The organism is Pseudomonas entomophila, assembly GCF_013523125.1.
GTDB classification, from domain to species: Bacteria; Pseudomonadota; Gammaproteobacteria; order Pseudomonadales; family Pseudomonadaceae; genus Aquipseudomonas; species Aquipseudomonas entomophila_B.
On the sequence record NZ_JAAMQJ010000002.1, the window covers coordinates 113,340 to 169,422 of the forward strand.

At 59.2% G+C, this 56,083-nt stretch carries 56 protein-coding genes (2 of these 56 only partly in view); 33 read left to right on the forward strand and 23 right to left on the reverse strand.

The genetic code is table 11. The features are described 5' to 3' along the window. The 10 genes from atpG to G7007_RS01880 form a co-directional block, all read left to right on the forward strand. Window positions 1-369, forward strand: partial view of a F0F1 ATP synthase subunit gamma gene (gene atpG / locus G7007_RS01835; RefSeq protein WP_181098777.1) — the 3' portion only. The gene continues 492 nt to the left of window position 1, outside the view; the window shows 369 of its 861 coding nt (coding positions 493-861); its start codon lies off the left edge, out of view; it ends in the stop codon at window positions 367-369. Between the two features lie 27 nt (window positions 370-396). Beyond that, complete coding sequence (atpD, locus tag G7007_RS01840; RefSeq protein WP_181098778.1) at window positions 397-1,773, forward strand: F0F1 ATP synthase subunit beta; 1,377 nt, start codon at window positions 397-399, stop codon at window positions 1,771-1,773. A 44-nt stretch (window positions 1,774-1,817) separates the two neighbouring features. After that, window positions 1,818-2,243 carry a F0F1 ATP synthase subunit epsilon gene (locus G7007_RS01845; protein WP_060395536.1) on the forward strand — a complete coding sequence of 142 codons (426 nt, stop codon included), beginning with the start codon at window positions 1,818-1,820 and terminating at the stop codon, window positions 2,241-2,243. Between the two features lie 112 nt (window positions 2,244-2,355). Further along, window positions 2,356-3,723: a bifunctional UDP-N-acetylglucosamine diphosphorylase/glucosamine-1-phosphate N-acetyltransferase GlmU gene (glmU, locus tag G7007_RS01850; RefSeq protein ID WP_181098779.1), complete on the forward strand. Its 1,368-nt coding sequence runs from the start codon at window positions 2,356-2,358 to the stop codon at window positions 3,721-3,723. A 211-nt stretch (window positions 3,724-3,934) separates the two neighbouring features. Then, window positions 3,935-4,705, forward strand: a complete 771-nt coding sequence (locus G7007_RS01855; RefSeq protein ID WP_181098876.1) for a DeoR/GlpR family DNA-binding transcription regulator — start codon at window positions 3,935-3,937, stop codon at window positions 4,703-4,705. Between the two features lie 12 nt (window positions 4,706-4,717). Continuing rightward, window positions 4,718-6,553: a glutamine--fructose-6-phosphate transaminase (isomerizing) gene (gene glmS, locus G7007_RS01860; protein ID WP_181098780.1), complete on the forward strand. Its 1,836-nt coding sequence runs from the start codon at window positions 4,718-4,720 to the stop codon at window positions 6,551-6,553. 268 nt (window positions 6,554-6,821) lie between these two features. After that, complete coding sequence (locus G7007_RS01865) at window positions 6,822-7,721, forward strand: TnsA endonuclease N-terminal domain-containing protein (RefSeq protein WP_049695266.1); 900 nt, start codon at window positions 6,822-6,824, stop codon at window positions 7,719-7,721. Beyond that, the gene (locus G7007_RS01870; protein ID WP_031312167.1) at window positions 7,714-9,882 is read left to right on the forward strand and encodes a Mu transposase C-terminal domain-containing protein; all 2,169 of its coding nucleotides are present in this window, start codon (window positions 7,714-7,716) and stop codon (window positions 9,880-9,882) included. The genes G7007_RS01865 and G7007_RS01870 overlap by 8 nt, the downstream gene beginning before the upstream one ends. Continuing rightward, window positions 9,879-11,327 (forward strand): ATP-binding protein, encoded by a 1,449-nt coding sequence (locus G7007_RS01875; RefSeq protein ID WP_023048574.1) that lies wholly within the window; start codon window positions 9,879-9,881, stop codon window positions 11,325-11,327. Before G7007_RS01870 ends, G7007_RS01875 begins: the two co-directional genes overlap by 4 nt. A 24-nt stretch (window positions 11,328-11,351) precedes the next feature. Then, window positions 11,352-12,830, forward strand: coding sequence for a TnsD family Tn7-like transposition protein (locus G7007_RS01880; protein WP_031312166.1), 1,479 nt, complete (start codon window positions 11,352-11,354; stop codon window positions 12,828-12,830). On the opposite strand, the gene G7007_RS01885 is transcribed toward G7007_RS01880, so the two are convergent. Then, window positions 12,802-13,725, reverse strand: coding sequence for a TniQ family protein (locus G7007_RS01885; protein WP_125924300.1), 924 nt, complete (start codon window positions 13,723-13,725; stop codon window positions 12,802-12,804). The genes G7007_RS01880 and G7007_RS01885 overlap by 29 nt on opposite strands. A 137-nt stretch (window positions 13,726-13,862) precedes the next feature. Between G7007_RS01885 and G7007_RS01890 the strand changes: the two genes are divergently transcribed. From G7007_RS01890 to G7007_RS01900, 3 genes are all read left to right on the forward strand, one after another. Beyond that, window positions 13,863-14,375 (forward strand): antitoxin Xre/MbcA/ParS toxin-binding domain-containing protein, encoded by a 513-nt coding sequence (locus G7007_RS01890; RefSeq protein WP_023048572.1) that lies wholly within the window; start codon window positions 13,863-13,865, stop codon window positions 14,373-14,375. Window positions 14,376-14,520: 145 nt separating this feature from the next. Continuing rightward, window positions 14,521-14,853: a DUF2790 domain-containing protein gene (locus G7007_RS01895; protein ID WP_012316932.1), complete on the forward strand. Its 333-nt coding sequence runs from the start codon at window positions 14,521-14,523 to the stop codon at window positions 14,851-14,853. 137 nt (window positions 14,854-14,990) lie between these two features. Then, window positions 14,991-15,179: an AbrB/MazE/SpoVT family DNA-binding domain-containing protein gene (locus G7007_RS01900; RefSeq protein ID WP_016489899.1), complete on the forward strand. Its 189-nt coding sequence runs from the start codon at window positions 14,991-14,993 to the stop codon at window positions 15,177-15,179. Between the two features lie 105 nt (window positions 15,180-15,284). On the opposite strand, the gene G7007_RS01905 is transcribed toward G7007_RS01900, so the two are convergent. The 6 genes from G7007_RS01905 to G7007_RS01930 all read right to left on the reverse strand — a co-directional run bounded on the left by G7007_RS01905 (window position 15,285) and on the right by G7007_RS01930 (window position 20,171). Next, window positions 15,285-15,740, reverse strand: coding sequence for a DUF411 domain-containing protein (locus G7007_RS01905; RefSeq protein WP_023048571.1), 456 nt, complete (start codon window positions 15,738-15,740; stop codon window positions 15,285-15,287). After that, the gene (locus G7007_RS01910) at window positions 15,730-16,512 is read right to left on the reverse strand and encodes a c-type cytochrome (RefSeq protein WP_181098781.1); all 783 of its coding nucleotides are present in this window, start codon (window positions 16,510-16,512) and stop codon (window positions 15,730-15,732) included. The genes G7007_RS01905 and G7007_RS01910 overlap by 11 nt, the downstream gene beginning before the upstream one ends. A gap of 10 nt (window positions 16,513-16,522) precedes the next feature. Continuing rightward, on the reverse strand, window positions 16,523-17,638 hold the full coding sequence (locus G7007_RS01915; RefSeq protein ID WP_012316929.1) for a copper resistance protein B: 1,116 nt from the start codon (window positions 17,636-17,638) through the stop codon (window positions 16,523-16,525). Then, on the reverse strand, window positions 17,628-17,951 hold the full coding sequence (locus G7007_RS01920; RefSeq protein WP_012316928.1) for a hypothetical protein: 324 nt from the start codon (window positions 17,949-17,951) through the stop codon (window positions 17,628-17,630). The genes G7007_RS01915 and G7007_RS01920 overlap by 11 nt, the downstream gene beginning before the upstream one ends. A 14-nt stretch (window positions 17,952-17,965) precedes the next feature. Continuing rightward, window positions 17,966-19,783 (reverse strand): copper resistance system multicopper oxidase, encoded by a 1,818-nt coding sequence (locus tag G7007_RS01925; RefSeq protein WP_012316927.1) that lies wholly within the window; start codon window positions 19,781-19,783, stop codon window positions 17,966-17,968. Window positions 19,784-19,964: 181 nt separating this feature from the next. Next, window positions 19,965-20,171 (reverse strand): co-regulatory protein PtrA N-terminal domain-containing protein, encoded by a 207-nt coding sequence (locus tag G7007_RS01930; RefSeq protein WP_012316926.1) that lies wholly within the window; start codon window positions 20,169-20,171, stop codon window positions 19,965-19,967. Window positions 20,172-20,336: 165 nt separating this feature from the next. Between G7007_RS01930 and G7007_RS01935 the strand changes: the two genes are divergently transcribed. From G7007_RS01935 to G7007_RS01975, 9 genes are all read left to right on the forward strand, one after another. Continuing rightward, window positions 20,337-21,014, forward strand: coding sequence for a heavy metal response regulator transcription factor (locus G7007_RS01935; RefSeq protein WP_012316925.1), 678 nt, complete (start codon window positions 20,337-20,339; stop codon window positions 21,012-21,014). Then, window positions 21,014-22,414: a heavy metal sensor histidine kinase gene (locus G7007_RS01940; protein WP_181098877.1), complete on the forward strand. Its 1,401-nt coding sequence runs from the start codon at window positions 21,014-21,016 to the stop codon at window positions 22,412-22,414. The genes G7007_RS01935 and G7007_RS01940 overlap by 1 nt, the downstream gene beginning before the upstream one ends. A 36-nt stretch (window positions 22,415-22,450) precedes the next feature. Next, window positions 22,451-22,798: a hypothetical protein gene (locus G7007_RS01945; protein ID WP_023048569.1), complete on the forward strand. Its 348-nt coding sequence runs from the start codon at window positions 22,451-22,453 to the stop codon at window positions 22,796-22,798. Window positions 22,799-22,884: 86 nt separating this feature from the next. Beyond that, a complete protein-coding gene (locus tag G7007_RS01950) occupies window positions 22,885-24,135 on the forward strand; it encodes a TolC family protein (protein ID WP_023048568.1) in 1,251 nt (416 codons plus the stop codon). Further along, window positions 24,132-25,592, forward strand: coding sequence for an efflux RND transporter periplasmic adaptor subunit (locus tag G7007_RS01955; protein ID WP_023048567.1), 1,461 nt, complete (start codon window positions 24,132-24,134; stop codon window positions 25,590-25,592). The genes G7007_RS01950 and G7007_RS01955 overlap by 4 nt, the downstream gene beginning before the upstream one ends. Further along, window positions 25,589-28,747: an efflux RND transporter permease subunit gene (locus G7007_RS01960; RefSeq protein ID WP_023048566.1), complete on the forward strand. Its 3,159-nt coding sequence runs from the start codon at window positions 25,589-25,591 to the stop codon at window positions 28,745-28,747. The genes G7007_RS01955 and G7007_RS01960 overlap by 4 nt, the downstream gene beginning before the upstream one ends. Continuing rightward, a complete protein-coding gene (locus G7007_RS01965; RefSeq protein WP_023048565.1) occupies window positions 28,744-29,097 on the forward strand; it encodes a copper-binding protein in 354 nt (117 codons plus the stop codon). The genes G7007_RS01960 and G7007_RS01965 overlap by 4 nt, the downstream gene beginning before the upstream one ends. Window positions 29,098-29,257: 160 nt before the next feature. Beyond that, window positions 29,258-29,584: a four-helix bundle copper-binding protein gene (locus G7007_RS01970; protein WP_371263243.1), complete on the forward strand. Its 327-nt coding sequence runs from the start codon at window positions 29,258-29,260 to the stop codon at window positions 29,582-29,584. A 657-nt stretch (window positions 29,585-30,241) separates the two neighbouring features. Next, window positions 30,242-30,925, forward strand: a complete 684-nt coding sequence (locus G7007_RS01975; protein WP_172439589.1) for a hypothetical protein — start codon at window positions 30,242-30,244, stop codon at window positions 30,923-30,925. 166 nt (window positions 30,926-31,091) lie between these two features. Here the strand turns inward: G7007_RS01975 and G7007_RS01980 are convergent, their stop codons facing one another. From G7007_RS01980 to G7007_RS02010, 7 genes are read right to left on the reverse strand one after another with little or no spacing between them, the layout of a single operon-like run. Continuing rightward, entirely contained in the window at window positions 31,092-31,634 is a 543-nt protein-coding gene (locus G7007_RS01980; protein ID WP_023048562.1) for an arsinothricin resistance N-acetyltransferase ArsN1 family B, read from the reverse strand. Beyond that, window positions 31,627-32,709 carry an ArsO family NAD(P)H-dependent flavin-containing monooxygenase gene (locus G7007_RS01985; RefSeq protein WP_023048561.1) on the reverse strand — a complete coding sequence of 361 codons (1,083 nt, stop codon included), beginning with the start codon at window positions 32,707-32,709 and terminating at the stop codon, window positions 31,627-31,629. The genes G7007_RS01980 and G7007_RS01985 overlap by 8 nt, the downstream gene beginning before the upstream one ends. A gap of 25 nt (window positions 32,710-32,734) precedes the next feature. Further along, on the reverse strand, window positions 32,735-33,238 hold the full coding sequence (locus G7007_RS01990) for a cyclin-dependent kinase inhibitor 3 family protein (RefSeq protein ID WP_080992800.1): 504 nt from the start codon (window positions 33,236-33,238) through the stop codon (window positions 32,735-32,737). A 4-nt stretch (window positions 33,239-33,242) separates the two neighbouring features. Further along, entirely contained in the window at window positions 33,243-33,956 is a 714-nt protein-coding gene (gene arsH / locus G7007_RS01995; protein ID WP_023048559.1) for an arsenical resistance protein ArsH, read from the reverse strand. 23 nt (window positions 33,957-33,979) lie between these two features. Then, entirely contained in the window at window positions 33,980-34,450 is a 471-nt protein-coding gene (locus G7007_RS02000) for an arsenate reductase ArsC (protein WP_023048558.1), read from the reverse strand. 14 nt (window positions 34,451-34,464) lie between these two features. After that, window positions 34,465-35,748: an arsenic transporter gene (locus G7007_RS02005; protein ID WP_049695270.1), complete on the reverse strand. Its 1,284-nt coding sequence runs from the start codon at window positions 35,746-35,748 to the stop codon at window positions 34,465-34,467. Between the two features lie 29 nt (window positions 35,749-35,777). Next, on the reverse strand, window positions 35,778-36,134 hold the full coding sequence (locus G7007_RS02010) for a metalloregulator ArsR/SmtB family transcription factor (protein ID WP_049695271.1): 357 nt from the start codon (window positions 36,132-36,134) through the stop codon (window positions 35,778-35,780). A gap of 177 nt (window positions 36,135-36,311) precedes the next feature. Between G7007_RS02010 and arsN2 the strand changes: the two genes are divergently transcribed. The 3 genes from arsN2 to cfaB all read left to right on the forward strand — a co-directional run bounded on the left by arsN2 (window position 36,312) and on the right by cfaB (window position 38,814). Then, window positions 36,312-36,761: an arsenic resistance N-acetyltransferase ArsN2 gene (arsN2, locus tag G7007_RS02015; protein WP_023048556.1), complete on the forward strand. Its 450-nt coding sequence runs from the start codon at window positions 36,312-36,314 to the stop codon at window positions 36,759-36,761. 638 nt (window positions 36,762-37,399) lie between these two features. Further along, the gene (locus G7007_RS02020) at window positions 37,400-37,540 is read left to right on the forward strand and encodes a DUF2256 domain-containing protein (protein WP_181098782.1); all 141 of its coding nucleotides are present in this window, start codon (window positions 37,400-37,402) and stop codon (window positions 37,538-37,540) included. A gap of 92 nt (window positions 37,541-37,632) precedes the next feature. Continuing rightward, on the forward strand, window positions 37,633-38,814 hold the full coding sequence (gene cfaB, locus G7007_RS02025) for a C17 cyclopropane fatty acid synthase CfaB (protein ID WP_181098783.1): 1,182 nt from the start codon (window positions 37,633-37,635) through the stop codon (window positions 38,812-38,814). A 3-nt stretch (window positions 38,815-38,817) separates the two neighbouring features. Here cfaB and cls read toward each other — a convergent pair whose 3' ends face one another. After that, complete coding sequence (gene cls, locus G7007_RS02030) at window positions 38,818-40,257, reverse strand: cardiolipin synthase (protein WP_181098784.1); 1,440 nt, start codon at window positions 40,255-40,257, stop codon at window positions 38,818-38,820. 126 nt (window positions 40,258-40,383) lie between these two features. Between cls and G7007_RS02035 the strand changes: the two genes are divergently transcribed. Continuing rightward, a complete protein-coding gene (locus G7007_RS02035; protein ID WP_181098785.1) occupies window positions 40,384-40,908 on the forward strand; it encodes a DUF3617 domain-containing protein in 525 nt (174 codons plus the stop codon). 3 nt (window positions 40,909-40,911) lie between these two features. On the opposite strand, the gene folE2 is transcribed toward G7007_RS02035, so the two are convergent. Further along, window positions 40,912-41,796 carry a GTP cyclohydrolase FolE2 gene (gene folE2, locus G7007_RS02040; protein WP_181098878.1) on the reverse strand — a complete coding sequence of 295 codons (885 nt, stop codon included), beginning with the start codon at window positions 41,794-41,796 and terminating at the stop codon, window positions 40,912-40,914. Window positions 41,797-41,992: 196 nt separating this feature from the next. On the opposite strand from folE2, the gene G7007_RS02045 reads away from it, so the two are divergent. Then, window positions 41,993-42,562, forward strand: coding sequence for a DUF1826 domain-containing protein (locus tag G7007_RS02045; protein WP_181098879.1), 570 nt, complete (start codon window positions 41,993-41,995; stop codon window positions 42,560-42,562). A gap of 47 nt (window positions 42,563-42,609) precedes the next feature. Next, entirely contained in the window at window positions 42,610-43,584 is a 975-nt protein-coding gene (locus G7007_RS02050) for a CobW family GTP-binding protein (protein WP_181098786.1), read from the forward strand. Here G7007_RS02050 and G7007_RS02055 read toward each other — a convergent pair whose 3' ends face one another. Both G7007_RS02055 and G7007_RS02060 read right to left on the reverse strand, forming a co-directional pair. Next, complete coding sequence (locus G7007_RS02055) at window positions 43,585-43,977, reverse strand: DUF3301 domain-containing protein (protein ID WP_181098787.1); 393 nt, start codon at window positions 43,975-43,977, stop codon at window positions 43,585-43,587. Window positions 43,978-44,096: 119 nt separating this feature from the next. After that, window positions 44,097-44,588, reverse strand: a complete 492-nt coding sequence (locus tag G7007_RS02060; protein ID WP_181098788.1) for an acyl-CoA thioesterase — start codon at window positions 44,586-44,588, stop codon at window positions 44,097-44,099. A gap of 302 nt (window positions 44,589-44,890) precedes the next feature. Between G7007_RS02060 and G7007_RS02065 the strand changes: the two genes are divergently transcribed. After that, the gene (locus tag G7007_RS02065; protein WP_181098789.1) at window positions 44,891-46,645 is read left to right on the forward strand and encodes a cation:proton antiporter; all 1,755 of its coding nucleotides are present in this window, start codon (window positions 44,891-44,893) and stop codon (window positions 46,643-46,645) included. 81 nt (window positions 46,646-46,726) lie between these two features. Here the strand turns inward: G7007_RS02065 and G7007_RS02070 are convergent, their stop codons facing one another. The 4 genes from G7007_RS02070 to G7007_RS02085 form a co-directional block, all read right to left on the reverse strand. Then, entirely contained in the window at window positions 46,727-47,134 is a 408-nt protein-coding gene (locus G7007_RS02070) for an SMI1/KNR4 family protein (RefSeq protein WP_181098790.1), read from the reverse strand. A gap of 114 nt (window positions 47,135-47,248) precedes the next feature. After that, the gene (locus tag G7007_RS02075; RefSeq protein WP_181098791.1) at window positions 47,249-48,106 is read right to left on the reverse strand and encodes a Tim44 domain-containing protein; all 858 of its coding nucleotides are present in this window, start codon (window positions 48,104-48,106) and stop codon (window positions 47,249-47,251) included. Between the two features lie 174 nt (window positions 48,107-48,280). Then, entirely contained in the window at window positions 48,281-50,464 is a 2,184-nt protein-coding gene (gene uvrD / locus G7007_RS02080) for a DNA helicase II (protein WP_181098792.1), read from the reverse strand. Between the two features lie 93 nt (window positions 50,465-50,557). Further along, on the reverse strand, window positions 50,558-50,869 hold the full coding sequence (locus G7007_RS02085; protein ID WP_181098793.1) for a hypothetical protein: 312 nt from the start codon (window positions 50,867-50,869) through the stop codon (window positions 50,558-50,560). Between the two features lie 271 nt (window positions 50,870-51,140). On the opposite strand from G7007_RS02085, the gene hexR reads away from it, so the two are divergent. Continuing rightward, window positions 51,141-52,007, forward strand: a complete 867-nt coding sequence (hexR, locus tag G7007_RS02090; RefSeq protein WP_181098794.1) for a transcriptional regulator HexR — start codon at window positions 51,141-51,143, stop codon at window positions 52,005-52,007. Between the two features lie 105 nt (window positions 52,008-52,112). Continuing rightward, a complete protein-coding gene (locus tag G7007_RS02095) occupies window positions 52,113-52,331 on the forward strand; it encodes a PA3496 family putative envelope integrity protein (RefSeq protein ID WP_181098795.1) in 219 nt (72 codons plus the stop codon). On the opposite strand, the gene G7007_RS02100 is transcribed toward G7007_RS02095, so the two are convergent. Next, window positions 52,288-53,235: a LysR family transcriptional regulator gene (locus G7007_RS02100; RefSeq protein ID WP_181098796.1), complete on the reverse strand. Its 948-nt coding sequence runs from the start codon at window positions 53,233-53,235 to the stop codon at window positions 52,288-52,290. The genes G7007_RS02095 and G7007_RS02100 overlap by 44 nt on opposite strands. A gap of 188 nt (window positions 53,236-53,423) precedes the next feature. Between G7007_RS02100 and G7007_RS02105 the strand changes: the two genes are divergently transcribed. Beyond that, the gene (locus G7007_RS02105) at window positions 53,424-54,839 is read left to right on the forward strand and encodes an acetyl-CoA carboxylase biotin carboxylase subunit (RefSeq protein WP_181098797.1); all 1,416 of its coding nucleotides are present in this window, start codon (window positions 53,424-53,426) and stop codon (window positions 54,837-54,839) included. A 100-nt stretch (window positions 54,840-54,939) separates the two neighbouring features. Next, on the forward strand, window positions 54,940-56,083 hold the 5' portion of the coding sequence (oadA, locus tag G7007_RS02110) for a sodium-extruding oxaloacetate decarboxylase subunit alpha (RefSeq protein ID WP_181098798.1). It continues 665 nt past the right edge of the window; only the first 1,144 of its 1,809 coding nucleotides appear in the window; the start codon lies at window positions 54,940-54,942; its stop codon lies beyond the right edge, outside the window.

The window sequence follows — 56,083 nt, forward strand, 5'->3', positions numbered from 1 at the left end:
ATCGATCGCCTCTCCGTGGTGTCGAACAAGTTCATCAACACCATGACTCAACAACCGACGGTCGAGCAACTGGTACCGTTGGAGGCAACCCCGGATCAAGAACTCAAGCACCACTGGGATTACCTGTACGAACCCGACGCCAAGGAGCTGCTGGACGGCTTGATGGTGCGTTACGTGGAGTCGCAGGTGTACCAGGCGGTGGTCGAGAACAATGCGGCCGAACAGGCTGCCCGGATGATCGCCATGAAGAACGCCACAGACAACGCCGGTGACCTGATCAGCGACCTCCAGCTGATCTACAACAAGGCGCGTCAGGCTGCGATCACCCAGGAGATCTCGGAAATCGTCGGCGGCGCTGCCGCGGTTTAACGGTTCACATATTCAGAGGATCCAGCTATGAGTAGCGGACGCATCGTTCAAATCATCGGCGCCGTCATCGACGTGGAATTCCCACGCGACGTGGTGCCGAGTGTTCACAACGCGCTGAAGGTAGAAGGCGCGCAGACCACCCTGGAAGTTCAGCAGCAGCTGGGCGACGGCGTGGTTCGTACCATCGCCATGGGTTCGACCGAAGGCCTCAAGCGTGGCCTGAGCGTTGCCGACACCGGCGCTGCCATCGCAGTACCGGTCGGCAAGGCGACCCTGGGTCGTATCATGGACGTCCTGGGCAACCCCATCGACGAAGCCGGTCCGATCGGTGAAGAAGAGCGCTGGGGCATCCACCGCGCCGCGCCTTCCTTCGCAGAACAGGCAGGCGGCAACGACCTGCTGGAAACCGGCATCAAGGTCATCGACCTGGTCTGCCCGTTCGCCAAGGGCGGCAAGGTCGGCCTGTTCGGCGGCGCCGGCGTGGGCAAGACCGTCAACATGATGGAACTGATCCGTAACATCGCCATCGAGCACAGCGGTTATTCCGTGTTCGCCGGTGTGGGTGAGCGTACTCGTGAGGGTAACGACTTCTACCACGAGATGAAGGATTCGAACGTTCTGGACAAGGTTGCACTGGTCTACGGCCAGATGAACGAGCCACCAGGAAACCGTCTGCGCGTCGCACTGACCGGCCTGACCATGGCCGAGAAGTTCCGTGACGAAGGCAACGACGTTCTGCTGTTCGTCGACAACATCTACCGTTACACCCTCGCCGGTACCGAAGTATCCGCACTGCTGGGCCGTATGCCTTCGGCAGTAGGTTACCAACCGACCCTGGCCGAGGAGATGGGTGTTCTGCAGGAGCGTATCACCTCCACTAAGCAGGGCTCGATCACCTCGATCCAGGCGGTCTACGTACCAGCGGACGACTTGACCGACCCGTCGCCAGCGACCACCTTCGCCCACTTGGACGCCACCGTCGTTCTGTCCCGTGACATCGCCTCCCTGGGTATCTACCCAGCGGTCGACCCACTGGACTCGACTTCGCGCCAGCTGGACCCGAACGTGATCGGCAACGAGCACTACGAGACCGCCCGTGGCGTCCAGTACGTGCTGCAGCGCTACAAAGAGCTGAAGGACATCATCGCGATCCTGGGTATGGACGAACTGTCCGAATCCGACAAGCAGCTGGTATCCCGTGCGCGTAAGATCCAGCGCTTCCTGTCCCAGCCGTTCTTCGTGGCCGAAGTCTTCACCGGTGCTCCAGGCAAATACGTTTCCCTGAAAGACACCATCGCAGGCTTCAGCGGCATCCTCAAAGGTGACTACGACCACCTGCCAGAACAAGCGTTCTACATGGTCGGCAGCATCGACGAAGCGGTTGAGAAAGCCAAGAAACTGTAATCCCGGCGCCCCGAAAGGGGCGCTAATCAGGTTGAGGCAAGCAGATGGCTATGACAGTCCATTGCGATATCGTCAGCGCGGAAGGGGAAATTTTCTCCGGTCTGGTCGAGATGGTGATTGCGCACGGCAACCTGGGTGATCTCGGTATCGCTCCAGGCCACGCCCCGCTGATCACGAATCTCAAGCCGGGTCCGATCACGTTGACCAAGCAGGGTGGCGAGCGCGAGGTGTTCTACATCTCCGGTGGCTTCCTCGAAGTGCAGCCGAACATGGTCAAGGTGCTTGCCGATACCGTGCAACGTGCTGCAGACCTGGACGAGGCATCGGCTCAGGAAGCGGTCAAAGCTGCCGAGCAGGCTTTGAACGAAAAAGGCGCGGACTTCGATTACGGCGCCGCCGCCGCACGTCTGGCCGAGGCCGCAGCCCAGCTGCGTACCGTCCAGCAGATCCGCAAGAAGTTCGGTGGTTGAGACCGCCTGCTGCTTATGGATTGAGAACAAGGGTAGCCATCGGCTACCCTTTTTCTTTTCCCGTCATTTCATACCCGGTCACTGCTGACCGCCCAGGATTGGTAGCCAGTCAATGTCACTCGATATCGTAATTCTCGCCGCAGGCCAGGGCACCCGCATGCGCTCGGCCCTGCCGAAGGTGCTCCACCCAGTGGCCGGCAACTCCATGCTCGGGCATGTTATCCACAGCGCGCGTCAGCTCAAGCCACAAGGTATCCATGTGGTGATCGGCCATGGCGCCGAGCAGGTGCGTGAGCGACTGGCCGCCGATGACCTGAACTTCGTGTTGCAGGACCAGCAGCTGGGTACCGGGCATGCCGTCGCTCAGGCCGTGCCTGCCGTGACCGCCGATTCCGTCCTGATCCTTTATGGCGATGTTCCGCTCATCGAGGTGCAGACCATCGAGCGGCTGCTTGCCACGGTCAATGAACGTCAGTTGGGCCTGTTGACCGTCACCTTGCAAGACCCGACCGGCTACGGCCGTATCGTGCGCGACGCTGCCGGCCAGGTCACCGCGATCGTCGAACAGAAAGATGCCAGCGAGGCTCAGCGGGCGATCAAGGAAGGCAACACCGGCATTCTCGCAGTGCCGGCCAATCGCCTGGCCGAGTGGCTGGGGCGTCTGTCCAACGACAACGCACAAGGCGAGTACTACCTCACCGACGTGATCGCCATGGCCGTCGCCGATGGTCTGGTGGTCGCTACCGAGCAGCCTCTGGATGCCATGGAAGTCCAAGGCGCCAATGATCGCCGGCAGTTGGCCGAGCTGGAGCGTCACTACCAGCTGCGCGAGGCGCGTCGTCTGATGGCCCAGGGTGTGACGTTGCGCGATCCGGCAAGGCTCGACGTGCGCGGTGAGGTCACCGTCGGCCGTGATGTGCTGATCGACGTGAACGTGATCCTCGAAGGCAAGGTGGTGCTGGAGGAGGGCGCGCAGATCGGGCCGAACTGCGTCATCAAGGACAGCACCGTAGGCCGAAATGCCGTGGTCAAGGCGAACAGCCACCTCGACGGTGCCATCCTTGGCGAAGCCAGCGATGTCGGTCCGTTCGCGCGGTTGCGTCCAGGCAGTGTTCTGAGTGCCCGAGCCCATGTGGGTAACTTCGTCGAACTGAAGAACGCGCACCTGGGCGAAGGCGCCAAGGCCGGTCACCTGACCTACCTGGGTGATGCCCAGGTCGGCGCGCGTAGCAACATCGGCGCTGGCACCATCACCTGCAACTACGACGGTGCCAACAAGCACCAGACGGTTCTGGGTGAAGACGTGTTCATTGGTTCGAACAATGCCTTGGTCGCGCCTGTGGATATCCAGGCCGGTGCGACCACGGCGGCAGGATCCACCATCACCCAGGGCGTGGCCCCAGGTGAATTGGCCGTGGCGCGTGCCCGTCAGCGCAACATCGAAGGCTGGGCGCGCCCCAAGAAACAGCCCAAGACCTGATTTATCCACAGCGCATGGGTGCCGGAGTCATTTTCCGGCACCTTGCGTATCCGCCCGTATTCATCCTCTGCCTATCCGTCCTCCTTTTTATCCCCCTTGTGGAAAAGTCTGCTACAGACTCGTGCCGCCCTTCTTTTGTCATTCTCCCTTGACGCCTTCGCCGATTTCCGCTTTGATTGCACCACTTATCTTTCGAATCGAAACTTAAAGCATCATGTCGAAACGTAATACCCCCCAGCGTCGCCACAACATTCTTGCCATGCTCAACGAGCTGGGCGAGGTGAGTGTGGATACCCTGGCCAAGCGCTTCGAAACCTCGGAGGTCACCATCCGCAAGGACCTGGCCGCCCTCGAAGCCAACGGCCTGCTGCTGCGCCGTTACGGGGGTGCGATCACCATGCCTCAGGAATTGCTGGCCGATGTCGTGCAGCCGGTCTCGCTCTACAAACAAGCCATCGCCCGCGCTGCGGTCAAACGTATCCGTGAACACGCACGGATCATCATCGACAGCGGCAGCACCACCGCCTCGATGATCCCCGAACTGGGCCGCCAGCCCGGCCTGGTGGTCATGACCAATTCCCTGACCGTCGCCCAGGCCATCAGCGACCTCGAGCATGAGCCTGTGCTGTTGATGACCGGCGGTACCTGGGACCCGCACTCCGAATCCTTCCAAGGCCAGGTCGCCGAGCAGGTGCTGCGCTCCTACGATTTCGACCAGTTGTTCATCGGCGCCGACGGGATCGACCTGACCCGTGGCACCACCACCTTCAACGAATTGCTTGGTCTGAGTCGCGTCATGGCCGATGTGGCCCGCGAGGTGATCGTGATGGTCGAGTCCGACAAGGTCGGACGCAAGATTCCCAACCTCGAGCTGCCCTGGGACCGTGTCACCACCCTGATCACCGATGACCGCCTGCCGCTCGAGGCACGCGAACAAATTCAAGCCCACGGCGTAAACCTGATCTGCGCCGCTCTCAGCTAGGAGCCCCCTGCCATGTGTGGAATCGTCGGAGCCATCGCCGAACGTAACATCACCTCCATCCTGATCGAAGGCCTCAAGCGCCTGGAATACCGCGGCTACGACAGCGCCGGTCTGGCGATCCTGACCAAGCAGGAACAACTGGAGCGCCGCCGCCGGATCGGCAAGGTCAGCGAACTGGAGTCCGCCCTGGCGGCTGACCCGCTGGCCGGTCAGCTGGGCATCGCCCACACGCGCTGGGCGACGCACGGTGCGCCGAGCGAAGACAATGCCCACCCGCACTTCTCCGGCCAGGAGCTGGCGGTGGTGCACAACGGCATCATCGAGAACCACGAAGCCCTGCGCGAAGAGCTCAAGGGCCTGGGCTATTTCTTCAGCTCGCAGACCGACACCGAAGTGATCGTTCACCTCATCCACCACCTGCTCAAGCGCCTGCCGGACCTGGGCGATGCGCTGAAGGCCGCCGTCCAGCGCCTGCACGGTGCCTATGGCCTGGCCGTGATCAGCGTCAGCCAGCCGGACCGTCTGCTGGCAGCCCGCAGCGGCAGCCCGCTGGTGATCGGCCTGGGCCATGGTGAAAACTTCCTGGCCTCCGACCAGCTGGCCTTGCGCCAGGTCACCGACCGCTTCATGTACCTGGAGGAGGGTGACATCGCCGAGATCCGCCGCGACCGCGTGACCGTCTGGGACCAGGCGGGCGTCCCGGTGCAGCGTGAAACCGTGCAGTACCACGAAGGCGCCGAAGCCGCCGACAAGGGCAGCTTCCGTCATTTCATGCTCAAGGAGATCCACGAGCAGCCGACCGTCGTGCAGCGCACCCTCGAAGGGCGTCTGGGCAAGGATCACGTACTGGTTCAGGCCTTCGGCCCGCAGGCGGCCGACCTGTTCGCCCAGGTGCGCAACGTGCAGATCGTCGCCTGCGGCACCAGCTACCACGCCGGCATGGTCGCCCGTTACTGGCTCGAAAGCCTGGCCGGCATTCCCTGCCAGGTAGAAGTGGCCAGCGAGTTCCGCTACCGCAAGGTCGTGGTCCAGCCCGACACCCTGTTCGTGTCGATTTCCCAGTCCGGTGAGACCGCCGACACCCTGGCGGCACTGCGCAATGCCAAGGCCCTGGGCTTCCTTGGTAGCCTGGCGATCTGCAACGTCGGCATCAGCTCACTGGTGCGCGAATCCGACCTGACCCTGCTGACCCTGGCGGGCCCTGAGATCGGCGTGGCCTCAACCAAGGCCTTCACCACCCAGCTGGTGTCGCTGATGCTGCTGACCCTGGCCCTGGGCCAGGTGCGCGACACCCTCGCGCCTGGCGTGGAGGCCGAACTGGTCGACGAGCTGCGTCGCCTGCCGGCCCGCCTGGGCGAAGCCCTGGCCATGGACGGTGTGGTGGAAAAGACCGCCGAGCTGTTCGCCGACAAGCACCACACCCTCTTCCTGGGCCGTGGCGCCCAGTTCCCGGTGGCCATGGAAGGCGCGCTCAAGCTCAAGGAGATCTCCTACATCCACGCCGAAGCCTACCCGGCCGGCGAGCTCAAACACGGCCCGCTGGCGCTGGTCGACGCCGACATGCCCGTGGTCACCGTGGCGCCGAACAACGAACTGCTCGAGAAGCTCAAGTCGAACCTGCAGGAAGTGCGCGCGCGCGGTGGCGAGTTGGTGGTGTTCGCCGACAAGCAGGCCGGCCTGAGCAACGAGGAGGGGACGCATGTGATCGAGCTGCCGCACATCGTCGATGCGCTGGCGCCGATTCTGTACACGATCCCGTTGCAGTTGCTGTCGTACTACGTGGCGGTGCTGAAGGGCACGGACGTGGACCAGCCGCGGAATCTGGCGAAGTCGGTGACGGTGGAGTAACGGAACGTCGCTGGTACCCAAAGGTGTTTTTGATTAATAAAGGTTGTCACAAAACAATAAAGGTTGTCACAACGTAATAAAGGTTGTCACAAGGCTGGCCCCGACCGCACATCAGGCCGGAGCCAGGCCTTGGAGATTTGGGTGACAATCCTCTACGCACCGCTGTGACTGTTGTCCTGGCTGAGCCCGCTCGCTGGCATGTCCTCTTTACACGACACACCAGCCTCGTTCCGTTCGAGTGGGTCGCCCAATCATGAGCGACTTGAACATGGCATCTGCGCCCGTAGCTCCGGTCAAGGCTGCCCACCGCCAGCTGATGACCCAATCAAAAATAGATAAAAAAATTAAATCAGGCCGTGGAAGTGGAGTGAGAGATTCCTATAAACCATGGATCAAGGTGTGGGAAATCAAATCAAAGGGTGTCTCCCATATGATTGCGGGAGTTAAGATTTTCCGCACTCATCACCTGCTGTCCAATGCGGAGCGAGATTACCTCACTGTACTTGAGCACGACGCCTCGATCATTGATATCCGAGAGCAGTACCCCCTGCTTACACAGGCTGAGACTCAAGCAATTGCCTCAAGCATAAATTGTCGTCACCCTGTATATCCTGGGACGCAGATACCTGTCGTTATGACGACGGACTTTCTCATCACCTTCTTGGATCCCTCTGGTGAAACGAGGTTAGCTGCTCGCTCAGTAAAATATAGAAAGGAATTTGAGCAGGCTGATCTTCATGTGCGGAATCGAATAGCTGAAAAGCTCGCTATTGAGGAAAAATACTGGTCAATGAGGGGCGTGGACTGGAAGCTGGTCCTGCACGAAAACCTCTCGAAGATTAGATTAGCGAACCTCAGAGTTCTCAGGACTTATGCCAATATCCATCCCTCGTTGCCGACTGAGAAAAATATAGGGAACTTACTTGAATACATCGCGGGGTCAAAGACGGATCAAATACCCTTAAAAGCTCTTTTGGAAAAGGCGTCACGTGATATCTATATTGACTATATGAGCGTGAAGCGGCTCTTCCATCACCTGCTATGGATCGGCCGTTTAGAGTCTGATATTACCTCGAAAATAATAAGCTTGTCGCAGCCGTTGCACGTATGGCCGAGCCATCGGTCAGCGGCTTTGTCTCCGCCAACCGAGGTTTCTCATCATGCTTGATTTTCAAATTAACAGCATTGTTTCTCCCGGCGAAGAACCGAGCTTACTAAAAAAGGCAGTTAGGGTCTTAGGCATAAATAATGATACTGTTATCGTGATTGAGCTGAATATGAATCCAGGCAAGCCGTGGCAGATTGATAAGTCAGTTTTAATTGACGAAATTGATTCAGGGCGCGCGGTCTTAAGTCCAGAAATGGTTCCTTTACATCTGCTCAGAAGCGACGATGAAATTAGTGAAAATGAAAAGGCGAGCCGAAATCGAAATTGGAGTCTTATAAGAAGTTTAGTAGAAGATCGCTCTGCCTTGGATATTCTTGGTCCTGGTTTTGGGAAGCTTGTTGCGACGCATGCCATAGAGACAGGGGTAGAGCGTAAGCAGATATACCGGCTTCTATACCGCTATTGGAGTATGGGTCAGACACCTAACGCGTTTCTTTGGAACACAAGCGCTTGCGGCGGACGTGGGAAGAAAAAGGATCGGTCCTCAGGTATTATCCCCGGTCGGCCGCGTAAGTATCTTGGTGTCGTTGTCAATGATGGTGGTGCCATCCCGCTCGAACAGCGCCATCTCTCTCATATCCGTTTGGCTTACGGGCGAGTCGCTAGCGGCAAGTGTGGCACCCTGAAAGATGCACATAAGTGGATGTTAAACAAATTTTATAGAGCGACTCTCCCTGACGGATCGAAAGGAAATATTGTACGCGGCAGTTACCCGACTACTGCACAGCTTAGATATCACGGTAAATTATTTTTCGATGACCTGTATAAGCTCAAGGTGCGTGGCGGTTCTATCAGGTACAACAAAGACCATCGGGCTATCGTTGGCTCAGCATCCCAAGGCCTGATAGGCGCGACGCAGCGATATGAGATAGATTCCACCATCGCTGATGTCTATTTAGTGCATCGCGTTAATAGGCTGTGGCTCATTGGGCGTCCGATACTTTATGTAGTCGTCGATACCTACACCAGAATGATTGTAGGAATTCACGTGGGCCTTGAGGGGCCCAGCTGGAATGGGGCTAGACACGCGATATACAACGCTTGCACCTCAAAGGTTGAGTTTTGCAAACGATACAACGTAGACATTGAGGAAGCTGACTGGCCATGCTCGCATTTGCCAGTCGAAATTGTGGCTGACCGGGCTGAACTTCTAAGCGAGGCGGGGGCAACGCTCTCCCAAAGCTTGGGGCTTGGGGTGCAAATTTTGCCTCCTTTCAGGCCTGATTGGAAAGGGATCATCGAAAGCCGTTTCCGTCTGATCAATGAACACCTCGACTTGAAGTTCGTTCCAGGCGGAGTGGATGCTCGTAAAATGGAGCGCGGCGATAGGGACTACCAACTCGATGCCATTTTGGATATCGACGAGTTCACCGAAATGGTTATTGTAGGAGTCTTGGCTCACAATAAGAGCCTGCGGATACCACACCTTTTAAATCGCGAGATGATTGCCGGCGGAGTGGAAGCAACGCCTATAGCGATTTGGAATTGGTCGAAGGATAATAGCCCTATAAATTCAAAAGTAGTATCGCCGGCTGAGTTGAAAATCGCTCTATTGCCCTCTCAGCAGTGTCGTATAAGTCGAGGCGGTATTGTTTTCCAAGGCGTACAGTATACATGTCAAACAGCGTTACGCGAGGAGTGGTTGGAGCGCTCGCACAACCTGCGGACGAAATATGTTCGAGTATTCTATGATCCTAACTCTATTGAAAATTGTTGGATCAAGTCAGAAGCAGGTTTTGAGGCTTTAACTATTGTACCGCAGCAACGGCAGAAATATGGTGGACTCCGTATGGAGGAGGTTCTTGATATGATCCATGTCCTGAACCAAGTTTCGCCGGATGCCCGTTATGACAGTGATAATACTGCGGCGCTGGTAAGGGGGCGGCAAGAGGAAATCTTTGACCGGGCCAAATCCAAACGTGTCGCTCAGGGTGACCCGAAATCGAATGCAGATTTCAAGCGGGACAAACGTGCCAAGCGTGCTACCGAAGCTCAGACCGAGCGCGATTCCCATACCGCTGATCTGAATCAGCTACGCGTTGTGGATAACATACCTCCTGTGGCAGAAAATTCTAAGCTAGTCACCGGCAGGCCCAGTTCCGCGAGAAGCGCGGCGTTTCTGAAACTAGTCGTCAGCGAGGGAAGCGAGGCTGAGACATGAACGATTTGACGTTCTCCCCCGCAGAATACATTCCTACAGGCATGCCTCAGTACGATGGCAACCCGCTGATCGAATGCTTGCCTAGAATTCTGTCGGATGTAGATGTGGTCAGGCGCGTTGGGAACCTTCCGCCGAAGCCCGACGAGGCCGAACGAGCGTTGCCACCGAAGCTTCGCGGTCATGGGATCAACCGGCTGAAAGATGTTGTTGTTCCATTCGAAATTCACCTGCGCCTTGAAGACCTTTTCAGCCAGCTGATTCGCTACGGATATATGGGACGCAATCCGCTGTTGGCCTCATCTGTTAGGCATCGGCTGCCTTCCTCAGCGGAGGCCAAGGGCCACGGATTCATGTCCACCGCTGAGACGATGACGCTCATCGGCTTGAGTGGTATGGGTAAGACCACAGCGCTCAATTCCATCGCAAGGCTTTATCCGCAGGTGATCAGCCACAGCAGATATAAAGACGCCATTCTCATCGAAACCCAGGTCGTGTGGCTAAAGATTGAGTGCCCTCATGACGGCTCGTTGCGCGGTTTCTGTGCAGCATTCTTCTCAGCGTTGGATGCTGCGTTAGGAGTCGACAAATACTCGCGCAGGGGCGGTTCTGGCAACAGCATCAGCGTAATGCTCCAGCACATCAGTCAGCTGTGCAAAACCTTTTTCATTGGTGCTTTGATCATTGATGAAATGCAGCATCTTTGCTCCTCGCGGGGGGGACAGGATCGGGAAAAGTTGCTGAATTTCTTCGTAACTTTATCCAACGATGCAGGCGTTCCGCTGGTGTATGTAGGGACCAACGCAATGCTCCCGCTGTTTTCTGGTGTGCTGCGCAACGCCCGAAGAGCGGCGGGGATGGGACCCATCGCTTTTGACCGATTCAGCGAAGACGATCCGTTTTGGGAGCACTTGGTGTCCCAACTCTGGGCCTATGACTGGACGGCATCATGCGCCCCCCTGACGAAGGAGCTCTTGTCCAAGATCTATGATCTCGCCCAAGGCAATACTGATTTCCTAGCGAAACTGCTTATGCTTGCGCAGCGTCATGTAATTTGGGAGGGCCTCGACGCTATTACGCCAGCGGTGCTTCAGCAGGTGTATGACAATCAAATGAGGCTTCTACACAAGCCCATCGAGGCTCTACGAAGCGGTGATCCTCTTCAGATTGCTGACTTCGAGGACATGATGCCTACAAAAGACCAGATCGCCCAGATGATGAACTACGACTTGGCTCGCCGGGCCGACAGAGCTCATCTTTCGCTACTTACCCAGGCCGCGATCACTCCTCCACCTCAAGCCAAGGATAAATCGGCATCGAAGGCTACGGGTCGTACCGTGGTCCCGGTTGCTGACGGAGCATTAGCTAACGTGCATTTTTCGAAGGACGAAGACCTTCAGGCTCAGCTCGAACAGCGCGGCTGGGTGGATAGGGATTCCTCCTGGTGACATGAGGATCGGGAGCTCAAGGCAGTGGCTAACCTTCTGTTCTTCCCCCAGCCGTTCCCGGATGAGTCGCTCTACAGCCTGGCCGTGCGCTATCACAAGCTAGCGGCCAATCCAGGATACCGCGTGTCAAGCCACGAGCTCTTCGGTAGCTACTCGCGTACCTGTGGTTCCATTTTGCCATGCTGCTTAGGGGCTCTGTCTGAGCGTCTGGGAGGCGCCATTCCCGTAGGAGAGTTGATCAATCGCTTCACACTTTTACCGCTTTATTTGCCGTTTTTGAATGAACAGAAGGGCCGCGATGCCGTTGTTCTAATGGGAGGTAATCGGGGTACAGGACTCAAGATGGCCTTGGGCATAACAGCGTCGCGTTTCCTCCAACACGCCTCGTTTAGATATTGCGAGAGCTGCGTCGGACAGGACATGCTGGAGTGCGGCTTAGCCTACTGGCATCGTATTCATCAAGCTTCGGGCATTTGCGTCTGTCCGCGCCACAGCGAAGTGCTACAGGCGATGAGATTTCCCAAAGGGGCAGATTGGCGTTGCATGTTGCTACCGGGCGAATCAGGTGGAACGCCGGTTATGGACTGTGGAGAACACAGCGCGGCCATTGCGATTGCCCGTATGCAGCTATGGGGGCTCGACCACCCCGATGAGATCAAAGCGATCCAGGCTGGAAATTTTTTCAGGACCCGTTTGGACGAGATGAGTTTTATTAGGTCTGGTCGAATTAGAGAGGGAATGCTGAGAGAGTTCTTAACCAGGCGACTTCGGTGCAGTCCTAGCGCTGCCGAGTTTGAAGAAATGGTTCGGTCCTGTGACTGGGTTTTGCAGATCATACGGCGACGAGAGCGAATCGTGCAGCCCTTCAAGTTCTATTTCCTCTGCTGGCTCCTCGATCTGGAGCTGGAACACCTCAAGACCTACTGTCCAGAGGCCGATATATCCGCTGGTGTTATGGTCTGTCGTGATAGGCCGAATAACCTTACTGATGACAATGACCTCCAAGCCCGCCGGTTAGCCTTTGCAAACAGTGCTAACCCCAAATGTCATGACAAGCCGGGCTATCAGTGGTTGTACCGCCACGACAGGGAATGGTTGGTCAACTATGTTGCTGCAAACCCCTACCTCAGAGATCGAAAGATTCGAATCGACTGGCAATCCAGGGACTTCACCCTTGCGTCAGAGCTCGCTAAAGCTAGGGCGATCTTACTTTCTGTACACGGAAAGCCTCAGCAGGTCACCCGCGCTGCTCTATGCAGGCTTGTGGTAAACGCCCACGCTTTCCTTAAAATGCCGGAACATTTTCCGAGGAGCATAAGGTTGATGGCGGATTTGCTTGAGTCTACTCATGACCACCAGCTGCGTAAAATCCGGTGGGCAATCCGAGAATACTCTCTGACTGAACACTGTGCCATGAGTGTTCTCTACCGTTATGCCGGAATACGGATATCTCGCGTATCCGAAGATGAAATCCTCATGCAGATACGTGACGATATGGACTAGTTCTATTGGCTTCGTGCAAGAGTTTATTGAATATGGATTTTTTCTTCTCTCGCAGGAGGTCTTGCTCATCTTGGTTCGCTAGCAAATTTAAATAATTCTCAGCGGTGTGACATCCTAAAAATACATACATAGGAAATTTGTCACTGGTGGAGATACTGCTCGTGGTAAGTCTCGACGTAATCCCCATTTCTTTGTAAATCAGTTTGGAAATATCCAGCTCGGTGCGTTCGAATTCTCTAGTGCGATTAATCATGAGGCTTGCATATGCGATAAAGTCTGCCGTTCCATCATGTATCATCGGGCCGCGGTAGCCCAGAAGATCTGCGACAAATTTGGCGTACATATGACGGGTTGATCCGAATTCTCGCTTTTGACGTCTTGACCATTTGCCCTGCTTGCTGCACTTGGCTAGGTGACCAATCTCGTGCTTTTTCAGTGGCATTGAGCAGGCCGGACATGTTTCGATTAGAGTGCAAGCATGAGTACTGCAAACCTGTACGGAACCCAACACGTGCCTGCAATGAATATAGGGGCTTCCGCAGTTATTCAAGTCTTCGAGAACGCAATCTGGACAAACTTTCTGCCAAGTCTTTGGTGTGACGATTGCGGTCGCTCGATGACGACCAAGCGCAGCTATCATAGGATACAAAGTGTGGTCGTTTAGGACTAGTTCGGAAATTTTGTGGTCGTCTAGCAGTTTTGGGTAATAAAATTCTTGATGCGGCCGCCACTCTGCTTGCACGGTGCTTAAGGTTTTACTAATCCCAAAGCCAACACGAGGTATCGGTTTTATATAGAAATCTTCAGTTTTTAGAGATTTAATACCTAGAAGCTCATTGCCTCGCTTAAGCGCTGATGCGACATATTCTCCAGGTAATGGTGCGAAAATTCTCATTAATTGAAGTGCTTGTACACGTTGCTAGACGGGCGGTATGCCATTTTAGTTAGAAGTCACCGGTATCGCATCCACATTGGTGACCGTATTGGGCTATTGTGAAGGTGGAAGGGCGCCGGACGTGCTTGGGAATCAAAATGGCTAGTCTGGCAGCCAACGCACAAGAGGAGGTCGATGCAGTGAATCCTACAAGCACTCGCCCACCTGTTGAATCGCAGGCCTTTCCACCAACGTTCCACCTGGTTCATACCCACCCCGACGGGTTGAGCCAGCTGGAGCTCCTGAGTCTAGTCCAAACAGGATTCTTTTTCAGCGACGTGAAGTGCATGGTCGAGTCATCGAGCCTGTTCAAGGCTCGTAACCTCGTCGGGCGAATCACAGGAAGATCGACCAGAAGCATTCACCGTCTGAGCCATCCCGCTCAGGCCCATCGTCTGGATGCCCAGCAGAGCGCGGTGGCGTTCCAGTATGCGAAAGGACTGGAGCTTGCATCGAAGGTATTTGGCTCTCAGATGCTCGCGGAGCAGTGGCTTTGTCGGCCGTGCGGCCGTTTGTTGGGGTTTGTACCCTTCGAGATGCTCGACACGTCGCTCGGGTTCAGCGTCGTAGCGGACTATCTTGAGCGTATACGCTTGGGTGTCTACCAGTAGCTTGCCTGAGGGCGAGGTTGGTATGCGGCGAGGAGGCAACGCTACCTCTTTTTACATGCGGGACTTACAACCTTGTAATTCCCGTATCACTCAATTGACAGCGATCAACCCCTAATCTTCAGTCACGTTTATTGGAGTGATTGAAATGAAAGTCATCAAAAGTATCACCGCTATCCTGGCCCTAGTGGCTTCGTCAGCCGTACTCGCCGAAGGAGGATCCGACCGTCTGCATGGAAAGATGATTCAGGCCAATGAGCAAGCTATGCGAGCTTATGCCGCTGCCAAGGGAAAGAACCCACCGGAGGTGATCCACTATCGCTACGGGATGCGGCTCGACGTGGCGAAGGTGATCAGCATGACGTCGACCAAGGCGAGCTGTGACGTGATGCCGGCACAGATGAATTACGAGGATTCCAACGGAGACGTGAAAATCCTTGAATACCGGACCGCTGGAGTCGGTTGCCGGGGCCAGAACTGAGCACTGAGCGAGTGGACAGGACTTACTCTGATAAAACGCCGGGTTGAAGCGTCAATTCCGGCAATAGATCGCCTGGTTACCGGCTTTCATGACTGGTGGAGTACGATGAGGACTGGTAGCTCAGGCAGGAGAGTCCAATGACTCAATCAGCGCGCACCACGGTAAAGTGCCTAGATCCCGGCGACGGCTCCGGCGATGTGATTGTGGAATTACCCGATGACATTTTGCGCGAGCTCGGGGTCACGACGGGCGACAGACTCTCCATCGAGCTCATCAACGGCGATATCGTACTCAAGCCAGTCCGCGAGCGCCGTGAATCTGACTAGCTACCCTTTGTAGCCCCTCTCTGTCGTCCTGTTGAGCTGATGAAGCTTTCTAGCGGGGGAATAAGGGACGGCAGTCAGCCTACCGCCGTCCTCCTGGTAGGTGCGTTATTTGGCTGGATAGTTGGCGACTACTTGGTCCTCGCCGCTTTTGATTAAACCAATGACTTGGTAGGCATGGCTTACGCCATCAACCTCCATGCCTGGGGACCCAGCTGGCATTCCTGGTACGGCGATCCCGACTAGATCGTTCCGCCCCCTGAGTTCTCGAATCTGCTCAGCTGGCACGTGACCTTCAACAAACTTTCCGTCGATCACAGCTGTGTGGCAGGACGCTAACCGTGGCGCTACGCCCAGCTTCTGTTTCACTGCGCTCATGTCCGTCTCAACATGGTCGGTCACTTTGAAACCATTGGCTTCCAGGTGCGCGATCCACTTCTTGCAGCAACCGCAGTTCGCGTCTCGGTGAACGTCGATGGACAATGGCTCGGCAGCATAGGCCGCCGAGGTCACCAGAAGCCCAGCGATAGCGGCTAGCCGAACGAATATCCGGTTAGTTGGCATGAGTGTGCTCCTTACCGTCTTTGTGAACATGCGTCTTTGGCGACGATGTCGGGTGGGCATCCGAATGGGCCTCGGCCGCATTGTGGTCACCGTGATAATCTGCCGCTTGAGCGGAGCCTGCGGGTGCAGCTCCATGGTCGTGAGCTGCCTGGGCATGATCGTCGTCTGCCGCTTCATCGTGATCACCATGCTCGGCACGACCGCTCCCGCCGTGCTGGCCCTCATGGTTGTGCATATCGCTTTCACCGCCGCCGTGCTGGTGGCCGCCGCTCGTGGCCACCAAGGCCTTGTACTGCTCGGCATTCATCTGGGGCAGTTGATCCAGGAACGCGACGATTCCCCAGATGTACTCATCGCCCATGCTCTTGCCCCAGGCGGGCATGCCCGTGGCTTTGATACCGTGCTTGATTGTCCAGAATGCGGCGGCTGGATCGCCTCCGACACCCACCTTGGTGAGGTCGGGTGGCGACGGGTATAGCGCTTGGCTTAGCTCAGTCTTCCCAACGCCAGGGGCAAGGTGACAGCCTATACACATGGCGTTGTAGTTGCCCGCCCCCGCTTTGATCAACGCGGCTTCCTTCAGATCAGGGACTTCGATGTCTCGCGCTCGAACCTCAATAGACCGATCACGAGCCATGGCGAGAAAGGAATGGACTGCCGGGAAGTGAGGATCATCAGCGCCGACATTCACCAGACCGAAATAGGCTGTGCCCAATACCGCAGCACTTCCGACAGCACCGGCCCCAAGCAGCGTTGTAATTGTTTTTTTCATGTTGGAATTCTCAGAACCACATCCGGATACCGGCAACGAAGCGTGCCTCATCAACATCTCCACCCTCGTCTCGGATGAAGTCAGCGGTGTTGCCGTAGGAGCGGCTCCAGGTAACGCCTATGTATGGAGCAAACTGGCGGACAATTTCATACCGTAGGCGCAGCCCGACTTCGGTATTGGCAAGGCCCGAGCCAACGCCGCGCTCAGGATCGTTCTTGCCATAGAAATTGACCTCGGCCGTGGGCTGCAAAATCAAGCGATTGGTCAGCAGGATGTCGTATTCGCCCTCAAGACGCGCAGCAGTCTGACCGTTCTCGCCTATAAACGCCGTGGCTTCGGCCTCGAAGTCATACAGAGCCATGCCCTGAATACCAAAGGCTGCCCAGGTCTGTGGGGATTCCGGTTTGAAATCCTGGCGGACCCCGGCGACCACATCCCACCAAGGGCTGACCGAGCGCCCGTACAGGAGTTGCAGCTCAGCATCTTCGGTTACCCCATTGGTGCGCTCGCCTTCCGAACGAACCCAGAGGCGATTAATGTCGCCGCCTATCCAGCCTGATGCGTCCCAGGCCAGGGTGCTGCCCTCATCGGCGTCCTGGTATTCGAGCTGGTCCAACAGGAAGAAGCTGTTGATTCCGCTGTCGTGCACTTGGTGGCCACCCAGGGGCGGAAAGGCCGACTCGCGATCCGCATCAGTGAGCACTGGAATCGGCGTGCGGCTCGTCGTGGTCGGAGAAGTCGCTGAGCTATGGTTCATCTGGGAATGGTCCATGCCCTTCATAGAGCCGTGATCCATGCCCTGCATGTTTCCATGGTTCATTTTGCTGTGGTCCATCTTGTTGTGGTCCACCGGGCTGGATTTACTCTTGCTTTGAGCATGCCCCATCTGGCTGTGATCAACAGGGGCAGGCTTTTTCTGCTGTTTGCCCATCCCCATCTTGCTGTGATCCATCGCCGGCATCGATTCGGATGGAGCAGCATCCATTTGCATGGAGCCGTGCCCCATTTTCGAATGATCCATGCCCGAGTGATCCATTTCTTCAGCAGCGAAGCTGGGCGTTACGCCCAGCATGCTGATCGAAACGGTCAGAGCCAGCAGCGAAGGCCGCCCGAGGCTATTGGCCATCTTTCCCTGCCTTAGCTTTGTCGCTGCCATGCGATTTCATCATTTTGTCGTGGTCCATGCCTTCCATCGAGCCATGGTCCATTCCCTTCATCGAGCCGTGGTCCATACCTTCCATGGAACCATGGTCCATGCCTTCATGGTTCATCCCCTGGCCCTGCTTGTCCTGCGAGCCTTTGGCTTTGCCGGCCTCTGTGGTTTTCTGGGAATGCTGATCATGATTGTCGCTGGACCACGACGACGGGGCATAAACAGCCAGAATGCCTACCATCGCAGCAGAAAGGAAAAAGGCGCTTCGTTTCATTGGTTTGCTCATCTCAAATCTCCAGTTCATTCGTCCACACGTACTTCTCGGAACATGCCCATTTCCATGTGGAACAGTAGGTGACAGTGATAGGCCCAACGTCCCAAGGCATCTGCGGTGACGCGATAGCTTCGTTTTGAGCCAGGTGGCATGTCGATGGTGTGCTTGCGAACCATGAAGTTGCCGTTCTCGTCCTCCAGATCACTCCACATACCGTGGAGGTGGATGGGGTGAGTCATCATGGTGTCGTTGACCAAGGTGATGCGAAGACGCTCGCCATATTTCAACCGCAGCGGTTCAGCGTCGGAGAATTTGATACCGTCGAACGACCACGCGAACTTCTCCATGTGGCCGGTAAGGTGCAGTTCGATTGTCCGTCCAGGCTCTCGACCATCGGGATCGATGAAGGTGCTCCGCAGATCGGCGTACGTCAGCACTCGACGCCCGTTGTTGCGTAGGCCAATTCCCGGATCGTTCAGCTTTGGCGTTGGCGACATAGTCTGCATATCGACCAGTGGGTTGTTGGTCTCGGAAGCCGGATGGCTTTGCATTGCGCCGCTCATGCCGGCCATGCCTTCATTGCCCATCCCAGTCATCTTGCTGTGGTCCATACCGGCCATGCTGCCGTGGTCCATTCCAGCCATCTTGCTGTGATCCATGCCGGCCATGCTGCCCTGGTCCATGCCAGCCATGCTGCCATGATCCATTCCGCCCATGCTGCCGTGGTCCATGCCCATATCGCTCATGGCGATGATCGGGCGTGGATCTACCGCCGGTACGGGCGCTTGCAAGCCTTCGCGAACTGCCAGGGTGCCTCGGGAATACCCGGTACGGTCCATGGATTGCGCGAAAATCGTATAGGCCTGTTCGTTTTCAGGCTCGACGATGACATCGTAGGTTTCAGCAACGGCGATCCGGAACTCATCGACCGATACGGGTTTGACGTACTGGCCGTCGGCAGCCACAACCGTCATCTTGAGCCCAGGAATCCGGACATCGAAATAGGTCATGGCCGAGCCGTTGATGAATCGCAGGCGGATCTTCTCGCCGGGCTTGAAGATACCCGTCCAGTTGCCGTTCGGAGCTTGGCCGTTCATGAGGTAGGTGTAGGTATACCCGCTCACATCTGCGAGGTCGGTGGGGCTCATCTTCATTTCAGCCCACATCTTCCGATCCGCTACAGCGGCCGACCAGCCTTTCTCGCTCACGTCGTCAACGAAGTCGCTGACCGTGCGCTTGTGGAAGTTGTAATAGTCGGACTGCTTCTTGAGTTTGGAGAGCACCCGCGCCGGGTCCTCATCCGTCCAATCGCTGAGCATGACGACGTAATCGCGGTCATATACAAACGGCTCGGGATCCTTAGCATCGATCACCAGTGCGCCATAGACCCCAGACTGCTCTTGGAGGCCTGAGTGGCTGTGATACCAGTAAGTGCCGTTCTGGTGGACCTTGAACTTGTATTCGTACATGCCATCGGGAGCGATGCCGTGAAAGCTCAAGCCCGGCACACCGTCCATATTGGCGGGCAGGATTATGCCGTGCCAGTGAATGGAGGTGTCCTGTTTCAACCGGTTGCGTACACGCAGCGTCACGGTGTCGCCTTCGCGCCATCGCAGGATCGGCCCAGGCACGGAGCCGTTGATGGCCATGGCCGTACGAGCTGCCCCCGTAATGTTGACGGGCAGTTCACCGATATACAGGTCGAATTCATTGCCGCTGAGCACGTTCGGTTGGCCAGGGCTGGTCACAGCCCAGACCGGCGCGCGCCACATGCCGAGCCCACCCAGAAGTCCGGTAGCGGCCAGGCCTTTGACGAATGATCGTCTCGTGGTTTTGCTTTGCATGCCGTTGCGTCCAGTCAGGTAGATCGCTGATATCCAGGCTGCTCGATGGCGCAGCCCTTGGGTTCGTTGGAGCTCTCACCAGTCTCGTAGACTTTCGCTACTGCGCGAGGCTGATGAGAGGCCGTAGTCTGAAACTGCCATAGTTCAGATTCCGGAGTGATTACATTTCTGTAAGCTCGGATCAGCAGCTCTCGTGGCCGACATGCTTGCTGGACTGTGCGGCGACCGGCGGCTGCTCTTTCTCCTGCTGCGCAACCTGATAGGCCTGCATGGAGTTTTGGCGAGCCGCTTCCATCCGCGCAAAGGTCCGGTCCGCGCCGCCCTCTGCCAGGGCGATGCCTGCCATGCCGAAGGTAACGACCACCACAATTGCTTTGACCATGTTCATCTGGAGATCCTCAGTGGGTTCTGCGCCTCATGGCGTCAGGTACAGGGTCAAATTAGCCTCGCGGTGCTGTCAGAAAACTGATCGCGACATTACTTTTCCGTCAGCTTCTGGTTGGGCGTCTTTTTTCCTGCAAACTGGAGATGCACTCCGCGTGGATGAGAGCAGATGAAATTACTCGTAGCCGAAGATGAGCCGAAAACCGGTGTCTACCTCCAGCAAGGCCTAACAGAGGCTGGCTTCACTGTAGACCGGGTGATGACAGGCACTGACGCCCTGCAACAGGCGCAGAGCGAAGCGTATGACTTGCTGATCTTGGACGTAATGATGCCGGGGCTCGATGGCTGGGAGGTCCTGCGCAAGATCCGGGCAGCGGGGAAAGACGTGCCGGTCCTCTTTCTCACGGCCCGTGATGGCGTAGATGATCGCGTTAAAGGCTTGGAGCTGGGTGCTGATGACTACCTTGTGAAGCCCTTTGCGTTCTCTGAGCTGTTGGCTCGGGTCCGCACACTGCTGCGCAGAGGCAACGGTGGTTCTGCTCAAACCACCATGAAGATGGCGGACCTTGAGGTTGACCTGCTCAAGCGCCGGGCTACGCGAAACGGCAAGCGGATCGACCTTACTGCCAAGGAGTTTGCCCTTTTGGAGCTGCTCATGCGCCGACGCGGGGAGGTGCTCCCCAAGTCGCTGATCGCTTCTCAGGTCTGGGACATGAACTTCGACAGTGACACCAACGTGATCGAGGTCGCGATTCGCCGACTGCGGGCCAAGATTGATGACGACTTCGCGCCAAAGCTCATCCATACCGCCCGAGGCATGGGCTACATGATGGATGTGGCAGAGTGATGCGCCCGCAATCATCGCTCGTCAAGCGACTGACCCTGATGTTCATGTTCGCGGTGACTGCTGTCTTGGTCGTTGCCGGCGTGGCTTTCTACGGGCTCAGCCAGCACCATTTCCGGATGCTGGATGAGCAGGCGCTCTCCGAAAAGCTGGAGTCAACGCGTCATATTCTGTCCATTTCAGCAGCGCGAGGCGAGCTCGGCGATCAGGAGCAGCAGCTGCGGGCATTGCTCGGCGCACATCAGGATCTTTCGGCGAAAATCACCAAGGCTGACGGAACGACCCTTTTTTCAGACTCCAAAGCCTCCCAAATTCCTCAGCGGTTCGAGCAGGCGCGCCAGGGTGCGGTCTGGGAGTGGCAGGATGAATCGCAGAACTTCCGCGGTATCACCGCCCAGATGACCATCGCGGGCGAGCCGGAACCGGTGACGGCCGTGCTGATGCTCGATGTCACCACTCACGCGCATTTCTTTGTCACCCTGCAATGGTGGTTCGGCATCGGCTTGGTGATCAGCGCGATTGTGAGCGCAGGCTTGGGCTGGGTCGTTGCCAAGAGTGGGCTTCGGCCTGTCGGGCAAATCACCAAAGTGGCCACCGGGATGTCGGCAAGATCGCTCCGCGAGCGCATTCCGCTGGAGCCCGTACCGCTAGAGCTTCAGGAGCTCATCCTGTCTTTCAACGGGATGCTGGGACGGTTGGAGGATGCATTCGTTCGGTTGTCCAACTTCTCTGCCGATATCGCTCATGAGTTGAGAACGCCGATCAGCAACCTACTTACCCATACCGAAGTGGTGCTCACCAAGAAGCGTGACCTGGATGCCTATGAGGAAAACCTCTATTCGAACCTTGAAGACCTCAAGCGCATGTCGCGCATGATCGACGACATGCTTTTCCTCGCGAAGGCGGATAACGGTCTGATCGTGCCTGAGCAGATTGATGTGGAGCTCTCCGAACTCGTATCCAAGCTGTTCGAGTACTACCAGTTTCTGGCTGAGGATCAAGGCATCCAGCTGACCCTCCAAGGTCGTGGCAAGGTTCGTGGCGATCTCTTGATGATTGACCGAGCGCTTTCCAACCTTTTATCGAACGCGTTGCGCTACACCCCGGAAGGCAACGAGATATCAGTGCAGATCGAGCAAACACGTGAAAACGTGACGTTGTCCATACGTAACAGCGGAGTAACCATCGATCCTCAGCACATTGGCAAGATCTTCGACCGGTTCTATCGGGCTGATCCAGCCAGACGCGAAGGCGGACCAAGCAATGCAGGCCTGGGCCTGTCGATAACACGCTCCATCATCGAGGCTCACAGCGGACGAATTTGGTGTACTTCAGCGGAGGGATTCACAACCTTTTACATCAGCCTTCCAGCCTCCAAGCGGTTGTTTGGTGAAGCCTCTTAATGCTGAATTCATCCCGGTAACCTATATTCGCCCATCATGAAACGCTTCATTCGACTGCTCACCATCCTGATGCTTATCGTGGCGCTTCCGCTTAACGGGATGGCGGGCATCGATTCGGCGACTGAACCTTGCCCAATGCAGACCATGGGCATGGAAATGATGGCGGGCATGGACCATGACTGCTGCCAGGACCAAGAGCCGGGCAAGACTGGTGACCATGCCAAATCCTGCAAGGTAGGCCAGGAGTGCAGAACTGCCAGCACAGTGCAGCTCAGCTTCCTGACGCCTGGACTGACCTATGCCAAGCCACGACCTGCCGATACCTACGCTGTAGGCATAGCAACAGGTTCTCCCCCCGATCCATGGCGTCCTCCCCGCGTCTGACTCCCTCTTAATTTCACACCATCGTTCTGCCTAGCAGCGGGCCGATGGCACGCGCCTGGGCGCTGATCTTTCGAGGAATCATTCTCATGACTCCCCAACGTTTTCAGGGACGAACTCCCACTGCCGTCCTTTTCATACTGCTGCCGGCTGTCTCAGCACAGGCGACAACGCTGCCGCTGGATGAAGCGCTGCAACTGGCTGAACGCAACGCTCCCTCTCTACAAGCCCGCCAAGAGCAGGCATCAGCTGCGCGCAACTTGGTCATTCCAGCGGGCGAACTACCCGATCCGCGCCTGAATCTTGGAGTACAAAACCTGCCGATTGAAGGCGCTGATCGCTGGAGCTTGAACAGAGACTTCATGACCATGCAGGTGGTTGGCCTGTCCCAGGACGTACCGAACCGGGACAAACGTAAAGCTCGCGTAGAGACAGCTCAGGCCACGGTCGAGCGAGCCGATGCTGAGGCGGTCTTCGAGCGCCTGAAGATTCGAGCGGCAACCGCGCAGGCTTGGGTTAATGCGTACACCGTGCAGCGAAAACTTGAACAGTTCGACGCTTTCTACAAAGAAAACCAGCTGCTGGCTTCTACGGTGCGGGCGCGCCTGGCCGGTGGCGCAGGCTCGACGACCGATACGCTGGCTCCGAAACAGGAATTGGCGCAGCTGGACGAGCAGAAGGATGTTTTATTGAGTCAGGCAGCTCAAGCGCGATCCGCGCTGAAGCGCTGGATTGGGCAGGACGCCGAAGTAGGGGCGCCGACGTTCCCACTCTGGCCTGTAGACGCAGCTGAATACCTGCACTCCGTACATGCCCACCCGGAGCTCAATACCTACAACGCCATGACACGCGAGGCGCAAGCCCAGGTACACCAGGCCCAGGCAGAAAAGAAGTCGGATTGGTCTTGGGGGGTGGATTATCAGCGTCGTGGCCCGGACTTCAGCAACATGGTCAGCTTGCAAGTCAGCTTCCAGCTGCCGTTGTTCACCGGCTCCCGGCAAGACCCGATGATTGCGGCACGACGCGCGCAAGTTCGTCAGTTGGAGGATGAGCAGGATGCAGCCCTGCGCGAGCATCAAGCCCAGCTTGAAACAGACCTTGCCGAGTACCAACGTTTGCAGCGGGCGGTGCGGCGCAGTCGCGAGACGCTTCTACCTCTGGCCGAGGACCGGGTACGCCTCGCTCTGGCGGACTACCGCGCCGGTAAGTCGCCGTTGAGTGAAGTGCTGTCGGCACGTCGGCAACGCGTGGAAGCGCTGTTACAGGATGTGGATCTGCAAGGACAGTTGGCTGCAACAGCAGCGCGTCTGCATTTCGTATATGGAGAGGTGCGGGCATGAGGAATAGGTCGATTGGGTTGGTTGTGGCTGCTGCCCTTGCTATTGGAGCAGGCGCGGGCTTCTGGCTAGGTGGACGGGGCACGGTTACCCCATCGCAGCCAGTAGGTGAGCAAAAAGCGCTGTATTGGTACGACCCGATGTATCCCCAGCAGCATTTCCCGGCACCCGGAAAGTCGCCGTTCATGGACATGCCGCTCGTGCCCAAGTATTCAGGCGAGACGGATGACAAGGGGCAGCCTGCGGTTCAGGTCTCGGCTGGGCTCCAGCAAAATCTCGGGATGCGATTGGCAACGGTGATGGCTGGCAGGCTTGAACGATCCCTGAGCGTGAGCGGCGTTCTGGCGTTCGACGAACGCGACTTCAGCGTGTTGCAGGCCCGTACTGGCGGTTACGTCGAACGCGTATATGGCCGGGCGGCGGGGGATATAGTTGCTAAAGGGGCTCCCCTAGCCGATGTGCTGACCCCGGAGTGGGCTGGTTTGCAGGAGGAATATCTGGCGTTGCGGCATTCCGGCGACGCTCAACTGACAGCGGCGGCACGACAGCGGCTCCTGCTCTCCGGCATGCCGGTCTACCTGATCAACCGGGTCGCGAGCACTGGAAAGGTACAGCTCTCGGTCACACTTTCCGCGCCCACTGCCGGTGTCATCCAGGTTCTCGATCTGCGACCCGGCATGACGCTGACGCCGGGGACTACCTTGGCAAGGATCAACGGAGTGGCCAACGTCTGGCTGGAAGCCGCTGTGCCAGAAGCCCAGGCTCAAGGCCTGCGCGAAGGCCAGCCTGTGCAAGCGCAATTGCCAGCTTTCCCAGGCGATCCGGTACCGGGCAAGTTGACCGCGCTGTTGGCTGATGCCGATTTGCAAAGCCGCACGTTGCGCCTGCGTATCGAGTTGCCCAACCCGGATGGACGGCTTCGTCCTGGGATGACCGCTCAAGTGGCTCTCAATCCCGGCGTGTCTGCCGAGCAGAGCCTCTTGGTGCCTGCCGAGGCGGTCATACGTACCGGCAAGCGGGATCTGGTGATGCTGGCTGAAGAAGGTGGTCGCTTCCGACCGGTGGAAGTCGTGTTGGGTCAGGAGAGCAAGGGGCAAGTTGCGGTGTTGCAGGGCCTTCAGGCAGGTCAGCGCATCGTAGCGTCGGGGCAATTCCTACTGGACTCCGAAGCTAATTTGAAAGGCATCGAAGCGGCGACGGCGCAAGACGCTCAGCCAAAAGCGGGGCCCGCCTTACATGAAGCGAACGGCCGTATCGTGCAGATAGACGGAGCCCAGCTCACCGTTGACCATGGTCCCTTCCTCACCCTGGGTATGCCTGGGATGACCATGACCTTCCCGGTGGCTGATCAGTCGCTCCTTGATGGCCTCAAGGTCGGTGCACAGATTCGCTTTGGGATACGCGAACGCGACGAGGGCATGGTGGTTGAGCAGATCAAAGTGTTGGAGGGCCAACCATGATTGCCAAACTGATCCGCTGGTCGGTAGGCAACCGGGTACTGGTGCTGCTCGCTACGCTGTTTCTGGTGGCATGGGGCTTCGTCTCGGTGCGCAGTCTGCCAATCGACGCCTTGCCCGACCTGTCGGATGTACAGGTGATCATCCGCACGTCCTACCCAGGTCAGGCTCCTCAGATCGTTGAGAATCAGGTGACCTATCCGCTGACCACCACAATGCTCTCGGTTCCGGAGGCCAAAACGGTACGCGGCTTCTCCGCCTTCGGTGACAGCTTCGTCTACGTGCTGTTCGAGGACGGCACCGATCTGTATTGGGCGCGCTCTCGGGTTCTTGAGTACCTGAGCCAGGCACAATCGCGATTACCTGCGGCAGCCAAGCCGGTACTCGGACCGGACGCCACCGGAGTCGGGTGGATTTTTCAGTATGCGCTGGTCGATCGCAACGGTGGCCATGACCTGTCGCAACTGCGCAGCCTGCAGGACTGGTTCCTGCGCTATGAGCTCAAGACCCTGCCGGATGTCGCTGAGGTGGCCACCATCGGCGGTATGGTCAAGCAATACCAAGTCCTCCTCGATCCGCTTCGCATGGCCAGCCTCGGTATCACCCAAGCTGAGGTGATAGAGGCTATAGGTAAGGCCAACCAGGAGACCGGCGGTGGTGTGCTGGAGCAAGGCGAAGCAGAATTCATGGTTCGTGCGGCCGGCTACCTAGGATCGCTGGACGATTTCAGAGCGATCCCTCTGCGACTGGCTACCAAGGGCGTGCCGGTGAACTTAGGCGATGTCGCTACGGTGCAGATAGGTCCGGAAGCCCGCAGAGGCATAGGTGAACTGGACGGCCTCGGTGAAGCCGTAGGTGGAGTGGTTATCCTGCGCAGCGGCAAGAATGCTCGTGAGGCCATCGCGCACGTCAAGGCCAAGCTCGAAACCCTGAAGAAAGGCCTGCCTGCCGGGGTGGAGCTTGTCACCGTCTACGACCGCAGCCAGCTGATCGACCGTGCTGTGGAGAACCTCAGTCACAAACTGGTCGAGGAGTTTGTGGTAGTGGCGTTGGTATGCGCAGCGTTTCTCTGGCACCTGCGCTCGTCGCTGGTGGCCATCGTGTCGCTGCCCGTGGGAATCCTGATTGCGCTGATCGTCATGCGTCATCAGGGCATCAACGCCAACATCATGTCCCTTGGCGGAATCGCTATTGCCATCGGTGCAATGGTGGACGCTGCCGTGGTCATGATCGAGAACGCCCACAAACGTGTAGAGGCCTGGCATGCCCAGCATCCTGGTCAACCTTTGCGGGGCGAAGCGCATTGGAACGTAATGACGGAGGCGGCCGTCGAGGTTGGACCAGCGCTGTTCTTCAGCCTCATGATCATCACGCTCTCGTTCATCCCGGTGTTCACGCTGCAAGCCCAGGAGGGCCGCCTCTTTGCCCCCCTGGCCTTTACCAAGACCTACGCGATGGCAGCGGCGGCTGCGCTATCGGTGACCCTGATACCGGTGCTGATGGGGTACTGGATCAGAGGGCCACTGCCTGCGGAACAGCGCAACCCGCTCAACCGGGGCCTCATCCGGCTGTACCGTCCGGCATTGGAGGTCGTCCTGCGCCGGCCCTTGCTTACCCTCGCTGGAGCATTGCTCATCCTGCTCAGCAGTCTGTGGCCCTTGAACCATCTGGGTGGCGAGTTTCTTCCCCCACTTGATGAAGGTGATCTGCTCTACATGCCTTCAGCCTTGCCTGGACTCTCCGCGCAGAAAGCTTCAGAGCTGTTGCAGCGAACGGATCGCTTGATTCGTACAGTCCCCGAGGTAGCCAGCGTCTTTGGTAAGGCCGGCCGCGCCGAATCGGCCACTGACCCTGCACCGCTGGAGATGTTCGAGACCACCGTGCGGCTCAAGCCCAAGAGTGAATGGCGTCCAGGTATGACCACTGAGAAGCTAATCGAAGAGCTTGACCGTATCGTGCGTGTGCCTGGGCTCACCAATATCTGGATTCCGCCTATCCGCAATCGGATTGACATGCTGGCCACCGGCATCAAGAGTCCGATCGGCGTCAAGGTTGCCGGCAGCGATCTGAACCAGATAGACCGGGCTACCCTTGCTGTAGAGCGGGCAGCGATAAAGGTGCCTGGAGTGACTTCGGCCCTGGCAGAGCGTTTGACTGGCGGTCGCTACATTGATTTGGACATCGACCGCCATGCCGCTGCGCGTTATGGCCTGAACATTACCGACGTACAGGCTATTGTAGCCGGTGCCATAGGTGGCGAAACCATTGGGGAAACGGTTGAAGGGTTAGCTCGCTTTCCCATTAGCGTGCGCTATCCACGTGAATGGCGTGATTCCGTGGAGGCGTTGCGTCAGCTGCCGATCTACACGTCGCAGGGGGGCCAGCTGACGCTTGGCACCGTGGCCCGCATACGTATTGCCGATGGCCCGCCCATGCTCAAGAGCGAAAATGCTCGCCCCTCGGGCTGGGTGTACGTCGATGTGCGCGGCAGAGACCTATCGTCTGTTGTGGCAGACCTGCGGCAGGTGATCGACACCGAGGTAAAGCTAGATCCGGGCATGAGCTTGAGTTACTCCGGGCAGTTCGAATACTTGGAGCGCGCTAACGCACGCCTGGCCTGGGTGGTGCCGGCGACGCTGGCCATCATCTTCGTGCTGCTCTACCTGACTTTTGGGCGCCTCGGTGAGGCGCTACTCATCATGGGCACGCTACCGTTCGCGCTAACCGGAGGCGTTTGGCTGCTGTACTTGCTGGGCTACAACCTGTCGGTGGCCACAGGCGTTGGTTTCATTGCCTTGGCCGGCGTAGCGGCGGAGTTTGGCGTGATTATGCTCATTTACCTGAATAACGCTTGGGCTGAGCGTCAGGCCAGTGGCGAAACCACACGAGCAGCGCTGCTCGGCGCAATCCGTGAGGGTGCGGTGCAGCGCATCAGACCCAAGGCAATGACCGTGGCGGTCATCGTTGCAGGCCTGCTGCCCATCCTCTGGAGCAGCGGTACCGGCAGCGAGGTCATGAGTCGCATCGCGGTGCCCATGGTCGGCGGCATGCTAACCGCTCCGTTGCTCTCCCTGTTTGTAATACCTGCGGCGTACTGGCTGATCCGTCGCCGCGAACTTACTGTCACTACCCCCAACCCCTCAGGAGAAAACCAATGAAAAAGCTAATCGTCATCGCAGCCCTGGTCACAGCTTTCGCCGCCAGTGTGCATGCCCAGGACATGGATGGTATGGACATGAAGAACATGCCAGCTTCCGCCGAAGGAGGCCAAGGCACCCAGGCGGCACCCACCGCGCATGCTGAAGGGGCAATAAAGGCGCTGGATCCTCAAAGCGGAAAAATCACATTGGCCCACGGCCCGGTAGCAGAGCTCAAATGGCCGGCGATGACCATGGGTTTCCATGCTGAGCCTGCACAGCTGAAGGGCTTGAACGTAGGAGACAAGGTGAAATTTGGGTTCCGTATGGAAGGAAGCGTCGCGAAGATCGTGAGCATTCATAAGCAGTGATGTTCCAGCCTTAAATGATCGGGCACGCCTTCACACCGAGAGGATTCGGACAAGCTTACAGAAATGTAATCAATCTTCAGGACCCCGTCAGGTCGAACGCTACATACCGTCATGAGACGGTGCACTGGCATCAAATCGACCCGATACCGGAGATATGACCATGAACAGTCGCTTTGAAGAATGCATCTCGGAATGCCTGCGCTGTGCGCTGGCCTGTGAAGGCTGTGCGTCAGCCTGCCTACAAGAACAAGATGTAAAAATGATGGCTGACTGCATCAAGCTGGACAGAGATTGCGCAGATATGTGCAACCTTGCGGCTACCTTGATGGCACGAGAAAGCATGCTGGCCAAAGAGCTTTGTGCCCTATGCGCCAAAATTTGCCGGGCCTGCGGGGAGGAGTGCGGTAAGCATAAGGCAGACCACTGTCAGCAATGCGCCCAGGCCTGCATGACCTGCGCAGAATCCTGCGAAGCAATGGCTGCGTAAGCGAATTTCGCCAAACCTCCGCCTGCTTTCCATGCGCCTGATTAAGGATTTGGGTACGTCGATAATCGTCGTGCTTAGGGAGGCGGGTAGACCGCTGATGGGCATGCGCCCTGGCAGAGCCTAGCTTGGGAAGCTAGCAAACCAAAGGCGCTGCGACCCGATAGCAAAGAAGCCCGCCTCAGCGGCGGGCTATCAGATGTCTCCAAGGGGAGGCTGTAGGCCAACAAGTCTCGGAGCAAGCACTTGTAGGATACGCCTGTTGGCTCACGCCCACCAGCCCGCTTCGGCGGAAGCGAATGGTCCTACGTTCTGACGGCCGGCATTGGGAGCGGCTTGGTGAAGGCCACGTCGATTTGTAGGGCAATCCACCAAGACAAAGCCGGCTGATTATCCCCAAGCGGTATACCCTCAGGAAGAGTCAAAGGCAAAGCTAGGGGTGAATCTAGCGGGTACCCACATTTGAGGGCAAAATCACCAGCTTCGCCTACAGTGCATTGGGTTGAGGGGAAAGGTGTGGGAGCAGAGCTAGATCGGGTAAAGGATCGCAAAAGGAGCAGAGCGTTAATCGAAGACCTCTACCTGGACGCGAACCGAGTTTACGTAATTCACTACTCCTGCGAATCGTTTTATGAAAATGATACGGGGGAGTCGAAACGTGTGACATCCATCGCCACACGGAACCTAAAAACCGGCCAAACCAAATCGTGGTCCATCCATAAAGAAGCAGAGCTCAGCAAACAGCTCTCCAGCATGCAAGCAGAGCTCAATAAATTCGAAAAGTCGATGCTGAAAGGTTTTTTCCAATGGCTTGATAAGCACAAGGATTGTCGGTTCCTGCATTGGAACATGCGAGACGAAAATTTCGGGTTCTTTGCGCTTGAGCATCGCTTTCGGGTGCTCGGGGGCAAACCCGTAGAGCTGCCGGATGACAAGAAGGTTGACCTTGCGCGTGAGCTGGTTGCGTTATATGGAAGAAACTATGCCCCGCATGCCGATAGTAGGGGAAGGAAAGGCAGGATCATGGCATTGGCTGAACTCAATAATGCCAGCGACCAAGACGCACTGCCCGGCGCTGATGAGGCTGCCGCCTTTGTGAACGCTGAGTACATAAAAATGCATCAATCGACCCTAAGGAAGCTCGATATGTTTGCGAACTTCTTCGAGCGTACACATGAAAAGTCCTTGAAGACAAAATCCAAATGGTACGAGCGGAACGGGGTGCATCCTGTTGTGTTAATTGAAATCGTCAAAGACCACCCGATCTACACGACAGTTATCGTACTGAGCGGCCTTGCCATTGCCGCTGTCAATTTCAGCCGTTTCTTGGCCCTTTTCAACTAGCCCCCTGTAGTGCAAGCACCATTTCACCAATCTTTGGGCATCATTATTAGGTTTGGAGGTGTCTACAAAACTGGGACGATTCAGGTTTACTCACATGTGTTGGAGGGTTAGTGCTGTCGCAGCCAGCAACGGCGCGGGCTGGGACGCTCTAGCGTGGCATTCGGGTTTAGGATACGAAGCTCATTGGAGCCTCGGGTCGAAGGCCGTCGTCACCGAACTCAAACCGCCAATACCCCACATCATGCCAAGCATCGAGCTTGAATCCGACCTGCGGAAACGTACCGATGTGCTGAAAACCGAGTCGTTCGTGCAGCCCGACACTGCCTTCATTCGGCAAGGCGATACCGGCATACGCCGAGCGATATCCCAGACGCTTCAGAACCGGCAGCAGCACGTCATAGAGCTGCCGAGCAATTCCGCTGCGGCGCTGCCCCTCGGCGACATACACCGTCACATCCACCGCCCACCGGTACGCCGCACGCGCCCGGTGCTGACTGGCGTAGGCATAGCCGACTACCCGTCCTTCTCGCACAGCCACCAGATACGGATAGGTTTGCAGCGTCGTGGAGATACGCTCACACATTTGCTCCACGCTCGGCACTGCCTCTTCGAATGAGATGGCCGTGTTGAGTACGATGGGCGCGTAGATGATCTGGATCTCTTCTGCATCCTCTGGTCTGGCGACACGAATTTCGATTCCGCTATGCATCCGACTGCTCCAAGCTGTTCAGGTGTTCGACTACTTCGTTAACTGTGCTGCGCGCGGTACGGGTGACGCCAATCAACGTCGCCGAGGCCAAGCCGGTCCAGTCGCCATATCCGACCAGCCAGAGGCGCGGCTCGCGAATAGAACGCCCCCCATCAACCTCGACCCTTCCGTAGTCATCCAGCACGTCCAGTGCCTTAAGGTGATCCAGTGCCGGCCGGAATCCAGTACACCAGACCACCACATCGACCTGGGTTTTCTCACCGTTGGGCCAGACGACCCCATCCGACGTAAATGAGGTGAAAGGCCTTACAGCACGAAGGGCCCCGCGCTCGCGAGCCCGGACTACTGAGGGCACCATGACGATATCACCAAGCCCACCGACCTGTGCGTCGATAACACGGCCCTCCTGTTGAGCCTTGAGGCGCTCGGTAGCCCGTTCGAACAGCACCCGGCCATCCACGTCATCAGGCAGAAACGCCGGTTCCTTCGTGGTTACCCACGTTGCGTCGGCGATCTCGGACAGCTCCGCGTAGATTTGCGCCCCCGAGTTGCCACCACCAACGACCAGCACGCGTTTTCCTTGGAAAGCCTCTGGTAACTGGTACTGGGCGGAGTGAATCTGCTGCCCCTGGAACAGCTCTATCCCCGGATAGGCCGGAACATTGGGCTTGCTCCAGGTCCCCGTTGCGCTGATGACGGCACGGGCTTCCCAGTTGCGGTCCTTCGAGCGCACACGAAGACCACGTGCGGTCCGCTCCACCGCCGTGATGCTGACGGGGCGAACGATAGGAAACCCGTAGCGCGCCTCGTACTGCTCCAGGTAGCTGACCACGTGATCCCTATCAGGATTACCTTCGGTGACTGGCGGCATCGGCCAGCCCGCGATGGAGCTCCAAGCGGAGGGCGAGAACAGCGTCAGCGAGTGCCAGCCATGGCGCCACGCCCCGCCCGCAGCCTCTTCAGCGTCAAGCAGCAGGAACGAGAGCTTGGCCCGCTTGAGAAAATAGGCCACCGTCAGCGCGGACTGCCCGCCGCCAATCACGATGACATCGAGTAGCTCGCCTTCGGTGGCCATGGTTTCTCCTGTCTGGCTGGAGCGCTCAGCCTTCGCCGAACTGGTTGATGTAGTTGATGTGCGCAGGCTTCTGAATCGCCCGTGGGCGAAGATCCTGCACCCATGCAATCGCCTCGCGGCGCGGCATTCCGGACTCGATCAGCAGACGGGCAGCGAACAGCCCGGTGCGGCCGGAGCCGCCCTTGCAGTGGATGGCCAGGGCCTTGTTGGATGCGAGCAAAGCGTTCAACTGGTGGCGGATCTCTCCCAGCCCGACCTCGAAGTTTTTATCCGGAGCATGATCATCCTTGATCGGCAGTTGGTACCACTCCAACCCATGCTGCTTGGCCGCGACGCCAAGCTGGGCAACTCCGTTTTCCTGAAGCTCTGCGTCCGACATCAGCGTAACCAGCGCCACGGCACCGGCCTTCTTGAGCGTATCCAGGCTTTCAGCGAGACCGCTGGTCTGGGTGCCCGGACAAGGCGTAAAAATCAGCACACCCGGAGCATGGGGCAACGATTTCAATGAGTAAGGATGCGACATGCTCATGACCTCAGATAGACCGAATATTGACTCGCTTGGATAGTTCTTCCGCCGACTCTTTGCGCTCGGAGTAGCGGTCTACCAAATAATCCTGGCGATCACGCAGCAGGAGCGTGAACTTGGTCAGTTCCTCCATCACGTCGACCAGTCGATCGTAGAAAGAAGACGGCTTCATGCGCCCGGCTTCATCGAACTCCAGGAAGGCTTTCGGCACCGACGACTGGTTCGGGATGGTAAACATACGCATCCAGCGGCCAAGCACGCGCAGTTGGTTCACCACGTTAAAGGACTGCGAGCCTCCACATACCTGCATCACCGCGAGGGTCTTGCCCTGGGTTGGGCGAACCGCGCCCATGGCCAGCGGTACCCAATCGATCTGCGCCTTGAAGACAGCACTCATTGAGCCGTGACGCTCGGGCGAGCACCACACCTGGCCCTCGGACCATTGCATCAGCTCGCGGAGTTCCAGCACCTTCTCGTGAGAGTCCGGAGCGTCATCCGGCAGCGGTAGGCCGGAAGGATCAAAGATTCGGGTTTCGGCGCCGAACTCTTCCAGCAGGCGCGCAGCCTCCTGGACCATCAAGCGGCTGAATGAGCGTTCGCGGGTCGATCCGTACAGCAGCAGGATGCGCGGTTTGTGTGTGGAAGGATCCTTCGGCGCCAGCCGCTCCAGCGACGGCAGATCAATAAGTTCTGGTTGGACATTGGGCAGGTGGTCGTTCATTTCGGTCTCCATTGATCCAGGGCCTACAGCGCGCCGATGCGGGCAAGTTCGGCTTTCAGTTCGTCCTGGCTCAGTTGCGAGAAAGGCAGCGCAATGAAGGCGCGCACGCGCTCATCAATCTTCGCAAGTGTTGTCTGGAAGGCTTCTTCGATTTCTGCCTCACTCCCGGTGACCGCCGAAGGGTCGGCCAGGCCCCAGTGGGCTTTGAGCGATGGACCGAAGAAGATCGGGCAGGCTTCGCCGGCAGCGCGGTCGCACACGGTGACAACGATGTCGGGAGGAGAGCTCTCGAAGGCATCCGAGGCCTTGCTTGAAAGACCTGCGGTGGGGATACCGGCGGCTTCCAGGGTATTCAGTGCCCGCTCATTGACCTTGCCGCTTGGGAAGCTGCCCGAGCTCACAGCTTCCATACCCTCTGGGGCCAGGTGATTGAACAGCGCCTCGGACAGGATGCTGCGGCAGCTGTTGTGGGTGCACATGAACAAGACTTTCATCAGGTATCTCCGGTTCAAAAGCTCAGGCGGATGGCCAATGCGGCCAAGGTGGCAAGCAGGATCGGCAGCGTCAGGACGATGCCGGTGCGGAAGTAGTAACCCCAGGTGATGACGATGTTCTTGCGGGCCAGCACGTGTAGCCACAGCAAGGTGGCCAGGCTGCCGATGGGGGTGATTTTCGGACCGAGGTCACAGCCGATGACGTTGGCGTAGATCATGGCCTCGCGCACGATGCCGGTGGCCTCGGCGGAATGGATCGACAAGGCCCCTACCAACACAGTGGGCATGTTGTTCATGACCGACGACAGGCCAGCGGCGAGCAGCCCCGTCCCGAGGGATGCGCCCCAGATTCCGTAGCCAGCGAAGACATTGAGGATCTGCGTCAGGTAGTCGGTGAGGCCGGCGTTACGCAGGCCATACACCACAAGGTACATGCCAAGCGAGAACACCACGACCTGCCAAGGCGCGTCCTTGAGCACCTTGCGGGTTGAAATCACGTGCCCACGCGCGGCGATCAGGTAGAGGATCAGCGCACAGGCAGCAGCGATGGCGCTGATCGGAACGCCCAGCGGCTCGATGGCGAAGAAGCCAACCAGCAACAGCGCAAGCACCCACCAGCCGGCAACGAACGTCGCCTTGTCGCGGATAGCGGCTTCGGGAGCCTTCAGTTGGTCGAGTTCATAGGTACGCGGCAGGTCCTTGCGGAAGAACCACAGCAGCATTCCCAGGGTGGCGGCGATGCTGACCAGGTTCACCGGCACCATGACCGAGGCGTATTCGCTGAAGCCAATGCCAAAGTAGTCGGCGGAAACGATGTTCACCAGGTTGGACACCACCAGCGGCAAGCTCGCGGTATCGGCGATGAAGCCCGCCGCCATGACGAATGCCAGCGTCGCCGCCGGGGAGAAGCGCAGGGCCAGCAGCATGGCGATGACGATCGGGGTCAGGATCAGTGCCGCACCGTCGTTAGCGAACAGCGCCGAGACGGCGGCGCCCAGCAGGATGATGAAGGCGAACAGCTTGCGGCTGCTGCCATTGCCCCAGCGGGCCACGTGCAATGCCGCCCACTCGAAGAACCCCGCCTCATCCAGCAGCAGGCTGATGATGATGACGGCGATGAAAGTGGCGGTAGCGTTCCAGACGATCTGCCAGACCACGGGAATATCGGACAGGCTCACGACGCCCGCCAGCAGCGCCACGACGGCCCCCAGTGCGGCGCTCCAGCCCACGCCCAGGCCTTTGGGCTGCCAGATGACGAGAACGATCGTCACCAGGAAAATCAAAAATGCGATCAGCATGACTACAACTCAATCAGCGAAGGGAATTCTCAAGCACAAGCAACAGGGCTCTGCGGCCGCTCGCCCATTTCGGCAAGGCGCAATGCATCGGGGCTCAACCATTCCTGGTTGGCATCGACCACTCCCTTCAGCATCGCGTCCACCCACTGCGGCAGTTCGGGGTGCAGTCGGTAGTACACCCATTGACCCTTGCGGCGATCCATCAGGATTCCAGCCTCGCGCAACTGGGCAAGATGCCGGGAGATCTTCGGCTGGCTCAGCTCCAGCGCGTGGGTAAGTTCGCAGACACAGAGTTCGCCTTCACGGGCGATCAGCAGGGTCATCCGGGCCCGGGTGTCATCAGCCAGGCATTTGAAAACGATGGGGGGAGTCAGTGTTTCCCGCATGTGACCTCCTGGGGAATGCGTGTACGGCCAATATCTGGAAATCCGAATATATGCCAATTCGAATATACGGTAAAGCAGATATTTACACTCGCCTCGCCTTACGGGACGTCATAAAACTGGAAAAAGCCCTCGCTTTGGGCCCTATACTGGCCGTCGATACCATCCCCAGAGTCCCCAATGAACCAGTCTGATATCTCTGTCCGATTGCTTGGTACCGATCAAATCCAAGGCCTGGCTGCGCATCTGACTGCAGCGGGCTTGCCGACCCAAGACCTTTTGCAGCCCGACCGAATGTTCTATTCCTTTCATCGGGGAGAAACGGAGCTGGGATACGGGGGCATTGAAGGAACTGGTCGGACTCGTCTGATTCGCTCACTGGTTGTCGTACCGGCCCAGCGAAAGTCAGGGATCGGTACCCTGCTGCTCAGAGCACTTGAGCGAATAGCGGAAGCTGACGGAGCCCAGAGCCTTCATCTGCTGACCACAACAGCACCCGACTTCTTCGAGGCTCGGGGATATGAGCACAGAGACCGATCTCAAGCCCCAAAGGCAATTTCCAGTTCGGAGGAGTTCAAGAGCCTTTGTCCGACCTCTGCGGTCTATATGGTGAAGGATCTGGCGACATGAACTCGGTGTCACCTCAGGGAACTCGCCTCCACGAATTTCACTGAGTCCTGCGGCGCCCTGAAGATGGCGAGCCCTGGGCCCGGCATGATTGAGCGACTTCATGAGTGAGGATACAGGCGTATCCTTGGACGGTTTTAAACCTGCCTGGTAGCGGAAAACAGTCAGTCTGGTTGGCGCGTCTGCGCTCGGAAAAGCAGCAACCCCTCCAAGATGTATCTCAGAGAAATCCATGCCCAACCCAACGATTTGTAGGGGGCTCCCAGCCAGGAGCGCTCGCACCGGTTACCACGCCCCAAAAAGATACCATCATAATTTTTTTGGGGTTTTAGCACGGGGTCCTTCCTGTGATTTTTTCTGGCTGAACCTTTGCTGTGACAACCTTTATTAAACGAAAAAGCCCGAGAAATTTTGAAAAATTATGCTTTGTGACAACCTTTATTTTTGCTTCCCTAGAAGCAGCCTCCTCGCTAGGCCGCGAAATGCAAGAGACTTTGTGACAAAGTTTATTAATCGGCAACAAAAGGGTCGCTCCAAAGCGGCCCTTTTTATTGTGCCGGATACAATGCTCGAGTCATGACAGCGGTCCCAGGATGATCGAGCTTTTTTCAAAGGCTGAAATTCGTGTCCAGGGAGAACGCATGAAAAAGAGCGAGCTACCGGTCAAGACCTGTGCCTACTGCCAGCTGCCGTTCACCTGGCGCAAGAAGTGGGCCCGCTGCTGGGACGAGGTGCGCTATTGCTCCGAGCGCTGCCGGCGAACGGCGAAGAGCCAGCGCTGAGGCACACCGGCGCGGCTGGCGCTGGCGCAACTACCGCGCGAGGATGAACTACGCTTGATGGGCATCCACTGTCCAGTCAGGAGAGGTCATCCATGCATGCGCAACTTCCACCGGCACTGCAAGGCCTGCAGGTGCCGTTGCGTTTGAAACTCTGGGACGGCAATCAGCTCGACCTGGGTCCTGATCCCCAGGTGACCTTGCTGGTCAAGCATCCGGCCTCGATCGCTCACCTCAACCATCCCAGCATGGATGAATTGGGCGCCGCTTTCGTCGAGGGTGAGTTCGACCTGCAAGGGGACATCACGCAGGCCATCCGCATCTGTGACGAGCTGGGCACCGCGTTGCTTCAGGAGGAAGACGCGCAGCCGACCCGCACGGCACACGACAAGGACACCGATGCACAGGCCATCGCCTACCACTACGACGTGTCCAATGCGTTCTACCAGCTGTGGCTGGACCCGGACATGGCGTACTCCTGCGCCTATTTCAAGACGCCCGACACCACGCTTGAAACGGCGCAACAGGACAAGTTCGACCACCTCTGCCGCAAGCTGCGGTTGCAGGCCGGTGACTATCTGCTGGATGTCGGTTGCGGCTGGGGAGGACTGGCGCGTTTCGCGGCGCGTGAGTATGGCGCCCGGGTGATGGGGATCACCCTCAGCGAGCAGCAACTTGCGCTTGCCCAGCAACGTGTCAGGGACGAAGGGCTCGACGATCGCGTCGAGCTGAAGAAGATGGACTATCGCGACCTGCCGCAGGATGGCCGTTTCGACAAGGTCGTCAGTGTCGGCATGTTCGAGCATGTCGGACACGCCAACCTGCCGTTGTACTGCCGGATCCTGTTCGGCGCCGTGCGGGAGGGCGGCCTGGTGATGAACCATGGCATCACCGCCAAGCACGTCGATGGCCGTCCGGTGGGGCATGGGGCCGGAGCGTTCATCGGTCAGTACGTGTTCCCCCATGGCGAACTGCCGCACCTGTCGATGATGTGCGCGAACGTCTGCCAGGCCGGCCTGGAAGTGGCGGATGTCGAGAGCCTGCGCCTGCACTATGCCAAGACGTTGGGGCACTGGAGCGAACGTCTTGAACATCAATTGCACCGCGCAGCGGCCGAGATCCCGGAGAAGACCTTGCGGATCTGGCGCCTGTACCTGGCAGGCTGCGCCTATGCGTTCGCCAAGGGCTGGATCGACCTGCACCAGATCCTCGCGGTCAAGCCCTATGCCGATGGGCATCACGACCTGCCCTGGACGCGCGAGGACCTGTACCGCTAGAGGTCATAGAATCGGCGAGATCAGCCGGGCAACACGCATCCCCAGGTGCTGGAGGCGATGCGTGTTGCGGCTGTCGTTGAGAGTGATCTGCCGGGCCTGCGCGAAGTCGGCCGTGAGCATGCCTTCCACCTGCTCGGCGAATGGCTTGTCCACGGTCAGCAGCATAATTTCGAAGTTGAGGCGGAACGAGCGGTTGTCCAGGTTGGCGCTGCCGATGGCGCTGAATTCGTCGTCCACCAGAACGACTTTCTGGTGCAGGAACCCCGGTTGGTAGCGGTAGACCTTGACGCCTGCACGCACGGCTTCGAAGGCGAACAGGCTCGAGGCGGCATACACCACGCGATGATCGGGGCGCGACGGGATCAGCAGCCGCACGTCGACGCCGCGCAGCACCGCCAGGCGCAAGGCCGCCGACATGGCTTCGTCGGGAATGAAGTAAGGGCTGGTGATCCACACCCGTTCCCGTGCTGAATGGATGGCTTCGAGAAAGAACAGTGAACACGTCTCCTGTGGGTCAGCCGGCCCGCTGACTAGGACCTGGCACAGCATCCCGTCTTCAGGGTAGGCATCTGGCAGGAGCAGGGGTGGCAGGGCGCGCGTGGCCCAGTACCAGTCTTCGGCGAACGACTCCTGGAGGCACGCCAGCACCGGGCCACTCACCTGGACGTGCGTATCGCGCCAGGGCGAGAGCGGGCGGTGGTGGCCCAGATACTCGTCGCCGACGTTATGGCCGCCGACGAAGCCTGTCAGCCCGTCGACGACCACGATCTTGCGATGATTACGGAAGTTGACCTGGAACCGGTTGAACCAACCGCGGCGCGTGGTGAAGGCCTGGACCTGTACACCCGCCTCACGCAGGGCCTGCACGTAACGCCTGGGCAATGCATGGCTACCGACACCGTCGTACAGCACGAATACCTGGACACCGGCGTGGGCCTTGCGTATCAACAGCTGCTGCAAGGCCTGGCCCAGTTCATCGTCATGAATGATGAAGAACTGGACCAGCACCACCTCTTCGGCACGCTCGATCGCGTCGAAGATCGCATCGAAGGTGGCGCGTCCGTTGACCAGCAGTTTCACTTCGTTGTGCGGCAACCATGGCATGCGTCCCAGGGCCGACATCGCCCGCAACGCCAGGGTCGGCGCCGACTGCCTGGCCTTCAAGGCCTGCTCGACCCAGGCGCGCCAGTTCAAGCCAGCCATCGCCACATGCATTTCCTGGTTGGCCTTGCGCCTGGCCAGAATATAGGCGTAGAAGGAGCGTGAGCCGAAGACCAGGTAGGGGATCAGGGTCAGATAAGGGATGAAGAACAGCGACATCGCCCAGGCGATCGCGCCTTGCGCCGTGCGGACGGTGAACATGGCATGTACCGCCGCCACGATGCCCATCAGATGAACGAAACCGATCACATATCCGAAAAAGTGCGGGCTCTGATAATCCATACCTATCCTGCGCTGTGCATGTTCGTCGGCTAACAGACCTTGTGGCCGTCGCTTGGTGCAACCTGATGCACGAAACGACGTCCAATCCTCGATTCGGCCGATACCCGGCCCAGGTGGAGTTCCATGATGAAAAAGCGTGTGTGGTGTGCACTGTCGTTGGCGCTGGTCGGTCCCCTGGCCAATGCCCAGATGCTTCAGCCTGGGCTGTGGGAGCTGACCACCAGCAACATGCAGGTCGACGGCAAGCAGTTGCCTGACATGGACTTCATGTTAGGCCAGCTGAAGAACCTGCCGCCTGAACAACGGGCCATGATGGAGGGGGTGTTGACCAAGCAAGGCGTCACGCTGGGAGGCAAGGGCGTACGTTCCTGCCTGACGCCCGAGCAAGTCAATACCAACGACATTCCTTTGCAGGACCCCAAGTCGGGTTGCACGCAGCGCATCACCGATCGCACGGGCAATGTCTGGAAGTTCGAATTCAGCTGCCCGAAAGCGCAGGGCGCTGGTCAGGCGACGTTCCTGAGCGACCGTGAATTCGTGACCAAGGTCAATGGCACCTTCAACGCGTCGGGCGTGCAACAGCGTGGCAGCATGGACACTCGTGCGGTGTGGTTGGGCAGTGACTGTGGCGCAGTTCGTCCGCGCCAGTGACCGTTACCATCGCCAACGGCTGACGGCCACCGCATCGTGGGCATGCAGGCTCTCTGCATGCTCGACCCGCACTTCGAACCCTGCAACCCCCACGGCCGTGAGCAATGCTCCATGCACGCGCCTGGCTGCGTCTTCGCAGAACATCAGGTTCTGTCCGTTGGCCAGGGCGAATGCCTGCTCATCCACACGCTTGACGGCTGTCTGCACGGCAGTACCCAAAGCGTGTTCGACCTCATCGATCAGTTCCACAATAGGTAGATGGTCGAGCCCTTCAAGACGTACCCCTATGCGCGCCACGCTACGCTGGCTGTGCGGGGTCGCCACGATTCCCTGGCTGCTGCCCAACCAATCGATGACCTGAGCGCGGTCGACCTGCACCAAGGGAAAGTCGATAGCAAACTGGTTCTGGATGAGTTGCCTCGCCAAGGCCGCCGAGCAGGGGCAAGTGGAGGAGTAAGGCACGTCGATGAAGAGTTCCACGTGGAACATATCGTCTTCGAGGCGGGCATCGACCGTGACCGGATACGACTTCCAACCGGAAGTCTCGCTGATCAGCGCCGATCGCTTCAGCAGGCAATCGAATCGCAGCTGTACGGTGGCCGCCGTGGACAAATCGTGGTGAGTGGCGAGAAACCTGTGCAGCAACTGCTCGAGGGCTGCTGGGTCGAGATCGTTGTCCTCCAAGGTGTTCAACATCAGATAAAGCCGTGACATGTGGATGCCTTTGGCATCGAGTGCATCCAGGTTGACCCCGGCATCGACACGCGCGGCTACCCGCTGCCCCATGATCTGGATGGGCAGCGCGATCCCTTGCATGCCGACCCAGTTCAGCGCAATGGCATGGGAGCTGGCGTGGTGTGCGACATCGGGCAGGTGTAGATCAGTCATGGAGGATTCCCGTACGAACGTGTCATCGGTACCCGGAGGGAGGGCGACAGAAAAAACCGACGACGATGATTTAGTTATACTATAACGTATTAGCCTCATCATCCGTGAAGGAGCAGGCATGGCCAGTCGTCTTTTTCCGCTGCATCGTCCGATCGCGCTTGAGTCGGCGTCGACACTGCCCCCGTCGCATCAGGTCATGGAGGCGTCTCCCAACGTCCTGTCAGCCATTCTCGCGAACGAGGTCAACCTGGCGATCTGGCAGCGCAGCCTGCCGTCCCACATCGCAGATTTTTCCGCGCTCGTGCTGAGCCTCGGTCAACGCCTGGCCGATGAGCGTGTGGTGGAGGTACGCGAGGATGCACCCGTGGTCCTGAACGACCTGCTGGTCGGCACCCAGGACTTGCAGGGCTATGAGGCGTTCGTGGCTGACGTGACTTGGTTGGTGGAGGCGTTCACCTGCCTGGTGGGAGCACGGCGACTCGGGCTGCGCTTGCGCACATTGCAGGGTGCCATGTGCCCTCGGTTCCACGTCGACCATGTGGCGCTGCGTCTGTTGACCACCTACGCGGGTGCCGGCAGTGAATGGCTGAGCGATCCCGCCGATGCGAACGTTCCCGAGCGCTGTCATCGGCTGGGCCAAGGGAATGTGGCCTTGCTCAAAGGGGAGAACTGGTCGGGTAACGAAGGGCGTGGCCTGGTACATCGCTCGCCCGGTGCGACCCAGGATGCCGGACGCCTGTTGCTGAGCATTGACTGGTTGCAGTGAGGTTGATTAGTAATGGACTTCCTTCGGCCAGACCTAGAAGCCTCTTCATGCTGCGCGACATACCGACCCACCTCATTGCCGGGCCCCTGGGCGCTGGCAAGACAAGTCTGATCAAGCACCTGCTGTCACAGCGACCCGACACCGAACGCTGGGCCGTACTGGTCAACGAGTTCGGGCAGATCGGCCTGGATGCGGCGCTGCTGGATGCCCGCGACCCTGACATCGCGATCAGCGAAGTGGCGGGCGGCTGTCTGTGCTGCGTCAACGGCGTGCCCTTCCAGGTGGCACTCGGCCGGCTACTGCGCGCACAGCGGCCCCATCGCATGTTCATCGAACCTTCAGGGCTGGGCCATCCCTTCGAACTGGCCTCGCAACTGGGAAAGCAGCCCTGGGCAGGGGTACTGTCGGTACAACCCTTGGTGACCGTTCTGGATGCCAGTGCCTTGGCTAAGGGGGCCGTGCTGTCCCAGCCCCAGCAAGAAGCGCTTCAGCAATCGGCGCAGCTCATCCTCAACAAATCCGAGCTTGTGGACAACGCAGCAAGGCTGTTGATAACTCAGCAACTGCCCATGAAACCGATGATTTGGACCGATCATGGGCGCGTCGATCTGGCGGATATTCCTATCGCTGAATCAGCTATAAGTAATTCATTATATGTAGATTTACCCCCGGCCCGCCTGGACGACATCGCGCTTCGGACAGTCTGGATCGACAGAACGCGACCTCTCATCGCGGTGCACGAGGACGGTTCAGCTTGGAGTTGGGGCGGGCGATGGCATCCAAGCCAGCGGTTTTCGCTGGAACGGGTCACGGAGGTGTTGGCTTCGCTGGCGACGACACGTGCCAAGGCCGTTATCCACAGCCGTGAAGGCTGGATGTCTTTCAATGGGGTGAAAAGCGAACGCACAGTCTGGCAAGCCAGCGAATGGAGAAAGGATTCGCGAATAGAGCTTATTTTTCCACAGGCTCATGCCAGCCAAGCACTGACGAGCGCTTTCACCTACTGCCTTGTGGATAACTAATCAGGGGTTCCAGCGATCGTGCGTACGCCGCCACTGCTGCATCTCGATAACGTTATCCACAGGCGCTGACGCCTCGGCCTGGAAGGGGTAGGGGGCCAGTTCGATGTAGAGGGCGTGAGCACCGAACTGAGTGGCTGTGCCCGAGTGACGTTGTTCGCCGGTGACGGTGAATTCGAAGTCGTACACACGCCCCAGGCGCCGCCGGCCACGCGCATCCGGTATGAAACCGATGCGTCGCAGCGCTATGGTGTCATCCAGCAGCTCCAGGTCGAGCTTGGCGCAGTGTTGCTTGACCCGCTCCAGGGCGCGCTCACGCAGGCCATGGTTGTGCCACAGCCAAGACCCCAAGGTCAGCAACACCATCAGGCCGAAAAGGTTCTCCAGGGTCAACATCTGCACAGGCTCCACGAATATGAGGTCAGCTTAACCGGACCGAAAAGGCATCGCACGGGCGATGGGCGAAGGGCCACTGCAGGCGCAATGATTTATCCCCAGGTCCGGGGAACCTTGGCTCATGCCTCGGCGTCGTCGGTCCTGAGGTTCTGATAACGCTCTTGCAGCTCCTGACGAATCTGCCGGCGCTGCTGGCCTTGCACGAAGCGACGTTTTTCCTCGCTGCTCTGGGGCTGGCGTGGCGGCACGGGAACGGGGCGTCGATTGTCGTCCACCGCGACCATAGTGAAGAAACAACTGTTGGAATGGCGTACGGAGCGTTGCCGAATGTTCTCGGTCACGACCTTGATGCCCACTTCCATCGAGGTGGTGCCGGTGTAGTTCACCGAGGCCAGGAAGGTCACCAGCTCCCCGACATGCACGGGCTCGCGGAAGATCACCTGGTCGACCGACAAGGTCACCACATAGGTCCCGGCATAACGGCTGGCACAGGCATACGCCACTTCGTCCAGGTACTTGAGCAGCGTGCCACCGTGCACGTTGCCGGAGAAGTTGGCCATGTCCGGGGTCATGAGCACGGTCATCGAGAGTTGGGCGTTTCCAGGTTCCATAATCAGGCTCACGGTTCGGTTGCGGTAGAGCGGGGCGAACGGATCGCCCCTGACGCCAGGGCGCACACGTGTGGACAGAGGTCCGGAACACCCCACCGGCCCACCAGGATGCCGGATGAATGTGTCCATCTGTTTCTGCATATTGCACCCGCCACGTGCGGCAAGTGGCGATGTTACCCTGAGCGTGCTCATGCAAGGTGAGCATTCTTTCACCTAGAACAGTATGTACTTGCGGTTCGTCGCACCCAGTCGGGTAGCGGACGGCCGGGCCCGTGCATCGATGACAAGGAGTAGCAACCGCCATGCACGCCATCGGCTTCATCCAGGACCTGGCCGTGATCATGCTGGTGGCAGGCATGGTCACCATCATCTTCCACCGTCTCAAGCAGCCGGTGGTGCTCGGTTACATCGTCGCGGGCTTCATCATCGGGCCACACACGCCTCCCTTCGGCCTCATCCATGACGAAGACACCATCAAGATCCTGGCCGAGCTGGGGGTGATTTTCCTGATGTTCTGCCTCGGCCTGGAGTTCAGCCTCAGGAAGCTGTTCAAGGTCGGGGCCACGGCCTTCATCGCGGCCTTCCTCGAGATCGTCCTGATGATCTGGATCGGGTTCGAGATCGGCCGCTGGTTCGGCTGGAGCGCCATGGATTCGCTGTTCCTCGGTGCGATCCTGGCGATCTCGTCGACCACCATCATCGTCAAGGCGCTGAACGACCTGAAGATGAAGAACGAGCGCTTCGCCCAACTGATCTTCGGTGTACTGATCGTCGAGGACATCCTGGGCATCGGCATCATCGCCCTGCTGTCCGGGATCGCCGTCAGCGGCACCGTCAGCTCCGGCGAAGTCTTCTCCACGGTGGGCAAGCTGTCGCTGTTCATGATCGTGGCGCTGGTGGTCGGGATTCTGGTCGTGCCCAGGCTGCTGGCCTACGTGGCCAGGTTCGAAAGCAACGAGATGCTGCTGATCACGGTACTGGGGCTGTGCTTCGGTTTCTGCCTGCTGGTGGTCAAGCTCGAATACAGCATGGTGCTGGGCGCCTTCCTGATCGGCGCGATCATGGCCGAGTCGCGCCAGTTGCTGAAGATCGAGACCTTGATCGAACCGGTGCGCGACCTGTTCAGCGCGATCTTCTTCGTGGCGATCGGCCTGATGATCGATCCGCAGATACTGGTCGAGTATGCCTGGCCGATCGTGGTGATCACCCTGGCCGTGGTATTGGGCAAGATGCTGTCCTGCGGCATGGGCGCGTTCATTGCCGGCAACGATGGCCGTACGTCCCTGCGGGTGGGCATGGGGCTGTCCCAGATCGGCGAGTTCTCGTTCATCATCGCCGCCCTGGGGATGACCCTGCAGGTCACCAGCGATTTCCTCTACCCGGTCGCCGTCGCCGTTTCGGCGATCACCACTTTGCTGACGCCCTACCTGATTCGCGCGGCGGATCCCTTGTCGATCAAGCTCGGGCGCATCATGCCTGGCCGCCTGTCGCGCGTGCTCTCCCTGTACGGCGAATGGCTGCGCAGCATCCAGCCCCAGGGTGAGAGCGCCATGTTGGCGGCCATGATCCGACGTATCCTGCTGCAGGTAGGCGTCAACCTGGCGCTGGTCGTCGCCATCTTCTTCAGCAGCGCCTACTTCGCCGAGCGGCTGGGCGTCTACCTGAGCCAATGGATCGGCGACGTCGGGCTGCAAAAGGCCTTGATCTGGGGCCTGGCGCTGCTGGTATCGCTGCCGTTCCTGATCGCGGCGTACCGCAAGCTCAAGGCCCTGTCGATGCTGCTGGCGGAGATGAGCGTGAAGCCCGAGATGGCCGGGCGTCATACGCATCGAGTACGGCGTGTGGTCGCCGAAGTCATCCCGCTGCTGTCCTTGCTGGTGATCTTCGTGCTGCTGTCGGCCCTGTCGGCCAGCATCTTGCCCACCAGCGAACTGCTGCTGGTCATCGCCGTGGTGGCGGCAGGTGTGGTGGCGCTGCTGTGGCGCTGGTTCATCCGTGTGCACACGCGGATGCAGGTGGCCCTGCTGGAGACCCTCGAGAACAATCGCGACCACTGACGCTGAAAAAAGGGTCGCCCGTCCATGACGAGCGACCCCGGGAGTGATCGACTTGACCGATCGGAGGGCCGGGGGACGTGCTCAGCTTTCCAGCCAGACGTCACGTGCCCAGTGCCAGACCGATTCCCAACTCTCTTCGGTGACGAGCTCTTCTTCACCCGACCACAGCACCACGGTGCCGTCTTCCTCGACGCAGTAGTAGTCGTCCCCGTCCTCGCACAGCGGGATCAGGTCACGCGGTACACCGGCGTCCCAGGCATTGGACGCCACATCCGGCAGGTAGGTGTGGGACTGTGGATCGGTCACGGTGACCGGCTCCAGGCTGCCGTAGACGACATCGCTGACAGTCATCAAGAATTCCTTGAACACAAACGGAATGTTGATGAACAGCTGCTCTTCGATCTCGACCAGCAGGTCCTCGTCCGGAAGCTCCAGCGGCACGGGCACCGGCTCGTTGGCTTCACGGAGTTGCTCGATCACTTCTTCCACGGTTCATATCCTCAGAACTTGATGACGACGCTGCGCGTTATACCCTAGTCGGCCACTGTGCCAAAAACAAAAACCCCGGGGAAGGCCCCGGGGTTCACGATGACCCGATGGTGATCAGGCGTTCTGGCGGATACCGGCCAGCAGCCAAGGCTGGTTGTCGCCGTGGGCGCGCTCCATGTGCCAGCTTTCGCTGAAGGCCTCACCCTGGTCGAAACGCGAGGTCTTGGAGACGCCGCGGAAGGTCAGGGTGGCATCGGTCTTGTCGGTCCGCTCGTCGATACCGTCGAGTTGTACTTCGAGGTTGTCGATGTAGGTGGACTGGAAGCCGTCGCCCAGGTCGGCGCGCTCGCGCTTGAGGAAGGTCAGCATCTGCGGCGTGACGAACTCGGCGATCTTGTCCATCTCGTTGGCATCCCAGTGCTGCTGCAGCGACTGGAAGTGCGTACGGGCGGCGGACAGGAAGCTCTGCTCGTTGAACCAGGCCGGCGCCTTGATGACCGGTGCTGCTGCAGCCGAGGCTGCCGAACCGCCGAAGACCGAGGCTTGCGGGGCCTGTTGGCCATGCGCTTCACGCTGGAACGGCGCCTGACCGGCAGCACCGGCCACCTGGGGCTGTTGCTGACGACGACGGGCGGCGATGAAGCGGAAGATCAGGAAGGCCACCAGTGCGATGATCAGGAAGTCCAGGATCTGCATGCCCTGGAAGCCGTCGCCCATGAACATCGAGGCCAGCAGACCACCGGCGGCGAGACCTGCCAGAGGACCCAGCCAGCGCGAGGCACCGCTGGCCGCTGCCGGCGCACGGCCGGGTGCGGTCGGTGCTGCGGCCGGCGTGGCAGGTGCAGCTTGGCGTGTCTGGTGGATGGGCGCGGCGCCGGAACTCTTGCCGCCGCCGAATCGCTTGGCGTTGGCGTCCAGGCTCAGCGTCAAACCGACGCACAACGCCAGGAAGATGCTAAGAAAACGTTGCATAAGTGGGATTTCCCGTTTGATGGATTGCACGCGCGTCATGGTGCACAGGTTGGCATGCACCTGACCAGCCCCATAATGTTTCGAGCTTTTGCTTGGTTGGACGGAAGAAGCCGCTGCGCTAGCGGCCTCTTCGGAAGTACGACCATGAAAAGATCGTAAAGGCGGTAGGAAAATTCAGATGGCTTCGAGCTTGGCATAACCCAGCATGAGCCACTTGCTGCCTTCAGCGAAGTTCACCTGCACCCGCGCCTGCGGACCGGACCCTTCGAAATTGAGGATCGTGCCTTCGCCGAACACCGCATGCTGGACACGTTGACCCAGGTTGAAGGCGGTCTGCGGAATGTTGGCGTTGGCGAACAGGCTGCCCGACTGAGTCTGGGTGCCGCCGAACGGCCGGCTGACGGAATTTGACAACCGAACTTCCTGGACCAGCCCTGCCGGGATCTCGCGCACGAAGCGCGAGACCTTGTTGTAGGTCTCGCTGCCGTACAGACGGCGCGTCTCGGCATAGGTCATGACCAACTGACGCATCGCGCGGGTGATGCCGACATAGGCCAGCCGCCGCTCTTCCTCGAGACGCCCGGGTTCTTCGAGGCTCATCTTGTGCGGGAACAGGCCCTCTTCCAGGCCGACCAGGAACACGTAGGGGAATTCCAGGCCCTTGGCACTGTGCAGGGTCATCAGTTGGATGCTGTCCTCGTGCTCGTCGGCTTGCGTGTCGCCGGCTTCCAGCGAGGCATGACCCAGGAATGCCGATAGGATGGAGAGCTCACCCTCGTTTTCGCTGGATTCGAAGTTGCGCGCCGCGCTGACCAGTTCCTCGAGGTTTTCCACCCGTGCCTGACCCTTCTCACCCTTTTCTTCCTGGTGGTAGGGAATCAGGCCGGACTGCTCGATGACGGTCTGGGTCATCGTGTGCAGGGGCAGGTCGTTGACCTTGACCGCCAGCTGGTCCATCAGCTCGATGAACGCACCCAGCGCACTGGCCGCTCGCCCCTTGAGCGCCTTGTGCTCGAGCAGTTGGCACATGGCCTGCCACATGGACACCTGGGCGTGGCGGGCATGCTCACGGATGGCTTCGACGGTCTTTTCACCGATACCGCGAGGCGGCACGTTGATCACCCGCTCCAGGGCAGCATCGTTGCCACGGCTTTCGATCAGGCGCAGGTAAGCCATGGCGTTCTTGATTTCCGCCCGCTCGAAGAAGCGCTGCCCGCCATAGATGCGGTAAGGAATGCGCTCGCGCAGCAGCGCTTCCTCGAGCACCCGCGACTGGGCGTTGGAGCGGTAGAGGATGGCTACCTGATGCCGTGGTGTGCCCTGCTTGAGAATGCCCTCGATGGTCTCGACCACGTAGCGCGCTTCGTCATGCTCGTTGTAGGCGGCATACAGGCTCAGTGGCTCACCGTCGCCGACATCGGTCCACAGCTCCTTGCCCAACCGCCCGCTGTTGTTAGCGATCAGGGCGTTGGCAGCCTTGAGGATACCCGCCGTGGAACGGTAGTTCTGCTCCAGGCGGATCAGCTCGGCATCCGGGAAGTCGGCGGTGTACTGATGAATGTTCTCGATCTTCGCGCCACGCCAGCCGTAGATCGACTGGTCGTCGTCGCCGACCGCCATCAGGCTCTCGCCTCCGGCCGCCAGGAGACGCAGCCAGGCGTACTGCACGGCGTTGGTGTCCTGGAACTCGTCTACCAGCACGTGCCGGAAGCGTCGCTGGTAATGCTCGAGCAGGCTAGGCCTGTCGCGCCACAGGTCCAGCGCGCGCAACAGCAGTTCGGAGAAGTCGATGACCCCGGCACGGGCGCAGGCGGCCTCGTAGGCTTCGTAGATGCCGCGCATGGTGCTCAGGAACAGGTCACCCCCGGGCTGGATGTGCTGGGGCCGCAGCCCCTCGTCCTTCTGACCGTTGATGAACCACTGCGCCTGCCGCGCAGGCCAGCGCTGCTCGTCCAGCCCCAGCTCGCGGATCACCCGCTTGACCAGGCGCTGCTGGTCGTCGCCATCGAGAATCTGGAAGTTCTGGACCAGCCCGGCTTCCTGCCAGTGCGCGCGCAACAGGCGGTGCGCCAGGCCGTGGAAGGTGCCGACCCACATGCCGGCCGGGTTGATGCCCAGCAGCTGTTCGATGCGGTGGCGCATCTCGGCCGCTGCCTTGTTGGTGAAGGTCACCGAGAGGATCGAGTGCGGCGAGGCGCGCTCGACCTGGATCAGCCAGGCAATGCGATGCACCAGCACACGGGTCTTGCCCGAGCCGGCACCCGCCAGCACCAGTTGGCGTCCAACCGGTGCCGCGACGGCCTGGCGCTGGGCATCGTTGAGGGAATTGAGCAGAAGAGAGAGGTCATCGGTATGCATCCGGCCATTCTAGGTGGGCAGCTCAGGCCAGAGCAAACGGCGCGCGCAAATAATCGCGGGCGCCGAGACCCGCCGGTCGGCTCGGCCTGCCGCTCAGGCCTCGCGGGTGAGGATGGGCATCCATTGAGTGCCCTTTTCCGAACTGATCTCCACCCTCGACCAGCTGTTGAGGCCAGGCTCGGTAAAGTGCACGAGCTTCTCGGTGACCACCTGGGGGTGAACGCCTTCGAGCTGTTCGAACGTCAGGTGCAGGACTTCCCAGCCACCCTTGTGGCGGATGGTCGGCCGGGACAGGATGGGCACGATGCCAGGGTGCGGCACCGTGACGCGGCCGAATAGGGTGAAGCATTCGTGATCTGGGCGGGTGTCATTGAAGGCGATGAAGGTAGGTGTGTCGACGTTCATGGTGAGTCTCTCCTGTAGAGGTCAGCAGCAAAGCAGCTGCCTGCGCATCCTCGTTCGGTGACGCCAGGACGGGCAGGAGGAACTCGTTCAACCTTGCCCGTGAATGCCTTGTCGGAACAGGCACGATCCAGGCTGCCAGAGATCCCGCGGGTGCGGACGGCCTCTGCAATCGCCCGGGAACCGTGGCTCGGACTGGGCGGTTCAGCGTGTATGTAGTATAACTACAAGAAAGCTACAGCCCGGCCTGCCGATCATCACCGAGTCCTTTCCTGTGAATTTGTTGCAACACATCGCCCAATCCCGCCATCTGCTCCGCAAATCGGAGCTCAAGGTCGCCGATCACGTGCTGCTGGACCCGGCGGCGGTCATGCACAGCTCGATGGCCGACCTGGCGCACAATGTGGGCATCAGCGAGCCGACCATCGTCCGTTTCTGCCGTGCGATCGGCTGTTCGGGCTTCCAGGACCTCAAGCTGAAGCTGGCCCAGAGCCTGGCGGCCGGTGCCAGCTTCGGCCAGTTCGCCATCCACGAGGATGACTCGGTCGCCGACTACAGCCTGAAGATCTTCGACACCACTCTGCACACCCTCATGGAAGTGCGCGAACACCTGGATCCCGAGGCCCTGGAGCGGGCGGTGCAGGCCATGGCCCAGGCTCAGCGGGTGGAGTTCTACGGTTTCGGTGCGTCCGGCGCAGTGGCCGCCGATGCACAGCACAAGTTCTTTCGCCTGCTGCTCAGCGCCGCGGCCTACTCCGATCCGCACATGCAGGCGATGTCGGCCGTCACCCTCAAGCCGGGCGACGTCGCCGTGTGCATTTCCCAGTCGGGCCGCTCCAAAGACCTGCTGATCACCGCCAACCTGGTGCGCGAAACGGGTGCCAGCCTGATCACCTTGTGTCCGAGCCAGACGCCCCTGGCCGACCTGTCGACGGTCAACCTGGCCATCGACGTGCACGAAGACACCGAGATCTACACGCCCTTGACCTCGAGAATCGCCCACCTGGTGGTGATCGACGTACTGGCCATGGGCGTGGCCATGGCGCGCGGGCCGAGCCTGGTCAACCACCTCAAGAGCGTCAAGCGCAGTCTGCGCAGCCTGCGTCTGTCACCCAAGTCGATAAAGACGTCGGAAGACTGACACGACCATCGATCGCCTGTCACAGCGCCGTCATCGTTCGTGCACGTAACGGTCAAACGGTGACCGCACCCTGAGACTCCCGCACTCGATCAGGGAGACAGGCCGATGAACCGTGACGTCGATGGCGCATTCAAGCCCACTGCCAGAGCACGCAAGCAGCAGGAACAGGACCAGCGGCGCATGGCGTACCGCCGGGCGATCGAAAGCTATTGTGAGCAGCGCCAGTTGTTGCAGGCGATCGCCGACTACCCGGACGCCTGCGAGATCAACCTGTGGCAGGTCACGGCCGTACCGCTCCCGAAAAGCGCTGCGCGATCGCATTGATGCACGTGCGTTCGCCGCGAACGAACGCCTGGAAGGCCAGGGCCACGGGTGATTGCCGCTTGGCCTTGGAGTGCACCAGGCACCAGCTGCGCTGCAGCGGAAGCTCTTCGATCGGCAGCTCGCGCAGCACACCGGTGGCCAGCTCCAGATGGACGGCATGACGGGTGAGCAACGCCACGCCCAGGCCCGCGATAGCGCATTCGCGTTGGGCATCGGCAGAGGCGACTTCCAGGGTCTGGCCGAAATGCACGCGTTTTTCCTTGAAGTACTCTTCGAAGGCCTGGCGCGTTCCCGAGCCTTGTTCACGCAGGAGCAAGGTGTGTGCCTCCAGGTCCTGCAAACGGAGGCGATCCTGCTGGCTCAAGGGATGCTCGGGAGGCGCCACGGCCACCAGCGGATTGTTCAGGAAGGGCAGGAAGTCGAGGTCCAGGTCCTGCGGCACCATGGACATGATCACCAGATCGTCGCGGTTGTCCGACAGCCGACGAATCACCTGGGCACGGTTGACCACGGTCAGCGTCAGGTTCACGTCGGGATGGCGTTGTCGGAACGCCGCGAACAAATGCGGCACGAAGTACTTGGCGCTCGACTCGACCGCCAGCTTCAGTTGCCCCTGCAGTGACCCCTGCATGTCGGACAGTTGCATGTCCAGGTTCTCGAGGCGACCGAAGATGTCCCGACTGGCCCGTTGCAAGGCTTCGGCGGCATCGGTCAGGTAGAGCTTCTTGCCCACGTACTCGAACAGAGGCTGTCCGACCAGCTCTTCCAGCTGCCGGATCTGCAGGCTGACCGCCGGTTGCGTCAACGACATTTCCACTGCCGCACGGCTGTAGGAACGCAGGTCACAGACCTCGTTGAAAATTTGCAGCTGCCGCAATGTCATGCGCATCAATGACTTACGCACCGTTTACTCGCTCCGGTCAGATCTGGGCCCTTCAGTATAAGTTTCTACTTATGCTGCACCTAACAAATATTGATTTTTGTTTATTCATCAGCACGGCTAGGGTGAGGCAGCGACTGATCGACAGCATTGGGTCACGCAAGGACCGGCACGGCCGGGTCGTTTGTTTCATCGGCTTTGGGAAGACTCTAGTGATAAAAAAAATCCTGATCGCCAACCGGGGTGAAATTGCAGTTCGGATCGTGCGCGCCTGCGCCGAAATGGGGATCCGTTCGGTGGCCATCTATTCCGATGCCGATCGCCATGCGCTGCACGTCAAGCGTGCGGACGAGGCCTACAGCATCGGTGCCGAGCCCCTGGCCGGCTACCTGAACCCGCGCAAGCTGGTGAACCTGGCGGTCGAAACCGGCTGCGACGCGCTTCATCCAGGCTACGGGTTCCTGTCCGAGAACGCCGAGCTGGCGGAGATCTGTGCCGAGCGAGGGGTCAAGTTCATCGGCCCGGCAGCGGAGGTGATTCGCCGCATGGGCGACAAGACCGAGGCACGCCGCGCCATGATCCAGGCCGGTGTCCCCGTGACGCCAGGCACCGAAGGCAACGTTGCCGACATCCAGGAGGCGCTCGCCGAGGGCGAACGCATCGGCTACCCGGTGATGCTCAAGGCTACCTCCGGTGGTGGTGGTCGCGGCATTCGCCGCTGCAACAGCCGCGAAGAGCTGGAACAGGCCTTTCCGCGGGTCATCTCCGAGGCCACCAAGGCCTTCGGCTCGGCCGAGGTGTTCCTGGAAAAGTGCATCGTCAACCCCAAGCACATCGAGGCGCAGATTCTCGGCGACAGCCAGGGCAACGTGGTGCACCTGTTCGAGCGCGACTGCTCGATCCAGCGCCGCAACCAGAAGCTCATCGAAATCGCGCCGAGCCCCCAGCTCACCCCCGAGCAGCGTGCCTACATCGGCGACCTGGCGGTGCGTGCGGCCAAGGCAGTGAATTACGAGAACGCCGGTACCGTGGAGTTCCTGCTCGCCGAGGGCGAGGTGTACTTCATGGAAATGAACACCCGGGTGCAGGTCGAGCACACCATCACCGAGGAAATCACCGGGATCGACATCGTGCGTGAGCAGATCCGGATCGCCTCGGGCCTGCCCCTGTCGGTCAAGCAGCACGATATCCAGCACCGCGGTTATGCCCTGCAGTTTCGCATCAACGCCGAAGACCCGAAGAACAACTTCCTGCCCAGCTTCGGCAAGATCACCCGTTATTACGCGCCGGGCGGCCCCGGTGTGCGCACCGACACGGCGATCTACACCGGCTACACCATCCCGCCGTTCTACGACTCCATGTGCCTGAAGCTGGTGGTCTGGGCGCTGACCTGGGAAGAGGCGATGGACCGAGGGCTGCGTGCACTGGACGACATGCGGGTGCAAGGGGTCAAGACGACTGCGGCCTACTACCAGGAAATCCTGCGCAACCCGGAATTTCGAAGCGGTGAATTCAACACCAGCTTCGTCGAGTGCCATCCGGAACTGACCCACTATTCGACCAAGCGCAAGCCCGAAGAACTGGCCCTGGCCATCGCTGCCGCCATCGCCGCCCACGCCGGCCTATGAACGTCGAACGGCAAGCCTCTGGCCGCATGCTGCAAGTAAAAGCCGATCCGCGCTCACTTGCTGCTTGCCGCTAAAAGCGTGCCGCTCAAAGGAGATAAGAATGTCCAAGAAAATCCACGTCACCGATACCATCCTGCGCGATGCCCACCAGTCCCTGCTCGCCACGCGCATGCGCACCGAGGACATGCTGCCGATCTGCGAAAAGCTCGACAAGGTCGGCTATTGGTCGCTGGAAGTCTGGGGCGGCGCGACCTTCGACGCTTGCGTACGCTTCCTCAAGGAAGACCCGTGGGAGCGCCTGCGCAAGCTGCGCGCCGCCTTGCCCAACACCCGTCTGCAGATGCTCCTGCGCGGGCAGAACCTGCTCGGCTACCGGCACTACAGCGACGACGTGGTCAAGGCGTTCGTGGCCAAGGCCGCGGTCAACGGCATCGACGTCTTCCGCATCTTCGACGCGATGAACGACGTGCGTAACCTGCGCGTGGCGATCGAGGCAGTGAAGGCGTCCGGCAAGCATGCCCAGGGCACCATCGCCTATACCACCAGCCCGGTGCACACCATCGAGGCCTTCGTCACCCAGGCCAAGCAGATGGAAGCCATGGGCTGCGACTCCATCGCCATCAAGGACATGGCCGGCCTGTTGACCCCCTATGCGACGGGCGAGCTGGTCAAGGCCCTGAAGGCCGAACAGTCGCTGCCGGTGTTCATCCATTCCCACGACACCGCCGGCCTGGCTGCCATGTGCCAGCTCAAGGCCGTGGAAAATGGCGCCGACCACATCGACACCGCGATCTCCAGCTTCGCCTGGGGCACCAGCCATCCCGGTACCGAATCGATGGTCGCGGCCCTCAAGGGCAGCGAGTTCGACACCGGCCTGGACCTGGAGCTGCTCCAGGAGATCGGCCTGTACTTCTATGCGGTGCGCAAGAAGTACCACCAGTTCGAGAGCGAATTCACCGCGGTCGACACGCGCGTGCAGGTCAACCAGGTGCCTGGCGGCATGATTTCCAACCTGGCCAACCAGCTCAAGGAACAGGGCGCGCTCAATCGCATGAACGAAGTGCTGGCCGAGATCCCGCGCGTGCGCGAAGACCTGGGCTTCCCGCCGCTGGTCACGCCCACCTCGCAGATCGTCGGCACCCAGGCCTTCTTCAACGTGCTGGCGGGCGAGCGTTACAAGACCATCACCAACGAGGTCAAACTCTACCTGCAAGGCGGCTACGGCAAGGCGCCCGGCACCATCA

What these genes read in the sequence shown, in the direction of transcription:
- G7007_RS02020 (WP_181098782.1), top strand. Translation starts at nt 37,400, where the DNA reads ATGAAAAAGAGCGAGCTACCGGTCAAGACCTGTGCCTACTGCCAGCTG.
- glmU (WP_181098779.1), top strand. Translation starts at nt 2,356, where the DNA reads ATGTCACTCGATATCGTAATTCTCGCCGCAGGCCAGGGCACCCGCATG.
- G7007_RS02085 (WP_181098793.1), bottom strand. Translation starts at nt 50,869, where the DNA reads ATGAACGTCGACACACCTACCTTCATCGCCTTCAATGACACCCGCCCA.
- G7007_RS01910 (WP_181098781.1), bottom strand. Translation starts at nt 16,512, where the DNA reads ATGAAAAAAACAATTACAACGCTGCTTGGGGCCGGTGCTGTCGGAAGT.
- G7007_RS02035 (WP_181098785.1), top strand. Translation starts at nt 40,384, where the DNA reads ATGAAAAAGCGTGTGTGGTGTGCACTGTCGTTGGCGCTGGTCGGTCCC.
- G7007_RS01980 (WP_023048562.1), bottom strand. Translation starts at nt 31,634, where the DNA reads ATGCATAGCGGAATCGAAATTCGTGTCGCCAGACCAGAGGATGCAGAA.
- G7007_RS01965 (WP_023048565.1), top strand. Translation starts at nt 28,744, where the DNA reads ATGAAAAAGCTAATCGTCATCGCAGCCCTGGTCACAGCTTTCGCCGCC.
- G7007_RS01905 (WP_023048571.1), bottom strand. Translation starts at nt 15,740, where the DNA reads ATGCCAACTAACCGGATATTCGTTCGGCTAGCCGCTATCGCTGGGCTT.
- G7007_RS01930 (WP_012316926.1), bottom strand. Translation starts at nt 20,171, where the DNA reads ATGAACATGGTCAAAGCAATTGTGGTGGTCGTTACCTTCGGCATGGCA.
- G7007_RS02050 (WP_181098786.1), top strand. Translation starts at nt 42,610, where the DNA reads ATGCTGCGCGACATACCGACCCACCTCATTGCCGGGCCCCTGGGCGCT.
- G7007_RS01945 (WP_023048569.1), top strand. Translation starts at nt 22,451, where the DNA reads ATGAAACGCTTCATTCGACTGCTCACCATCCTGATGCTTATCGTGGCG.
- cfaB (WP_181098783.1), top strand. Translation starts at nt 37,633, where the DNA reads ATGCATGCGCAACTTCCACCGGCACTGCAAGGCCTGCAGGTGCCGTTG.
- G7007_RS01895 (WP_012316932.1), top strand. Translation starts at nt 14,521, where the DNA reads ATGAAAGTCATCAAAAGTATCACCGCTATCCTGGCCCTAGTGGCTTCG.
- G7007_RS01950 (WP_023048568.1), top strand. Translation starts at nt 22,885, where the DNA reads ATGACTCCCCAACGTTTTCAGGGACGAACTCCCACTGCCGTCCTTTTC.
- G7007_RS01990 (WP_080992800.1), bottom strand. Translation starts at nt 33,238, where the DNA reads ATGAGCATGTCGCATCCTTACTCATTGAAATCGTTGCCCCATGCTCCG.
- arsH (WP_023048559.1), bottom strand. Translation starts at nt 33,956, where the DNA reads ATGAACGACCACCTGCCCAATGTCCAACCAGAACTTATTGATCTGCCG.
- G7007_RS01915 (WP_012316929.1), bottom strand. Translation starts at nt 17,638, where the DNA reads ATGGCCAATAGCCTCGGGCGGCCTTCGCTGCTGGCTCTGACCGTTTCG.
- G7007_RS01985 (WP_023048561.1), bottom strand. Translation starts at nt 32,709, where the DNA reads ATGGCCACCGAAGGCGAGCTACTCGATGTCATCGTGATTGGCGGCGGG.
- G7007_RS01900 (WP_016489899.1), top strand. Translation starts at nt 14,991, where the DNA reads ATGACTCAATCAGCGCGCACCACGGTAAAGTGCCTAGATCCCGGCGAC.
- G7007_RS02000 (WP_023048558.1), bottom strand. Translation starts at nt 34,450, where the DNA reads ATGAAAGTCTTGTTCATGTGCACCCACAACAGCTGCCGCAGCATCCTG.
- G7007_RS01870 (WP_031312167.1), top strand. Translation starts at nt 7,714, where the DNA reads ATGCTTGATTTTCAAATTAACAGCATTGTTTCTCCCGGCGAAGAACCG.
- cls (WP_181098784.1), bottom strand. Translation starts at nt 40,257, where the DNA reads ATGGATTATCAGAGCCCGCACTTTTTCGGATATGTGATCGGTTTCGTT.
- G7007_RS01875 (WP_023048574.1), top strand. Translation starts at nt 9,879, where the DNA reads ATGAACGATTTGACGTTCTCCCCCGCAGAATACATTCCTACAGGCATG.
- folE2 (WP_181098878.1), bottom strand. Translation starts at nt 41,796, where the DNA reads ATGACTGATCTACACCTGCCCGATGTCGCACACCACGCCAGCTCCCAT.
- G7007_RS01845 (WP_060395536.1), top strand. Translation starts at nt 1,818, where the DNA reads ATGGCTATGACAGTCCATTGCGATATCGTCAGCGCGGAAGGGGAAATT.
- G7007_RS01960 (WP_023048566.1), top strand. Translation starts at nt 25,589, where the DNA reads ATGATTGCCAAACTGATCCGCTGGTCGGTAGGCAACCGGGTACTGGTG.
- G7007_RS01885 (WP_125924300.1), bottom strand. Translation starts at nt 13,725, where the DNA reads ATGAGAATTTTCGCACCATTACCTGGAGAATATGTCGCATCAGCGCTT.
- G7007_RS02045 (WP_181098879.1), top strand. Translation starts at nt 41,993, where the DNA reads ATGGAGGCGTCTCCCAACGTCCTGTCAGCCATTCTCGCGAACGAGGTC.
- G7007_RS02075 (WP_181098791.1), bottom strand. Translation starts at nt 48,106, where the DNA reads ATGCAACGTTTTCTTAGCATCTTCCTGGCGTTGTGCGTCGGTTTGACG.
- G7007_RS02065 (WP_181098789.1), top strand. Translation starts at nt 44,891, where the DNA reads ATGCACGCCATCGGCTTCATCCAGGACCTGGCCGTGATCATGCTGGTG.
- G7007_RS01925 (WP_012316927.1), bottom strand. Translation starts at nt 19,783, where the DNA reads ATGCAAAGCAAAACCACGAGACGATCATTCGTCAAAGGCCTGGCCGCT.
- glmS (WP_181098780.1), top strand. Translation starts at nt 4,718, where the DNA reads ATGTGTGGAATCGTCGGAGCCATCGCCGAACGTAACATCACCTCCATC.
- G7007_RS02005 (WP_049695270.1), bottom strand. Translation starts at nt 35,748, where the DNA reads ATGCTGATCGCATTTTTGATTTTCCTGGTGACGATCGTTCTCGTCATC.
- G7007_RS01920 (WP_012316928.1), bottom strand. Translation starts at nt 17,951, where the DNA reads ATGAGCAAACCAATGAAACGAAGCGCCTTTTTCCTTTCTGCTGCGATG.
- G7007_RS02060 (WP_181098788.1), bottom strand. Translation starts at nt 44,588, where the DNA reads ATGGAACCTGGAAACGCCCAACTCTCGATGACCGTGCTCATGACCCCG.
- G7007_RS02010 (WP_049695271.1), bottom strand. Translation starts at nt 36,134, where the DNA reads ATGCGGGAAACACTGACTCCCCCCATCGTTTTCAAATGCCTGGCTGAT.
- G7007_RS01890 (WP_023048572.1), top strand. Translation starts at nt 13,863, where the DNA reads ATGGCTAGTCTGGCAGCCAACGCACAAGAGGAGGTCGATGCAGTGAAT.
- G7007_RS01955 (WP_023048567.1), top strand. Translation starts at nt 24,132, where the DNA reads ATGAGGAATAGGTCGATTGGGTTGGTTGTGGCTGCTGCCCTTGCTATT.
- G7007_RS02055 (WP_181098787.1), bottom strand. Translation starts at nt 43,977, where the DNA reads ATGTTGACCCTGGAGAACCTTTTCGGCCTGATGGTGTTGCTGACCTTG.
- G7007_RS01935 (WP_012316925.1), top strand. Translation starts at nt 20,337, where the DNA reads ATGAAATTACTCGTAGCCGAAGATGAGCCGAAAACCGGTGTCTACCTC.
- G7007_RS02095 (WP_181098795.1), top strand. Translation starts at nt 52,113, where the DNA reads ATGAACCGTGACGTCGATGGCGCATTCAAGCCCACTGCCAGAGCACGC.
- G7007_RS01940 (WP_181098877.1), top strand. Translation starts at nt 21,014, where the DNA reads ATGCGCCCGCAATCATCGCTCGTCAAGCGACTGACCCTGATGTTCATG.
- atpD (WP_181098778.1), top strand. Translation starts at nt 397, where the DNA reads ATGAGTAGCGGACGCATCGTTCAAATCATCGGCGCCGTCATCGACGTG.
- G7007_RS01865 (WP_049695266.1), top strand. Translation starts at nt 6,822, where the DNA reads ATGGCATCTGCGCCCGTAGCTCCGGTCAAGGCTGCCCACCGCCAGCTG.
- uvrD (WP_181098792.1), bottom strand. Translation starts at nt 50,464, where the DNA reads ATGCATACCGATGACCTCTCTCTTCTGCTCAATTCCCTCAACGATGCC.
- arsN2 (WP_023048556.1), top strand. Translation starts at nt 36,312, where the DNA reads ATGAACCAGTCTGATATCTCTGTCCGATTGCTTGGTACCGATCAAATC.
- G7007_RS01970 (WP_371263243.1), top strand. Translation starts at nt 29,258, where the DNA reads ATGAACAGTCGCTTTGAAGAATGCATCTCGGAATGCCTGCGCTGTGCG.